Raw genomic sequence first — 52,141 nt, forward strand, 5'->3', positions numbered from 1 at the left:
TGCCGTCGCCGCTTCGGGCGACCGCGTGAAGGCCAGCCCGCTCGCCAAGCGCATCGCTGCCGAGAAGGGCGTCGATCTCTCGGGCGTTGCCGGTTCGGGTCCGAACGGCCGCATCGTCAAGGCGGATATCGAGGGCGCCAAGCCCGGCGCGGCACCGGCCGCTGCCGCATCGGCTCCGGCAGCAGCCGCTCCTGCCGCTGCCCCGGCCGAAGCGAAGGCCGTCTGGTTCGACGACACCATCCCGCACGAAGCGGAGAAGCTGTCGAACATCCGCAAGACCATCGCGCGCCGCCTGACCGAATCGAAGCAGACGGTTCCGCATATCTATCTGACCGTCGATGTCCGCCTCGACGCGCTGCTCAAGCTGCGTGGCGAGCTGAACAAGGCGCTCGACGCGCGCGGCGTGAAGCTGTCGGTCAACGATCTGCTGATCAAGGCGCTTGGCGTGGCGCTGATCCAGGCGCCCAAGTGCAACGTCACCTACACCGGTACCGAGCTGATCAAGTATAGCCGCGCCGATGTGTCGGTCGCGGTCTCGACGCCGACCGGCCTGATCACCCCGATCATCAAGGATGCGGCGAACAAGAGCGTCTCGGCGATCTCGACCGAGATGAAGGACCTTGCGGGCCGCGCCAAGGAAGGCAAGCTGAAGCCGGAAGAGTATCAGGGCGGCACCGCCAGCCTGTCCAACATGGGCATGTTCGGCATCAAGCAGTTCGACGCGGTCATCAATCCGCCTCAGGGCATGATCCTGGCGGTCGGCGCGGGCGAGAAGCGTCCGTACATCGTCGACGACGCGCTGGGCGTGGCGACGGTGATGTCGATCACCGGCAGCTTCGATCACCGCGCGATTGACGGGGCCGACGGCGCCGAGATGATGAAGATCCTGAAGGAACTGATCGAAGCGCCGATGGGCATGATCGCCTGATCGGACCGGACAGGGGACAGAGCCAATGCGCGTCCTGATCGAAGCGATCCATATCATTGTCGGCCTGTTCGCCGCGCTGCTGATCGCTGCGCTGTCGTCCTGGGCCTATCCGCTGGGCCGCGACGATATCTGGCTGGTCACCTATGTCGCGATGGCGGCGGTGGTGGTGATGGGAATAGGACCGCTGCGCCGCGCGCTGGCCGAGGATCGCGCGACGCTTGCCAATTCGAAGGGTGGGACCGACAGCGATGGGTGACCTGCCCGAGGCTTCGGCGCCTCCCGGCGCGCCGACGGTGCGCGTCATCGCGATGCCGGCCGATGCCAATCCCTATGGCGACATTTTCGGTGGCTGGCTGATGAGCCAGATGGATCTTGCCGCCGGCTCGATCGCCTCGCGCCATTCGCATGGCCGTGCGGTGACCATTGCGGTGGAGGGGATGCAATTCCATCTGCCGGTTTCGGTCGGCGACGAGGTGTCGGTCTATGCCGAACTGGTCCATGTCGGGCGCACCTCGATGCGGATCGATGTGGAGGCGTGGCGGCGCCACCGTCATGAGGAAGCGATGCACAAAGTGACCCAGGCCTGTTTCACCTTCGTCGCGATCGACGAAGACCGTAATCCGCGCCGCGTGCCCGATCTGGAGGGCGAGCGCGCATGATCGGCTATCCGACAATGTCGTTCGTGGCGCTGCAGGGGCTGCTGGTCGCGCTGCTGATGCTGACGCCGTGGCTCGCGCTGGCGTTCGGCGGCCGGCTGAAGGTGACCGGCACCGATGTGGCGCTGTTCGTGCCCATCTACCCGGCCTTCGCGATCGTTACCGTGGCGATCTTCCTGCCGTTCGAGGGCAATTGGGCGGACATGGCGTTCCGTCCGATCATCGCCTTCCGCCCGATCATCATCGGCAGCGCGGCGGTGGTGCTGGGCACGGTGCTGACCCAGTGGCGCAGCATGTCGAGCCGGGGGACCGGCGAAGTGCTGCACCGGCTGGGTGCCGCTTTTCTGATCGGCGCGCTGTGGGGCGCGGCATGGGGTGTTTCGGGCTGGGCCCTTCAAACAATGGGAATCGCAGGCAATGGCTGAATCGTATGACGTGATCGTGCTGGGATCGGGACCGGGGGGCTATGTCGCGGCGATCCGCGCGAGCCAGCTGGGCCTGAAGACCGCGATCGTCGAGCGCGAGCTGCTGGGCGGCATTTGCCTCAACTGGGGCTGCATCCCGACCAAGGCGCTGCTGCGTTCGGCCGAGATCTTCCATTACATGCAGCACGCCAAGGATTACGGCCTGGCCGCGGAGAAGATCACCGCTGATCTGGACGCGGTGGTGAAGCGTTCGCGCGGCGTCGCCAAGCAGCTCAATCAGGGCGTCACGCACCTGATGAAGAAGAACAAGATCGCCGTGCACATGGGCACCGGCAAGCTGACCGGAAAAGGCAAGCTGACCGTCACCGGCGCGGACGGCAAGGCGACCGAGCTGACCGCGAAGAACATCATCGTCGCCACCGGCGCCCGCGCCCGCGACCTGCCCTTCGCCAAGGCCGACGGCAAGCGCGTCTGGACCTATCGCCATGCGATGACGCCGAGCGAAATGCCGTCGAAGCTGCTCGTCATCGGATCGGGCGCGATCGGGATCGAGTTCGCCAGCTTCTATAACGACATGGGCAGCGAAGTGACGGTCGTCGAGATGCTCGACCGCATCGTGCCGGTCGAGGATGCCGATATCTCCGCGCACCTGGAAAAGGCGCTGAAGAAGCAGGGCATGACGATCCTGACCAAGGCGGGTGTCGATAAGCTCGAGGTTGGCGCCAATGGCGTGAAGGCCGCGATCAAGGACAAGGACGGCAAGGTCACCACCAGCGAGTTCAGCCATGTGATCGTCGCCATCGGCATCGTGCCGAACACCGAGGATCTGGGCCTGGAAGCGCTGGGCGTGAAGACCGAGCGCGGCCACATCGTCACCGATGGCGCGTGCAAGACCAATGTCGACGGCCTCTATGCCATCGGCGACGTGACCCAGCCGCCCTGGCTGGCGCACAAGGCGAGCCATGAAGGCGTGATCGCGGTCGAAGCGATCGCCGGCAAGCATCCGCACGCGATGGACCCGCGCAACATCCCGGGCTGCACCTATTGCCATCCGCAGATCGCCAGCGTCGGCCTGACCGAAGCCAAGGCGAAGGAAGCGGGCTACGAAGTGAAGGTCGGCAATTTCCCCTTCATCGGCAACGGCAAGGCGATCGCGCTGGGCGAGCCGGAGGGCTTCGTGAAGACCGTGTTCGACGCCAAGACCGGCGAGCTGCTGGGCGCGCACATGATCGGCGCGGAAGTGACCGAGCTGATCCAGGGCTACACCATCGGCAAGACGCTGGAGACCACCGAGGCCGAGTTGATGGAAACGGTGTTCCCGCACCCGACGATCAGCGAGACGATGCACGAAGCAGTGCTCGCCGCGTACGGACGCGTGCTGCACATCTGATCCGGGCGGGAGGGCGCGTGCCCTCCCGAACCCCGTGCCTTTCCTCCTGTTGCGGCCGCGCTATGATCGGCGGGAACAAGGGGGAGGCTTGCCATGCAGTTCACCGGTATCTTGTGGCCGACATTCGCGCTGGTCGCGCTGATTTATGGCGTGTGGTTCGTGCTCTACGTCCAGCGGTTCGCGCTGATGAGGCGCACACCGCCGACCGCGGAAAGCTTCGCCAGCGGCGAGGCGGCGAAACGCTATTTCCAGCCCGCGGAAATGCCCGCGAACAACTTCATCAACCTGTTCGAGATCCCGGTGCTGTTCTTCGCGCTGGTGCCGCTGCTGATGATCACCCATCACGCGAACCATGTGCAGGTGGCGCTGGCCTGGGCCTTTGTCGTGCTGCGCGCGCTGCACAGCTATATCCAGATCGCGGTCGGCAAGATCCCGCCGCGCTTCATCGTCTATCTGGCGTCGTGCGCGGTGCTTTCGGCAATGTGGATCGGTTTCGCAGTGGATATCGCGTTGGCGGGATAGAGCTTCCGGGGGGATGGCATGATCGCAGGGTTTTCCGATTTCATATCGCGGGTGGTTTCTCACCTGAAGGAGCTTGGTGGCGCCAGGGCGGCGGCACTGGCGGTCGGGCTGGCGGGGCTCGCCTATGCGACCGACAAGCTGGTGAGCGACAAGGATTCGCTGCTGGCGAAAACCACCGGCCTCGATCGCGACTGGCTGCTGATCGGACTGTTCCTGCTCTCGGTGATGCTGGTGACGTGGATCATCATCGTCGAGTGGCCGAGCGTCCGGCGCATCGAAGGGCTGCACACGCCCGGTGAAATGGTGGATGCGAAAAGCGACGATCTCGAAGAGAAACGGGAACGCTCGCCTGCACTCACCGAAGCGGTGCTGACGCAATTGATCCCGACGCTGTTCCCGTCGGCCGAGGCGCCTGAAGAAGGCATCACCATGCCGGGGGACGATGTTCGCGCTGCCGGCGAGAAGAACCGCTACATGCTGGTCGGCCTCTATAGCCGGAAGGAGGCGCGCTTCGTCGGCTATGCTTCGTTCTGGCCGGTGCGCGACGAAATCGGGGAGAAGCTGATCAAGGGCGAAATGACCGACAGCGATTTGCGGGCCGAGCACGTGCTCGGGGAGGATGAGCGCCATCTGTGCAACTATGCGATCGTCCCGGGGATCGGCGTGATCGGCAAGACCACCAAGTTGCGGAATCATCGCGGGATCCGGCTCGTCCGCACGCTGAAGAAGATGATCGCCGCCGAATATCTCAACACGCCGGGCCGCAAGATCACGATGATCGCGATCGGCTATTCGGACCCCGGGCGCGCCTGGTGCAAATTGCTGGAAATGAAGCAGGAAAGCGAAGTCACGTACGGCGACGGGAAATACTTCCCGGTCTTCGCCAGGGCGATGACCGTGGACGACCTGCTGTGAGGATGGCGCGGCTCGGGCTTTAACGCCTCCTTAGCCCGGCTGTCGCATCCTCTACCCGCAAAATGCTGTGGGGGTGCGGTCCATGGAAACGCTGCGATACAGTTCGAAGAAGCTGCTGACGACGACGATCCTGTGCGGCGTGGGCGCCGCGATCTTCCTCTGGCTGTTCCTCAATCCCGACAGCGTGGCCCATATCCGGCGCCTGAGGCTGTTCGCGACCGGGTTCGGCCATGTGTTCCTGGCGCCTGCACTGGTGCTGCTGTGCCTGGGCGTCGCATGGCGCGGCGCGCTGATCATGGTCGGCGACCGGAAGGCAGTCGAGGCGCTCGACGATCATCTGGTGATCACCACCTGGTGGCGTTCGCGGCGGATCGCATGGGCCGATTTCGGCAATGCGGAGATCCGCCTGGCCGGATGGGGCAAGCACAAGGCGTGGGAACTCGCCATCCTCTATCGTTCCGGAGACATGTTCGGCAGCTCGACCGCCAAGCTGGCGCTGGGGACCACCGAATTGCACGAAGCGCGCTATCAGGATTTCGTCGATGCGCTGAACGCCATCGGCAGCCGCTCTGCCAGCGGACGCCCGCAGCGCAGCGTGATCGAGAGCGAGGCGCTGGCGCCATCCTCGTTCGATCCCGATGCGGCGCTGGCCCGTTACATGGCGCGCAAGGCCGAGGCGCAGGCTGCGGCGCCGGTTGTGCCTGCGGCAAGGCCGACCTTCGGCCGCAAAGGGCTTTAGAGTCTGATCCACTGATGTGGATGCGGCACCGGCCCGCTCCCCCACCCGGCCTCCCACAGAATATGCTGCATGGGAGGCCGGGCGATTCAGCAGGGCTGAATCCGACGCCAGAAACGAAAGCGGGGCGCGGTTCTCTCGAACCGCGCCCCGCTTTTCCGGTCCGGAGCGGAAGCTCAGGCGGCCTGTTCGTTCGCCGGGGCGCCGAAGGGCGAGGTGGTTGCGGCCGGAGCCACTTCCACCGGGCGCGGCGCCGGAGCGGCCTGTGCCTGGATCATGCTCATATGCTTCAGGCGGCCGTCGATATTGCCGCCATTCTCGATCGTGATGTTCTCATATTCGACATCGCCGGTGATCTTGGCGCTGCGCTCGACGGTCAGCTGCTTGACGCGGACGGTGCCTTCGATCGCACCCGCGATGCGGGCCGCCTCGGCGGTGACGCTGCCGAAGATCTGGCTTTCTGCGCCCTGTGCCAGCGAACCGCAGTTCACATCGCCTTCGACGCGGCCGTCGATGTGCAGATCGGCAGTGGCAGTGATGTTGCCCGCGACGATCACGTCGGGACCGATCACCGAGAACATACCGCGCTTCGCGCTGCTGTTGCCGCCGCTGCTGCTCTGCTGCGGCGGTGCCGGCGGCATTGCCGGGCGTTCGTCGCGACCACGATTATTGTTGAACATTCGATACTCCCCACTTCCCCGGAATCGAGTCTGTTGCCTTGATATCACACGCAGGCGCTACCCACAGGGGGTAAATGGACGGGTTTCGTTCCATAGAGGGATTGTCATTTGCAGCCCCCGACAGGGACTTAGCAGCGAAAAACCACGCGATTCCAAGCGCCGTTACGGTTAACGAACAAGCGAATTCGGGGTTAACCATGTCCGGTATCATCGCCGACAGCGCGCCGCACTGCACCATAAGCGCGACAAGGCGTTGCTCGCGATGCCGCCAGCCTACCCACAACGAGAGAATCGCGGGCAGAATCAGCGCATTCAGGCCCATTCCGGGGGCAAGCGTCGCCACGGTCAGCGCGGCAATCAGCGCGGCGATAGCCGGATCGGCCAGCGGCAGAATGGTGAGTCGCGCAAAATGCCAGGCGAGCGCGCCGAGTCCGGCAATCGCCATCAGGCCCGTCAGCACGATCGATCCGAAGCCGGGCAGGGGTGTCGTGCCGGACAATCCCAGCGCCGCGGTGCCCGCAAGCCCGCCGATCGCGCCCAGGATTGCGCCGTGCCGCACGAACAGGCGGCGTGCCACCATCAGGCGGCTGGCGGGGGTCTGGATCGAGAGCGAGCAGTAAACCATCGCGCCAGCCTTAGCGGGCAGGTATTGCCAGTCCCTTGATGGGTGCCGGATTTCGGGGCGGCAGGGCACCTCCGGCCCCATTGACCACCTACCCCGCCATCGGTATAGGCCCCGCGTCCCGCGACAGGTCCGGATTCCCGGCACCCGATTCTCGTGGGGCAAGAGCTGAACGTTGCTGGAGACGCAATGGCCCGGGGGGTCGAGGACACCCGGGGCCTTTTCGTATTCTCAAACAAGGGTTCCAGCAAAGTAACCGCCGGCCATGCCGGTAACGAAAAGGTGAAGGGCTTCATGCCGACGATCAACCAGCTGGTCCGCAAGGGCCGCGAACCGCAGAAGGCCAAGTCGAAGGTCCCTGCGATGGAGCAGAACCCGCAGAAGCGCGGCGTCTGCACCCGCGTCTACACGACGACTCCGAAGAAGCCGAACTCGGCGCTCCGCAAGGTTGCCAAGGTCCGCCTGACCAACCAGCGCGAAGTCATCAGCTACATCCCGGGTGAAGGCCACAACCTTCAGGAACACTCGGTCGTGCTGATCCGCGGCGGCCGCGTTCGCGATCTTCCCGGCGTTCGCTACCACGTCCTGCGCGGCGTGCTCGATACGCAGGGTGTCAAGGATCGCCGCCAGTCGCGTTCGAAGTACGGCGCCAAGCGTCCGAAGTAAGCCAAAGTAAGCCCCGGACAGGTTCCGGATACGCTGAAGTTTTAGAAGGAATTCAAAGATGGCACGTCGTCGTCGCCCCGAAAAGCGGGAAATCCTGCCTGATCCCGTTTACGGTGATGAGGTTCTGTCGAAGTTCATGAATTCGGTGATGCTGGACGGCAAGAAGTCCGTCGCCGAAGCGATCGTCTATTCGGCGCTCGAAACCGTCGAGCAGCGCGCCAAGCGCGAGCCGATCGGCGTGTTCCATGACGCACTCAACAACATCAAGCCGGGCATCGAAGTCCGCAGCCGCCGTGTCGGTGGCGCCACCTACCAGGTTCCGGTCGAGGTTCGTCCGGAGCGTGCACAGGCGCTCGCCATCCGCTGGCTGATCACTTCGGCGCGCAACCGCAGCGAGCACACCATGTCGGCCCGCCTTTCGGGCGAGCTGCTGGACGCTTCGAACAACCGCGGCAACGCGGTTAAGAAGCGCGAAGACACGCACCGTATGGCGGAAGCCAACCGCGCGTTCAGCCACTACCGCTGGTAAGTGCTGGTTGCCGGTCTTTCACCGGTAACAATCGTACCTATATTCCGGGGAGTCGCTTCTGGCGGCTCCCCATACCCTTAAGGAACCACGATCATGGCCCGCAGCCATCCGCTCGACCGCTATCGTAATATCGGCATCATGGCGCACATCGACGCCGGCAAGACGACGACGACCGAGCGCATCCTCTACTACACCGGCAAGTCCTACAAGATCGGCGAAGTGCACGAAGGCACGGCGACGATGGACTGGATGGAGCAGGAGCAGGAGCGTGGCATCACCATCACCTCGGCGGCGACCACCTGCAAGTGGCGCGCGGAAGAGGGCAAGGGTGAAGAGCATCTGATCAACATCATCGACACCCCCGGCCACGTCGACTTCACCATCGAAGTCGAGCGTTCGCTGCGCGTGCTCGACGGTGCCGTGGCTTGCTTCGACGGCGTTGCCGGCGTCGAGCCGCAGTCGGAAACCGTGTGGCGTCAGGCCGACAAGTACGGAGTGCCGCGCATGTGCTTCGTCAACAAGCTCGACCGCACCGGCGCCGACTTCTATTTCTGCGTTCAGTCGATCATCGATCGCCTGGGTGCGAAGCCTGCTGTCCTGTATCTGCCGATCGGCATGGAAGGCGGCTTCAAGGGCCTGGTCGACCTGGTCGAGAACCGGGCGATCATCTGGCTCGAAGAGTCGCTGGGCGCGAAGTTCGAATATGCCGAGATCCCCGAGGATCTGGCCGACAAGGCCGCGAAGTATCGCAGCGAGTTGACCGAACTTGCCGTCGAGCAGGACGACGACGCGATGGAAGCGTATCTGGAGGGCAACGAGCCCGACGTCGCGACCCTCAAGAGCCTGATCCGCAAGGGCACGCTCAACATGTCGTTCGTGCCGGTGGTGTGCGGCTCGGCGTTCAAGAACAAGGGCGTGCAGCCCCTGCTCGACGCCGTGGTCGACTATCTGCCGAGCCCGCTGGACGTTCCCGCGATCAACGGCGTGAAACTGGACGGCGAAACGCCGGACGAGCGTCCGTCGTCGGACGACGCGCCGTTCTCGGCGCTGGCGTTCAAGATCATGAACGATCCGTTCGTCGGCACGCTGACCTTCGCGCGCATCTATTCGGGTATCCTCGTCAAGGGCGGCTACCTGAACTCGGTGAAGGACAAGAAGGAAAAGATCGGCCGTATGCTCCTCATGCACGCGAACTCGCGTGAGGACATCGAAGAAGCACGCGCTGGCGACATCGTCGCGATCGCGGGCCTCAAGGAGACCACGACCGGCGACACGCTGTGCGATCCGGCGAACCCGATCATCCTCGAGCGGATGGAATTCCCCGAGCCGGTGATCGAGCTGTCGGTGGAGCCGAAGACCAAGGCCGACCAGGAAAAAATGGGCATCGCGCTCAACCGCCTGGCTGCCGAGGATCCTTCGTTCCGCGTTTCGACCGACCATGAATCGGGCCAGACGATCATCAAGGGCATGGGTGAGCTTCACCTGGAAATCCTGGTCGATCGCATGAAGCGCGAGTTCAAGGTCGAGGCGAATGTCGGCGCGCCGCAGGTGGCGTATCGCGAGTATCTCAAGAAGCCGGTCGATATCGACTACACGCACAAGAAGCAGTCGGGCGGCACCGGCCAGTTCGGCCGCGTGAAGGTGAAGCTGACGCCGGGCGAGCGCGGCGCGGGCATCATCTTCAAGGACGAGGTCAAGGGCGGTAATATTCCCAAGGAATATATCCCCGCGATCGAGAAGGGCTTCCGCGAAACCGCGGCGACCGGTCACCTGGTCGGCTTCCCGATCATCGACTTCGAGATCGTGCTGTATGACGGTGCGTACCATGACGTCGACTCGTCGGCGCTGGCGTTCGAAATCACGGCCCGCGGCGCAATGCGCGAAGCGGCCGCGAAGTCGGGCATCACGCTGCTCGAGCCGGTGATGAAGGTCGAAGTCGTTACCCCGGAAGACTATCTGGGCGACGTCATCGGCGACATGAACAGCCGCCGTGGCCAGATCCAGGGCACCGACACGCGCGGCAACGCGCAGGCGGTGACCGCGATGGTCCCGCTGGCCAACATGTTCGGCTATGTGAACTCGCTCCGCTCGTTCACCCAGGGCCGCGCGAATTACTCGATGCAGTTCAGCCATTACGACGAAGTGCCGCAGAACGTGGCCGACGAAGTGAAGGCGAAACTGGCTTAATCCGGTTCGGGAGCGGCTTTGGCCGCTCCGGGCTGGCGTAACTTGAAATCAGTCGCTATGGGGCCGCGTTCGCGATTCCCCTCAGCGGCGCGGAATTGATCCAGAAGGTAGGAAATCATGGCAAAAGCAAAGTTCGAGCGGAACAAGCCGCACCTCAACATCGGCACCATCGGTCACGTCGACCATGGCAAGACGTCGCTGACGGCCGCCATCACCAAGATCCTGGCAGAGAACGTTGCGGGCAACGCAGCGGTCGACTTCGCCAACATCGACAAGGCTCCGGAAGAGCGCGAGCGCGGCATCACCATCTCGACCGCACACGTCGAGTATGAGACCGATTCGCGTCACTATGCGCACGTCGATTGCCCGGGCCACGCCGACTATGTGAAGAACATGATCACCGGCGCTGCTCAGATGGACGGCGCGATCCTCGTGGTCGCCGCCACCGACGGCCCGATGCCGCAGACCAAGGAGCACATCCTGCTCGCCCGTCAGGTCGGCGTGCCGACCATGGTCGTCTTCCTGAACAAGGTCGACCTGGTGGACGACGAGGAAATCCTCGAGCTGGTCGAAATGGAAATCCGTGAAGAGCTCAGCAAGCGCGAGTTCGACGGCGACAACATTCCGATCATCCGTGGTTCGGCGACCGCAGCCCTGTCGGGTTCGGACGACAAGCTCGGCAAGGACGCGATCCTCGCGCTCATGGCCGCTGTCGACCAGTCGATCCCGCAGCCGGAGCGTCCGCTGGACAAGCCGTTCATGATGCCGATCGAAGACGTGTTCTCGATCTCGGGCCGCGGCACCGTGGTGACCGGCCGCGTCGAGACCGGCATCGTCAAGGTTGGCGAGGAAGTCGAAATCGTCGGCATCCAGGAAGCCGTCCGCAAGACCACCGTCACGGGCGTCGAAATGTTCCGCAAGCTGCTCGACGAAGGTCGTGCAGGCGACAACATCGGCGCGCTGATCCGCGGCGTGGGCCGTGAAGAAGTCGAGCGTGGCCAGGTTCTGGCCAAGCCGGGTTCGATCAAGCCGCACACCGACTTCAAGTCGGAAGTGTACGTGCTGTCGAAGGACGAAGGTGGCCGTCACACGCCGTTCTTCGCCAACTATCGTCCGCAGTTCTACTTCCGCACGACCGACGTGACCGGCACCATCGAGCTGCCGGAAGGCACCGAAATGGTCATGCCGGGCGACAACGTCGCGCTGGGTATCAAGCTCATCGCGCCGATCGCCATGGACGTCGGTCAGCGCTTCACGATCCGCGAAGGCGGCCGCACCGTCGGCGCCGGCGTCGTCGCGACGATCGAAAAGTAAGCTCTGCCCGCAAGGGCTGACAAAAAGGCCCGGTCTCCCTTGGGAGGCCGGGCTTTTTGTTTGTCGTCAACGCGGGCTCTTTGGAAACTCGCGCGCCGCGACAAGCGGGGGCGGGGGTTTGGGCCCGCGAAACCTATTGCGCGCGGAGCTCGGCCTTGCCGTGGCCGGCATCGATCGCCTTGTCCAACTGCTCCCGAAAGCGGTCTATTTCACCGTAGCTGGTGAGGAATTGCGACTGGCAGCTGTTCCAGTTGCCGTCGAACTCTCTTAGCGAGACGCGGACCGCCAGATGCCCGAACGAGTCAATCGGCTCGATCCGCAAGCTGATACAGTTCCAGCACCATTGCATGTCGAGCGGAGCATCTTTGCGGATCGGGAAGGCCCGCAGCGCGATGCTGAGGTCTTCAAACTCCCTTGGTGGACACCAATAGTGACACCGGGCCTTGAAATCGCCGGTGTCGAACGAGGCGAACAAGGACGCTTCGTCATCGCCGTCAGGCTCGAAGTCGAGGGAGAAGTGGGCCATGCGTCCAGCCTAGGCGGCAAACGGGTTCGCGCAAGCACCGGCGGTCAAGGACCATGGTGCTTGCACTTGCCATCTCCTTATCCGGCGGTCGCCCTCAGGACAGGTCGAGCGCGCTCAGCGGATACTCGTTCTCGATCGTCTCCGCGGAACTCTTGCGCGACGATTCCGACATGGCGATCAGTCCGATCTTCACCAGCGGGCCACCCGCGGCCGCCATCTCGATATAGAGCCGCAGAAAATCCTTCAGCCCCGGCGTGAACTTCAGGCTCGACTTCTTCACATAGAGGTACAGCGGGCGGCAGGCGGCATATTTGCCCGTTGCGATCGTCTCCGCGGTAGGCGCGATGCCATCGATCGGCGCGGCGCGCAGCTTGGTCGGGTTCTGCTCCAGATAGGAGTAGCCGATCAGACCCAGTGCCTTGGGGCTCTTCTCCAGCGCGGCGACGATCTCGGCGTGGTTCTCGCCCACTTCGACATAGGGGCCGTCGGCGCGGATGCGCAGGCAGGCGGCCTCGAACTGCGCCGGATCGCTGTTCTTCAGCAGCTCCTCCGCTTCGGGCATCGCCGCGATACAGCCGCTGCGCATGATCAGCGAAGCGAACATGTCACGCGTGCCGCTGGAGCGCGGCGGGCCGAGTACCTGGATCGGGATGGCGGGGAGCGAAGGGTTCACGTCGCTCCAGTTCTTCGCGGTGTTGGGCTTGCCGCGCGGGTTCGCCGCCAGCGCCAGGTATAGGTCCTTGCTGGTCAGCGAGAGCTTGGGGCCGTCGGTCGATTCGGCCAGGGCGATCCCGTCCAGTCCGATGCGGACCTCGATGATGTCGCCCACGCCATTGGCCTTGCACTCGTTGAACTCGGCGCGGGTCATGCGCCGCGACGAATCGAGAATGTCGCGGGGGGCCTCCGCATCCTTCTTGCAAAAGGCGTGGACGCCGTTGCCGGTGCCGGTCGATTCGATCGCGGGCGCCACGTGCTTGGCGTCCTTCTGGACGAAGGCGGCGGCGACGGACTTGGTGAACGGATAGACGGTCGAAGAGCCGGTCACGCGGATCGGTTCCGGGTTCTCGCTGCAGGCCGCGAGCGCGAGCATCGCGAGCGACAGGACGGATGTACGCCAGAGCATGTCATTCCCCTCCTTGAACAAAGGGGGCGCCGGGCACGCGCGCCCGGCCTTATCCTTGCCCCGGCGCGTTACCGGGTCATGACGTCGCGCGAATGCGACGGATAGCGGCGGGCGCCGGAAAATTCCCGCAGGGCAGGGGTTGCTTTTCACCCCCGCTTGCGCGTAGAGGCGCGCCTTCGTTTGAACAGTAACAGCAAGAGTCCCGGCAACGGGGCCCGCTCTTTCGCATTGGCAGGACCCATGGAAACGCAGAATATCCGTATTCGCCTGAAGGCGTTCGATCATCGAGTGCTCGACCAGGCTGCCGGCGACATCGCCGACACCGCGCGCCGCACCGGCGCTCTGATCCGTGGTCCCATCCCCCTCCCGACCCATGTCGACAAGTTCACGGTCAACCGTGGCCCGCACATCGACAAGAAGTCGCGCGAGCAGTTCGAAACCCGCACTTACAAGCGCATGCTCGACATCGTTCAGCCGACTCCGCAGACCGTGGACGCGCTCATGAAGCTCGACCTTGCTGCCGGTGTCGACGTCGAGATCAAGCTGGCCTGAGCCAGTTCGTCGCATCCCTCCTGCAGAGGGGTGGACAGGGAGGCGTGTCTGACGTAAAGGCGCGCCTCCACGAGATTCGGCAGGTCTCGACAGGGTGCGAATCGCATCCGACGCAAGATCGCCACTGAGGACGTCTTCGGACGAACTCATCGACAGATAGGGATACCGCCGGGGCTTGCCCCGGGTCTGCGTCCCCCGTCGTCTCCGCTTTCGAGCGGGGTCAGCCCGGACGGGGGCACGCACTATATTTTTGGGCTGTAGGCACGCCCCCGCGGGGCTTTTCTCGCGTGGGCCTCTGTTAGAGGAGTGATTGGTCATGCGCACTGGCGTGATCGCGAAGAAAATGGGGATGACCCGACTGTTCCAGGACGACGGCCGCCATGTGCCGGTTACCGTTCTGAGCCTCGAGGGCGTCCAGGTTGTCGGCCAGAAGACTGAAGACCGCGACGGTTACGTCGCCGTCCAGCTCGGCGCCGGCACCGCCAAGGCGAAGAATGTCGCCAAGCCGCAGCGCGGCGTTTTCGGCAAGGCTGAAGTCGAGCCCAAGGCAGTCGTCGCGGAATTCCGCGTCGAGGCCGATGGCCTGCTCGAAATCGGTGCCGAAATCTCGGCCGACCACTATGTCGCCGGCCAGTTCGTCGATATCCAGGGCAAGACCCAGGGTAAGGGCTTCCAGGGCGGTATGAAGCGTTGGGGCTTCGGCGGTCTGCGCGCCACCCACGGCGTCTCGGTCTCGCACCGCTCGCTCGGTTCGACCGGTCAGCGCCAGGATCCGGGCAAGGTCTTCAAAAACAAGAAGATGGCCGGTCACATGGGCGACAAGAACCGCACCCAGCAGAATCTCGAAATCGTCGGCACCGACGTCGAGCGCGGCCTGATCTTCGTCAAGGGTTCGGTCCCTGGCTCGAAGGGCGGCTGGTTGTTCGTCAAGGACGCCGTGAAGGTCGACCGCCATGCGGACGCGCCGTTCCCCGCCGGTCTGAAGACCGTCGCCAACAACAACGACACCGCTCCCGCGGAAACCCCGGCCGATACGGTCGAGGCTCCGGAAGCGACCGAAGGCCAGGAGGGCTGAACGTGAAGGTCAAGGTTCAAACCCTCGACGGCAAGGCGGCCAAGGGCGCCGAGCTCGAGCTCAACGACGAAGTTTTCGCCGTCGAGCCCCGCGCGGACATCCTGCACCGCGTCGTCACCTGGCAGCTCGAAAAGCGTCGTGCGACTGCGCGCGGCACTCGCGAGCGCGCCGATGTCGCTCGTACGGGCAAGAAGTTCGGTCGCCAGAAGGGCGGCGGTACGGCACGTCACGGCGATCGCCGCGCTCCGGTGTTCATCGGCGGTGGTAAGGCTCACGGCGCCCGCGTCCGTGACTTCAACCCGGGCCTGAACAAGAAGGTTCGTGCACTCGGTCTGCGCATGGCGCTGTCGAGCCACGCCAAGGCCGGTTCGCTGATCGTCCTGGACAACCTGGCGATCGACGCGAAGACCAAGGCGCTGACCGAGAGCTTCACCAAGCTCGGCGTCGGCAAGACCCTGGTGATCGACGGCGATGCAGTCGAGACCAACTTCGCGCTGGCCGCCGGCAACCTGCACACGGTCAACGTGCTGCCGGCCATCGGTGCCAACGTCTATGACATCCTGAAGCACGACACGCTGGTCCTGACCCGCGCTGCCGTCGAAAAGCTGGAGGCGCGCTTCAATGGCTAAGAAGCAGGCAGCCGCGATCGACAACCGTCACTATGACGTGATTGTCGCGCCGCACATCACCGAGAAGTCGACCATGGTTTCGGAGCACAACGCGGTTGTGTTCCGGGTCGCTGGCGACGCCACCAAGCCCGAGATCAAGGCTGCCGTAGAGGCGCTGTTCTCGGTCAAGGTCACCGGCGTCAACACGATCGTCCAGAAGGGCAAGACCAAGAAGTGGAAGGGCAAGCCCTACACCCGGTCTGACATCAAGAAGGCTATCGTGACGCTCGCCGACGGCGACCAGATCGACGTTACCGCGGGGGTCAACGCGTAATGGCACTCAAGAATTACAACCCGACGTCGCCGTCGCGTCGTGCGCTCATCCTGATCGACCGTTCCGGTCTTCACAAGGGTGGCCCGATCAAGGCGCTGACCGAAGGCAAGCGCAAGACCGGCGGCCGCAACAACAAGGGTCATGTGACCTCGCGCGGCATCGCTGGCGGTCACAAGCAGCGCTATCGCATCATCGACTTCAAGCGTCGCCTGTGGGACGTCGAAGGCACCGTGGAGCGGATCGAGTACGATCCCAACCGCACCGCCTTCATCGCGCTCATCAACTATGGTGACACGCCGGAAGGCAAGGCCAACGTCGCGTACATCATCGCGCCGCAGCGCCTCGCCGTCGGCGACAAGGTGATCGCCGGCAAGAAGACCGACGTGAAGCCGGGCAACGCCATGGAGCTGGGCCAGATGCCGGTCGGCACCATCGTCCACAACGTGGAGATGAAGCCGGGCAAGGGCGGTCAGATCGCACGTTCGGCCGGCACCTATGTGCAGGTCGTCGGTCGTGATCGCGGCATGGTGATCGTCCGCCTGAACTCGGGCGAACAGCGCTACATCCACTCGAACTGCATGGGCACCGTCGGTGCGGTTTCGAACCCGGACAACCAGAACACCAATCTGGGCAAGGCAGGCCGCAATCGTTGGAAGGGCATCCGCCCGCTGACGCGCGGTGTTGCGAAGAACCCGGTCGACCATCCGCACGGCGGTGGTGAAGGCCGGACCTCGGGCGGCCGTCATCCGGTCACCCCGTGGGGCAAGCCGACCAAGGGTGCGCGCACCCGCCACAACAAGGCGACGGACAAGATGATCATCCGTTCGCGTCACGCCAAGAAGAAGGGCTAACCGCTCATGGCTCGTTCCGTCTGGAAGGGTCCGTTCGTGGACCTCCACCTGCTGAAGAAGGCGCAGACCGCGCAGGAAACCAACGCGCGTGCGCCGATCAAGACCTGGTCGCGCCGCTCGACGATCCTGCCCGACTTCGTCGGCCTGACCTTCAGCGTCTATAATGGCCGCAAGTTCGTGCCGGTTTCGGTCAACGAGGACATGGTCGGCATGAAGCTCGGCGAATTCGCGCCGACCCGCTTCTTCCCGGGCCACGCCGCCGACAAGAAGGGCAAGCGCTAATGTCGAAGCAGGCAGCTCCGCGCCGCGTGGGCGACAAGGAAGCGCTGGCAGTCGCCACGCAGATCCGCGGCTCCGCACAGAAGCTCAACCTCGTGGCTGCGCTGATCCGCAACCGCAAGGTGGGTGACGCGATGAACATCCTCGCCTTCTCAAAGAAGGCGATGGCGGTTGACGCTCGCAAGGTGCTCGCTTCGGCGATCGCCAACGCGGAAAACAATCACAACCTCGACGTCGACGCGCTCGTCGTCGCCGAGGCGTCGGTCGGCAAGTCGATCACGATGAAGCGCTTCGCGACCCGCGGCCGTGGCAAGTCCACCCGCATCCTGAAGCCGTTCTCGCGCCTTCGCATCGTCGTTCGCGAGCAGGAAGAAGAGGCTTAAGATGGGTCACAAGAGCAACCCGATCGGTCTGCGTCTCCAGATCAACCGTACCTGGGACAGCCGCTGGTTCGCAGAAGGCGCCGATTACGGCCGCCTGCTGATGGAGGATCTCAAGATCCGCCAGTACATCCTCAAGACGCTGCCGCAGGCCGCGATCTCGAAGGTTGTCATCGAGCGTCCCGCAAAGCTGTGCCGCATCTCGATCTATGCCGCCCGTCCGGGCGTCATCATCGGCAAGAAGGGCGCGGACATCGAAAAGCTTCGTAAGAAGCTCGGTTCGATGACCGCTTCGGACGTGTCGCTGAACATCGTCGAGATCCGCAAGCCTGAAGTCGACGCCAAGCTCGTCGCCCAGGGCATTGCCGAGCAGCTCGAGCGTCGTATCGCCTTCCGCCGCGCCATGAAGCGTGCGGTGCAGTCGGCGATGCGTCTGGGCGCCGAAGGCATCCGGATCAACTGCGGTGGCCGTCTCGGCGGCGCCGAGATCGCCCGTTCGGAATGGTATCGCGAAGGTCGCGTTCCGCTGCACACGCTGCGCGCGAACATCGATCACGCCGAGGCCCAGGCCCACACCGCCTATGGCGTGTGCGGCGTGAAGGTCTGGATCTTCAAGGGTGAAATCCTTGGTCATGATCCGATGGCGACCGACCGTCTCAATCTGGAGGCCCAGACCTCCGGCGTGCGCCCGGCGCGCGAAGAACGCCGCTAAGGGACCAGAACAATGTTGCAGCCGAAGCGCACTAAGTTCCGCAAGGCCTTCAAGGGCCGCATCCATGGCGATGCCAAGGGTGGCACCTCGCTCAACTTCGGGTCCTATGGCCTGAAGGCGATGGAGCCGGAGCGGATCACCGCACGCCAGATCGAAGCGGCCCGCCGCGCGATCACGCGTCACATCAAGCGTCAGGGACGTTTGTGGATCCGCATCTTCCCGGATCTGCCGATCTCGTCGAAGCCGGCCGAAGTCCGCATGGGCTCGGGCAAGGGTTCGCCGGAATATTGGGCCGCTCGCGTCAAGCCGGGCCGCATCCTGTTCGAGCTGGACGGCGTTCCCGGCCCGCTCGCCGCGGAAGCGTTCTCGCGCGCAGCGATGAAGCTGCCGATCAAGGTGAAGGTCGTTGCCCGTCTCGGCGACACCTCGCACCTGGAGGGTTGATAGAAATGACCAAGGCTACCGACTTTCGGGCGAAGACCGAAGACCAGCTGACCGAGGAACTCGGCAACCTGAAGCGCGAGGCGTTCAACCTCCGTTTCCAGGCTGCGACGAGCCAGCTCGAGAAGCCGAGCCGCGTGCGCGAAGTGCGCCGCGACATCGCCCGTATCAAGACGCTGCAGAACGAGCGCTCGCGCTCGTCGGCGAAGTAAGGAAATCGACATGCCGAAGCGCGTGCTGACCGGGAACGTGGTTTCCGACAAGGGCGACAAGACGGTCGTGGTTCTCGTGGAGCGCAAGGTGAAGCACCCGCTCTACGGCAAGATCATCCGTCGCTCGAAGAAGTATCATGCCCATGACGAGGGCAACGAATACAAGGCCGGCGAGACCGTGCGCATCGAAGAGACTGCGCCGATGTCGAAGCTGAAGACCTGGAAGGTGATCGAGCGGGTCAACACCCACGCGACGCCCGCCAAGGCCGACGCCTGAAGCCATCCGGTCCCTCGGGACCGTGTTTTAGTGGAACCCCCGGGCCAGACTGGTCCCGGTAGGCCAAGAGAGAAGGAACCGGATCGATGATCCAGATGCAGTCCAATCTCGACGTCGCAGACAACAGCGGCGCGAAGCGGGTGCAGTGCATCAAGGTGCTGGGCGGCTCGAAGCGTCGCACGGCCGGTGTTGGCGACATCATCGTCGTCAGCATCAAGGAAGCACAGCCCCGCGGCAAGGTGAAGAAGGGTGACGTGCATCGCGCGGTCATCGTGCGCACCGCCAAGGACATCCGCCGCGCCGATGGCTCGGTCATCCGCTTCGACGGCAACGCCGCGGTGCTGGTCAACAAGAACGAGGAGCCGATCGGCACCCGTATCTTCGGGCCGGTCGTTCGCGAGCTGCGCAACAAGGGCTTCATGAAGATCATCTCGCTCGCGCCGGAGGTGCTGTAAAATGGCAACCGCCAAGATCAAGAAGGGTGACCGCGTGATCGTCCTGTCCGGCAAGGACAAGGGCCGCACCGGCGACGTGATCCAGGCCCTGCCGAAGGAAGGCAAGGTCGTGGTCGAGGGCATCAATGTCCACGTCCGTCACACCAAGCCGAGCCAGGGTGACCCGCAGGGTGGCCTGAAGCGCTCGCCCGCGCCGATGCATGTCTCGAAGGTCGCGCACGTGACCGCCGACGGCAAGGCGACGCGCGTCCGTTTCGAGACCCGCGACGGCAAGAAGGTTCGTGTCGCCGTGAAGACCGGGGAGGCCATCAATGGCTGACGCTTATACGCCGCGCATGCGGAAGATGTACGACGAGAAGATCGCCAAGGCGATGACCGAGAAGTTCGGCTACAAGAACGTCATGGAGATCCCGAAAATCTCCAAGATCGTGCTGAACATGGGCGTCGGCGAAGCCACCCAGGACAAGAAGAAGGTCGAGCAGGCAGCCCAGGAAATGGAGCTGATCGCCGGCCAGAAGCCTGTCATCACCAAGGCGAAGAAGTCGATCGCGCAGTTCAAGCTGCGTGAAGGCATGCCGATCGGTTGCAAGGTGACCCTTCGCCGTGAGCGCATGTACGAATTCCTGGATCGCCTGATCACCATCGCGATGCCCCGCATCCGCGATTTCCGTGGCGTGAACCCGGATTCGTTCGATGGCCGTGGCAACTATGCCATGGGCGTCAAGGAGCAGATCGTGTTCCCGGAGATCAACTATGACCGCATCGAGAAGGTGCGCGGCATGGATATCATCGTGACCACCACCGCAAAGACCGACGAGGAAGCCCGTGAGCTTCTCCGTCTCTTCGGCTTCCCGTTCCCGCTTGCGGACGGTGAGCAGAAGCAGGCCGCGTAACAAAGAGAGCTTAAGTCCATGGCGAAACTGAGTTCGATCAACAAGAATGAGCGTCGCAAGAAGCTGGTGAAGAAGTATGCCGGCCGTTATGCGAAGCTGAAGGCAATCGCGAAGGATCAGTCGCTCGACGAGACCGAACGTCTCATCGCGCGTCTGAAGATGGCCGAGATTCCCCGCAACGGTAATCCGACCCGCATTCGCAACCGGTGCGAGCTGACTGGCCGCCCGCGCGGTTACTACCGCAAGTTCCGCCTCGCCCGCGTGATGCTGCGCGATCTGTCCAACAAGGGACTGATCCCCGGCGTCACCAAGTCGAGCTGGTAAGGACTACGAGATGGCATTGACCGATCCCCTGGGTGATATGCTCACCCGCATCCGTAACGGCCAGCGCGCCCGGAAGGACTCCGTCCTGACCCCGGCGTCGAAGCTTCGTGCGCGGGTGCTCGATGTCCTCCAGCGTGAGGGCTATATCCGTGGCTATAGCGACGAGCAGATGGGCCCCGCGGCCGGCATCCGCATCGAGCTGAAGTATTTCGAGGGTCAGCCGGCGATCAAGCACGTCGCGCGCATCTCGAAGCCCGGCCGTCGCGTGTACAGCGGTTCGCAGGAACTGCCGCGCGTTCGCAACGGCCTCGGCATCACGATCGTCTCGACGCCGAAGGGCGTTCTGTCCGACGCGGAAGCGCGCGAGCAGAATGTCGGCGGCGAAGTGCTGGCGGAGGTGTTCTGATGAGCCGCATTGGCAAGAAGCCGGTTTCGATCCCGAGCGGCGTGACCGCGACGATCGACGGCGGCGTGCTGAACGTGAAGGGGCCGAAGGGCACCCTCTCGCTCACGCTGCGCGACGAGATCAGCTACACGCTGGACGATGGCGGCATCCTGGTGAAGCCGGCCAACGACAGCAAGTCGGCGCGTGCCTTCTGGGGCATGCAGCGCACGCTGGTTCAGAACCTGGTGACGGGCGTGACCGAGGGCTTCACCAAGAAGCTCCTGATCACCGGCGTCGGCTACCGCGCGAACTCGCAGGGCAAGAAGCTGAAGCTTCAGCTCGGCTATTCGCACGACGTCGACATCGACGTGCCGGAAGGCATCGAGATCAAGACCCCGGATCAGACCACGGTCGAGATCTCCGGTATCGATAAGCAGAAGGTCGGCCAGATCGCGGCCGAGATTCGCCGTTGGCGCAAGCCCGAGCCTTACAAGGGCAAGGGTATCAAGTACGACGGCGAGTATATCTTCCGCAAGGAAGGGAAGAAGAAGTAATGACCAAGGGTCTCTCTCTCTTCGAGAAGCGGCGCCGCCGCAACCGTACCGCGCTGCGTGCGCGTGCTGGTGGCCGTGCGCGCCTCTCGGTCCATCGTTCGGGCAAGCACATCTATGCCCAGGTGATCGACGACGCCGAAGGCAAGACGCTCGCGTCGGCCTCGACGATCGACAAGGACGTCAAGGGCAAGGCGACCGGCGCGACCATCGCGGCGGCGCAGGAAGTCGGCAAGCGCGTGGCGGAAGCCGCGAAGAAGGCCGGCGTCACCCAGGTCGTCTTCGATCGCGGTGGCTTCCTCTATCATGGCCGCGTCAAGGCGCTGGCCGATGCCGCTCGCGAGAGCGGACTGGAGTTCTAAGACATGGCCGATGAAATCAACACGACCGACGCACCGGTCGAGGCGCAGGACGCCGGCCAGCCGAACGAGGGCCGTGGCCCGCGCGGCGGTCGTGGTGGCGGCGGCCCCGGCGGCGGCAACAACCGTGGCGGCCGTGACGGCAACCGTGGCCGTCGCGACGATCGTCGTGGCCAGGGTGCCGAGGACGGCGGCGAAGAGCTGATCGAGAAGCTGGTTCACATCAACCGCGTCTCGAAGACGGTGAAGGGCGGCAAGCGCTTCGGCTTCGCGGCGCTGGTCGTCGTGGGCGACGGCAAGGGCCGTGTCGGCTTCGGTCATGGCAAGGCGCGCGAAGTGCCGGAAGCCATCTCGAAGGCGACGGCTGCTGCCAAGAAGGCAATGGTTCGCGTTCCGCTCAAGGAAGGCCGTACGCTGCATCATGACGGCAATGGCCACTTCGGTGCCGGCCGCGTGACGCTGCGCACCGCACCGGCTGGTACCGGCATCATCGCCGGCGGCCCGATGCGCGCTGTCTTCGAATCGCTCGGCGTTGCCGATGTGGTGACCAAGTCGGTCGGCACGTCGAACCCGTACAACATGATCCGCGCCACCTTCGAAGCGCTTGGCGAGCAGACCTCGCCGAAGAGCGTTGCGCAGCGTCGCGGCAAGAAGATTGCCGACCTGCTCGGCCGCGGTGGTTCGCAGACCGCCGAGGCTGATGCCGCGGCTATCGCGGAGTAAGCGACATGGCGAAGATCAAGATCAAGCAGACCGGTTCGCCGATCCGCCGCACCAAGGACCAGCGCGCGACGCTGATCGGCCTTGGCCTGAACAAGATGCACCGCGTGTCGGAGCTCGAGGATACCCCCGAGGTTCGCGGCATGATCCGCAAGGTGCAGCACATGGTCGAGGTTCAGGGCTAAGCCCTTACCGAAACCAGGTGACAGACTAAGGGGAGGGGGCTAAGCGGCCCCCTTTCCAATTTCCATCAGCGCGACAAAAGCGAAAGCGAGTGCAACACATGAAACTGAACGACATCCGCGACAACCAGGGTGCCCGCAAGAGCCGATTCCGTGTCGGCCGTGGCATCGGTTCGGGCGCCGGCAAGACCGGCGGCCGCGGCGTCAAGGGTCAGAAGAGCCGCGAAGGCGTCTCGATCAACGGGTTCGAGGGCGGCCAGATGCCGCTCCACATGCGTATCCCGAAGCGCGGCTTCAACAACATCTTCGCCAAGGACTATGCCGAGGTGAACCTGGGCGCGATCCAGAAGGCGATCGACAGCGGCAAGCTGACCGCCACCGAGATCACCCAGGCCGAACTGAACGCAGCGGGCCTGACCCGCGGCGGCAAGGACGGCGTGCGCCTGCTCGGCAAGGGCGAGCTGAAGGCGAAGCTGAGCTTCACCGTCGCCGGCGCGTCGAAGTCGGCGATCGAAGCGGTCGAGAAGGCCGGCGGTTCGGTGACCATCCCCGTGATTGTTCCGGCTGCCGAGAAGGCCAAGGCCAAGCACCGTACGGTGCAGAAGGTCATTGCCGCCAAGAAGGCTGCCGGCAAGAAGGCGTAAGCCTGGCTGTTCCCCGGCTTCGGCCGGGGCCAGCTTCGGGCCGCTCGCAGCTGGGTCCGGCACTTGTCCGGGCGACAATTCGCTTCCGAGGTTAGACAAGCTCGAAAGCGTACCTATATGAGCGGCGGGGGGCGATTTTCAGCGCTCGCCGCCGTTTCTGTTTCGGGACGAATACGCACATGGCATCCGCAGCCGACCAACTCGCATCCAGCATCAGCCTGTCCAAGTTCGGGCAGGCGACCGACCTCAAGAAGCGCCTGTGGTTCACCCTCGGCGCGCTGATCGTTTTCCGGTTGCTCAGCTACGTCCCGATTCCGGGTATCGATCCCACCCAGCTCGATCTGCTGACCCAGCAGATGCAGGGCGGCGTGCTCGATTTCTTCAACAACTTCACCGGCGGCGCGCTCAATCGCGCGTCGGTCGTGGCGCTCGGCGTGATGCCTTACATCACCGCTTCGATCGTCGTGCAGCTCGCGACCTCGCTGTCGCCGACGCTGTCCGCGATCAAGAAGGAAGGCGAGAGCGGCCGCAAGCGCCTGAACCAGTATACCCGTTACGGCACCGTGGGCCTCACCGTGGTCCAGGGCTGGTTCATTGCCACGGGCCTCGAATCCGCGGGCTCGGCCGTGATCGATCCGGGCATCATGTTCCGCGTCGGCGCGGTGATCAGCCTTGTCGGTGGCACGCTGTTCCTGATGTGGCTGGGTGAGCAGATCACCAGCCGCGGCATCGGCAACGGCATCTCGCTGATCATCATGGCCGGCATCGTCGCGCGTCTGCCGCAGACGATGATCCAGCTGTTCGAACAGGGCCGCACCGGCTCGATCGACGCGCTGGTGCTGCTGATCATCATCCTCGGCGTTGCGGGCACCGTGCTGTTCATCTGCTTCATGGAGCGCGCCCAGCGCCGCATCCTGATCCAGTATCCCAAGCGCCAGACTGCGCGCGGGGTGCAGGCGGAGCGCAGCCATCTGCCGCTCAAGCTCAACACCGCCGGCGTGATCCCGCCGATCTTTGCCTCGTCGCTGCTGCTGCTGCCGCTGACGATCACGCAGTTCGCCGGTCAGACGACCAACACCGAGACGCTGTGGGGCGAGACGCTGGTCTGGCTCAACGCCAATCTGCGCCACGGTTCGCCGATCTACATGGCGCTGTACGGCTTCGGCATCATCTTCTTCTCGTTCTTCTACACCGCCGTGGTGTTCAATCCGGAAGAGACCGCCGACAATCTCAAGCGCTATGGCGGGTTCATCCCCGGCATCCGTCCGGGCAAGAACACCGAAGCCTATTTCGATTATGTGCTCACGCGCATCACCGTGATCGGCGCGCTGTATCTGACCGCGATCTGCCTCATTCCCGAATGGGCGTTCGCCGAGGCGGGCATTCCGTTCCTGATGGGCGGCACTAGCCTTCTCATCGTCGTGAACGTAACCATGGACACGGTGACGCAGATCCAGTCGCACCTGCTGGCGCACCAGTATGGCGATCTGATCAAGAAGGCGAAGCTGAAGGGCCGCCAGCGCTAATGGGCGTGGCGTAAGGGGAGAGTCAGTTGAACATCATCCTGTTGGGGCCTCCTGGGGCAGGCAAGGGCACCCAGGCAAGCCGTCTGGAAGCGGACCGGGGCATGGTCCAGCTTTCCACTGGCGACATGCTGCGCGCAGCGGTCAAGGCCGGCACGCCTACGGGCATGAAGGCCAAGGCGGTGATGGAAGCCGGGGAGCTGGTCTCGGACGAGATCGTCTCCGGCATCATCGATGATCGCATGGGCGAGCTGTCGGCCGATCAGGGCACGATCTTCGACGGCTATCCGCGCACTGCACCCCAGGCTGAGTCGCTCGACGCGATCCTCGACAAGCATGGCCGCTCGCTCGACCATGTGATCGAGCTGGCAGTGGACGAGGATGCGCTGGTCGAGCGCATCACCGGCCGCTTCAGCTGCGCGAATTGCGGCGCCAACTATCACGACAAGTTCAAGCAGCCCAAGGTTGCCGACACGTGCGACGTGTGCGGCCAGCACGAGTTCAAGCGCCGCCCGGACGATAATGAGGAAACCGTGCGCACGCGCATGGCCGAATATCGCGCGAAGACCGCGCCGATCCTGCCGATCTACGAAGCCCGCGGCATCGTGTCGCGCGTCGACGGCATGGCGGACATCGAGCATGTCACCGCCGCGATCGAAGCGATCCTCGACGGCAAGAGCTGATCGCGGCGCTCCGGCGCTAACGCTCGCTTAAGTCCGGCATGCGAGGGTCGCCTCCATGCCGGCCAAGCACGCCCTTCTCACCGCTGCCCGCGTCTCGGGCCTGTCCGCGCTCGCCCGCGCGGCGACGGCGAAGCAGTTGCGCATCCTGTGCTATCATGGCCTCTGGATCACGCCGGGTCCCGGCTTCGGCACCTGCCTGTTCATGGATCCCGCCCCATTCGAGGATCGCATGCGCCGTCTCAAGCGCTCGGGCCGCCCGGTGCTCGGCCTCGACGAAGCCGTCGCCCGGCTCGAAGCGAACGACCTGCCGCCTGCGTCCGTGGTCATCACCATCGACGATGGCTGGGTCTCGACCCTCACGCACATGCTGCCGGTGCTCGAACGCTACGAACTACCGGCGACGCTCTACGCGACCACCTGGTATTCCAGCCGCGATCTGCCGGTGATCAATGTCGCGGTCGCCTATCTGCTCGCGATGACCAGCCGCCGCGACATCGCGCTGGCACCCACCATCAGCCGCATCGAGGCGCTGCCCGAGGACCAGCGGCTCGATGCGCTGCGCGATCTCGGCCGCGAACTGGGCGTGAGCGAGGCCTGGCTCGACCAGCGCCAGTTCCATTTGCTGCGCGAGCATGAACTGGTCGAGGCGCATGCCCGCGGCCTCGACCTGCAGCTCCACACCCATCGCCATATCGACGTCTCCGGCCGCATCGGCCTCCTGACCGGCGAGATCGACGAGAACCGGGCCTTTCTGGAGCGCATCACCGGCGAGCGGGCCACGCATTTCTGCTACCCCAGCGGCACCTATCACCATTCTGCGCCGGCCTTGCTCGCCGAAAGCGGCGTGCGCTCCGCAACGCTCGTCAGCGAGGGCCTCAACGCGCCCGGCACCAATGCCTATGCGCTGCGCCGCTTCGTCGATGGCCGCAATGTCGCTCCGGTCGAGTTCGACGCCTATCTCTCCGGCACGCTCCATTATCTGAGCGAAGCGCGCACGCTGGCTCGCGACATCCGCATCCAGGCGCCCCGCCGCGCCGCTGCCGCATCGAGCATGCTGATCTGCGCAATCTGAGCGGCGCCCGCCCGCATGACAAAGATTTCATGATCCCGTCACCGAATCGCGGGGGTAGGGCGGCCTAGAAGCATCTCAACGGACCGACGCACTTGCCGGCCGTTACGGAGATCGCATCATGAAGGTTCGTTTCCTCGCTCCCGCTCTCGCCGCCGCCGCGATGATCGCTGCCCCGGCGATGGCCGCCACCGCGACCACGCATCACGCCAAGACCGCGAAGGTGCACAAGGCCAAGGCGCCGAAGCCGGCCAAGGCTTCGAAGACCGAGAAGAAGGGCGAATAAGTCTCAACCTCCCAGCATCTCCCTCCTCTGCCCCGGGGAGATGTGCGGCCGGCGGGATCCCCTTCCCGCCGGCCGCTTTGCGTCGTATTTGGCACCGCCTCCAGCGAAGCTGACAAGATATGACCCGCAAGATCCTGATCGTCGAAGATGACGCCGCAGCCGCGGCCTATCTCGCCAAAGGGCTGAGCGAGGCTGGGTTCGCGGTGGAGACCGCCGCCAATGGCCGCGACGGGCTGTTCCTGGCCAGCGAAGGCATTTTCGATGCGATGATCGTCGACCGGATGCTGCCCGGGCTGGACGGCCTCTCGATGATCGGCGCAGTCCGCGCGGCAGGACTGCGCACCCCCGCGATCATCCTGTCCGCACTCGGCACGGTCGACGATCGCGTGGACGGCCTCCATGCCGGGGGCGACGATTATCTGGTGAAGCCCTTTTCCTTCGCCGAACTGCTCGCGCGGATCGAAGCGCTGCTGCGCCGTGAGGAGCGCGCCGCGGCCGAAGTGCAGACCACGAAGCTGGTCGTCGGCGATCTCGAAATCGATCTGCTCGGCCGCACCGTCAGCCGCCAGGGCCGCGCCATTCCGCTGGGCACCCGCGAGTTCAACCTGCTCGAATTCCTCGCGCGCAATGCGGGTCAGGTGATCACCCGCACGATGATGATCGAGAAGATCTGGAACTATCATTTCGATCCCGGATCGAATGTGGTCGACGTTCACATGAGCCGCCTGCGTCGCAAGATTGAAGAGGGCTTCGCCACGCCGATCCTCCACACGGTGCGCGGCGCGGGCTATAAATTGTCGCCCGATCCCTGATGCGCATCTCGTTCACCGCGCGGATCGCGCTGCTGGCGATCGGGCTGGCGCTGGTCTCGTCGCTGGCGCTTGCCGGGCTGGTCTGGCTGCAGACGCATGACGATGCGGTCGAGGCACTGCGCCGCGATACGGTGGAGGAATCGAACGAGCTGGTCGCGGTCTGGCGCTCGGGCGGGATCGTCGCGCTCGAGCGCGCCATCGCCGATGCGCGCAGCGGCGACGATGCGCTGGTCGCCGAGATTGTCGATGCGTCGGGTACGCGGATCGGTGGGGCAGGGCCGGACCGGCTGTCGTTCGCGCCGCCGCCCGGCCGCTCCGAATTCCGCATCGCCCAGATTTCGGCCCAGGGCGATTTCGCCGGGCAGGATGTCGGCTTCGTCACCAGCCAGATCGGGCAGCACTGGATCGTCACCGGCCGCCTGCTCGACGATTGGGAGCGCGCCCAGCATGCGATCGAGCGTGCGCTGATCCTCGCGGTGTTGCTCGCCATCATCCTCGGAGTCGCGGGCGGCCTCGTCCTTGCCCGCTATGTCTCCCGCCGGCTCGATCATATCGCGGGCACCGTCGATGCGGTGGCGGCAGGCGACCTCACCCGCCGCGTGCCCGCATCGGGGGGTGACGCGTTCGACCGGCTGGCGCTGCGCATCAACGAGATGCTCAACCGGATCGACCGGCTGATGGGCGAACTGCGCATCGTCACCGACAGTATCGCCCACGATCTGCGCTCGCCCATCGCCCGGCTGCGGGTGCGGGCCGAAACTGCGGCGACCGCCAACGATCCCGCCCAGCGCGAGGCAGCGCTTGCCGGGCTGGTCACCGAAACCGATCTGGTCACGCGCATGCTGTCGGTCCTGCTCGAGATCAGCCGTACCGAAGCCTCCAATCGCGAGGCGCTGGTCCCGCTCGATCCCGCCACGCTGATCGAGGCGCTGGCCGATCTGTACGAGCCGGTGGCGGAGGAAGCCGGGATCGAGCTGGAGACGTCGGTCGCGCCACTACCGCCGGTGCCACTGCATCGCGAATTGCTGTCCCAGGCCATCGCCAACCTGATCGACAACGCCCTGCGCCACGCATCGTCCGGCGGTCATATCTCGCTCAGCCTCACCAGTGCGGACGGCGCGATGCGGATCGCGGTGGCGGATCGGGGACCGGGCATCGCCGAGGCGGATCGTGCCGAAGCGCTGCGCCGGTTCGGCCGACTCGATTCGGCGCGCAGCCTGCCGGGGGCGGGACTCGGCCTTGCGCTGGTCGATGCCGTCGCGCATCTGCATGGCGGGCGTCTGGAACTGGGCGACAATGCGCCGGGGCTGATCGCCACGCTGGTGCTGCCGCTACCCTGATCTGCCGTAACGGAAACCGCGCATTTCGCCCGATTCCGGGACCAAACATCGCCTTGGCCTTCGGGTGATATTGGAGTATGGTCCGCCTTCGACATAATCTTCCCGCTCGGGCGCTTGACAGTGCCGGTGCGGCTGCATATGTCGCCCTTCTTCCGAACCCTCGGTATCCGGCGGCGCAGTTTACGCGCTCGCCGCTGTCGTGCGTTTCGGATCAACGCTATGAGATGGGGGGCGGGCAGCCATGCGGTCCCTCGTGGAGCTGGGAGAATAATTCCATGGCACGTATTGCGGGTGTAAACATCCCGACCAACAAGCGCGTGATCATCGCGCTTCAGTATATCCACGGTATCGGCCCGGCCAAGGCCAAGCAGATCACCGACAAGCTGGGTATCGCTTCCGAACGCCGCGTGCAGGACCTGAGCGATCAGGAAGTGCTGCAGATCCGTGAGACCATCGACGCCAACTTCACCGTGGAAGGCGATCTTCGCCGCGAAACCTCGATGAACATCAAGCGCCTGATGGATCTGGCCTGCTATCGCGGCCTCCGCCATCGCAAGGGCCTCCCGGTCCGTGGCCAGCGCACGCACACCAATGCGCGCACCCGCAAGGGCAAGGCCAAGCCGATCGCCGGCAAGAAGAAGTAAGGGAGCGCTGACCAATGGCACGTGAACCGCAGCGCATTAAGCGCCGTGAACGCAAGAACATCACCGCTGGCGTCGCCCATGTGAATGCTTCTTTCAACAACACCATGATCACGATCACCGATGCCCAGGGCAACGCGATCTCGTGGTCGTCGGCTGGCATGATGGGCTTCAAGGGCTCGCGCAAGTCGACCCCGTATGCGGCCCAGGTCGCAGCGGAAGACGCGGGCAAGAAGGCCGCCGAGCATGGCGTCCGTACGCTCGAAGTCGAAGTGAAGGGTCCGGGTTCGGGCCGTGAGTCGGCGCTTCGCGCGCTGCAGGCGGTCGGCTTCCAGATCACCTCGATCCGCGACGTCACGCCGATCCCGCACAACGGCGTTCGTCCGTCGAAGCGCCGTCGCGTCTGATCGCCTTTCCGTAACGGGTACGGACTCGGGAGCGAGTCCGGCCCGTTTCGGCTGATTTTTCGGTGGAGTAGCTCCAACTCCACCCAACGAGAGGGAAAGCCCAGTGTCCGTCAATTCCAAGAACTGGCAGGAACTCAAGAAGCCCAACGGCCTCGAAAAGAAGCCCGGCGGCGATCCCAAGCGCAAGTCGACCTTCGTGGCAGAGCCGCTCGAGCGCGGTTTCGGCCTGACGCTCGGCAACGCGCTGCGCCGCGTGCTGCTGTCGTCGCTTCAGGGCGCTGCCGTCACGTCGATCAAGATCGAAAACGTGCTGCACGAATTCTCGTCGCTGGCCGGTGTGCGTGAAGACGTCACCGACATCGTCCTGAACGTGAAGCAGATCGCGCTCAAGATGCAGGGCGAAGGCCCGAAGCGTCTTCAGCTCTCGGCCACCGGCCCCGCCGAAGTGAAGGCTGGCGACATCGCCGTCTCGGGTGACATCGAAGTGATGAACCCCGATCTGGTGCTGTGCCACCTCGACGATGGCGCGACGCTCAACATGGAGCTGACCGCCGATACCGGTAAGGGCTATGTCCCCGCCGCGTCGAACCGTCCGGCGGACGCTCCGATCGGCCTGATCCCGGTCGACGCCCTGTACAGCCCGGTCCGCCAGGTTTCGTACAAGGTCGAGAACACCCGCGTCGGTCAGGAACTCGATTACGACAAGCTGACGCTCTCGGTCGAAACCGACGGCACCATCACCCCGGAAGACGCGATCGCCTATGCGGCCCGCATCCTCCAGGACCAGCTGGCACTGTTCGTTCACTTCGACGATTCGGCGATCACCCGTTCGGCTCCGATCGGCATGGCGGCTCCGGCTGCTCCGGCCGAGGGCGCCGTGGGCGACACCGCACAGATCAACCGTTACCTTCTCAAGAAGGTCGACGAGCTGGAACTGTCGGTGCGTTCGGCCAACTGCCTCAAGAACGACAACATCATCTATATCGGCGACCTGGTCCAGAAGACCGAAGCCGAGATGCTGCGCACGCCGAACTTCGGCCGCAAGTCGCTCAACGAGATCAAGGAAGTCCTGTCGTCGATGGGTCTCCGTCTCGGCATGGAAATCCCGGGCTGGCCGCCTGAGAACATCGAAGAGATGGCCAAGAAGCTCGAGCAGGAAATTATGGGGTAATCGCAGTGGATTAGCGCAAGCTAATCCGCGTCACGGCGATTACCTCGGCCGGCGGGTCAGTTTCGACCGACCCGACCGACGACGCGGCTTTGCCGCGGCGCTACCAAACAGAAAAGGCCTCGCAGCGATGCGGGGCCTTTTCCTGTTTGGGCACTTTAGAAGAGTTCTTGCCCACGGTGGACGATTTGTTACCTTAGAAACATGCGTGGGCTACTGTTCCTTTTGGCGCTTGTTATCGTCATTGTCGGATGCGAGACGCTTTACCGTTGGTATTACGATCTGGAAATTACGAGAGACTGGCTAATCTATCGCGCAGTTGCCCTTACGGTCGTGTGCGTGGTGCAAGTGATCCTATCTCGCCGTGATCAAAAGCGCCGACGGAGATATGGTAACCCGAACGAAAACGGTGTGGTCGTTCCAATTTTCCTGACGGCGTTTGGCGGCATCGGGTTCGGCATGTGGATTTGGCAGGTCATTGCCGCATTTCTGACCGGGCAGATTTTGGTTTCGACGATACCGGACACTTATACCGCATGGTCAGCCGATCCGGCCGGATTTGTAGTGGCCGTGGTGCTCAACCTTGCCGGTGCAATGTTCTTCTTTGTTATGTTCGCCTGTGGGGTGCTGATGATATGGAATCATATCCGAGCGCGAAAAGGCCCTGCTTGGCCTTGACGAATCGCCAGATTTCCGCTCTTAGGCGCGGCTTCACGCAATCGTGAGACAGGTTTTTGGCGGCGACCTTAAACACCGCCTGGTCTGGGGTTCCGTCAGACGGCCCCTTAACGAACGAAGGAAGAAGACATGCGTCATAAGGTTGGCGGCCGTAAGCTTCAGCGCACCTCGGCTCACCGTATCGCCCTGTTCCGTAACCTGAGCGCCGCGCTCATCAAGCACGAACAGATCACCACCACCCTCGCCAAGGCGAAGGAGCTGCGTCCTTACGTCGAGAAGCTGATCACGCTGGCGAAGAAGGGCGGCCTTTCGAACCGCCGTCTGGCCCATGCCCGTCTGCTCGACGATGCGCAGCTGGTGAAGCTGTTCGACGTGCTGGCGTCGCGCTACGCCGATCGCGCCGGTGGTTACACCCGCATCGTCAAGGCTGGCCCGCGCGCTTCGGACTCGGCTGAGATGGCGATCATCGAATTCGTCGACCGCGACGTCTCGGCCAAGGGCCAGGATTCGGGCCCGGTCCTGAACGACGAGGATTTCGACGAAGCCGCATAAGCGCTTCGCCGATCCGGCTTTCGAAAAGGCGGTCGCACCCCGGTGCGGCCGCCTTTTTCGTGCGCAAGCCCCATGTTCAGGGGGATTGCCCGAGCGACCCGTCGTCGCGACGCTTCCGGCCATGGCCCAAGCCGAAGACGATGCCCCCGAAGGCGCGGAATGGCGCAACGCCCGCGAAGGCGATGCCTATTCGACCGTGCTGCGCTGCCCCTCCACCGATTTCGAAGAGATCGGCAAGTGCATCACCGCCGCGACCGCGCGGCTGGCGCGGATGACCACCGATCTGGGCGCACCGGTGCCCGGCGCCCTGCTGGTCGAGGTCGACGCCACCAATGGCCATCTCATGCTAACTTGGCACGACGACGATGCCGAGACGCTGTTCGTCTATGTCGAGCTCAAGCATCTGTGGTGGGAATCGCTCGAACATCCCGAAGGCGCAGCGCACTTCGATCGCTACGCCCATCTGGCCATCTGCTCGGCGACCGAGAATTTCAACTACGAGGCCGATGGCGAATGGCGCGGCGACGACAATGCGCGCTACGACGTCTTCGAACTGTACCAGTGGGGCGATGCGCAAGAGGTGCGGGTTTAGCGGCCGCCTAATCCTTGTTTCGGGTCCGAAAGATTTCCTGATCCTTGGTACGCCACACCAATCCCCATCTATCTCCCTGAGCAGGAAGCCACGCTTTTCCGCCAATTCCGGCAAGTGGCACGATCCCTGCGAACAGTTGCGCGCCGGCAAACTGGCCGGTCGCAGGGAGAATGAAGATGAAGACCCGCTCGTCCGCGCTGTATCAGCGGACCGTCCATTACCAGCGCCGCCCGGCCACGCCGCTGCTCGGTGCCGTGACCGCGATCGGCTTCGCGCTGTTGCCGCTCGCCGTGCTGCTCTGGGCTGTGCCGCAGACCGGTATCGGGATCGCCTGATCGCCCCGGCTGCGCTAGACCCACCTCATGGAAGCGCCGCCTCTATATGAAGGTCGCCAGCCGCTCGGTGGCGGCTGGTGGGTCGTTCCGCCCTATCCGATGGCCATCCGCGAAGAGGATGGCTCGACCGTCATCTGGCATTCGCCGCGTGGGCTGAGCCTGTGGATCAGCGTCTATGGCGCGGATCCGGGCACGACCGCGGCGGATACGCTGGAGTGGGTCCTGTCCGGCCGTTCCGAAGATGCGTGGGACGAGATCGAGGAGCAGGGGCCGGTGCTGCTGCGCTATGGCTATCGGCTCGACGACAGCGATGCGGCTTGCCCGACCTTCTATGGCGCCGCGATCGCGCCCGATGGCGGCTATGCGCTGCTCGGCGCCTATTTCGAGGACGAAGCATCGCTGGCGGACGCGATGGCCACGTGGCGCAGCTTCGAGTGGAAGCCGTAAAAGGGGCGTTGAGTAAGCGCGCCGAGCTTCCTACGGTGCGGCCATTCCCAAATCGGAGGCCCTGATGCGCCGCGTATCCACGCTGTTCCCGCTGCTACTCGCCACGACTACCCCCGCAATTGCCCAGACCGCTCCGGAGACCACCGCCAGCATGCCCAAGATCGCCTATCCGCAGACCCGCCGCGTCGATGTGGTCGAGGAGCAGTTCGGGGTGAAGGTGGCCGATCCCTATCGCTGGCTCGAGAATGACGTGCGCAACGATCCCGAGGTCGCCGCCTGGGTCGCTGCCGAGAACAAGGTGACCGACGCCTATCTCGACACGCTGCCCGGCCGCGATGTGTTCGCCGCGCGTATCCGCCAACTGTTCGACTATGAGCGGTTCGGCGCGCCGACCAAGAAGGGCGGCCGTTATTTCTACATGCACAATTCGGGGCTGCAGAATCAGGCCGTGCTGTGGGTCCGCGACACGCTGACCGGCCCGGGCCGCATCCTGATCGATCCGAACGGCTGGGCCAAGGACGGCGCGACCGCGCTCGCCGAATGGCTGCCCTCCGACGATGGCAAGTATCTGATCTACTCGATTCAGGACGGCGGCACCGACTGGCGCACGGTCAAGGTGATCGACGTCGCCACCGGCAAGGAAACCGGTGACGAGGTCAGCTGGGCCAAGTACACGATGGGCGCGAGCTGGGCCAAGGACGGCTCCGGCTTCTTCTATTCGCGTTACCCCGAGCCGCCCGCCGACGCGAAATATACCGCGCTCAACGAGAATCACCGCGTCTATTTCCACAAGCTCGGCACGCCGCAGAGCGAGGACCGGCTGGTCTATGCGACGCCGGACAAGCCCAAGCTGGGCCATTATGCGGGCATCACCGATGACGGCCGCTATCTGGTGATCGGCACCAGCGAGGGGACCGACAACAAGAATATGGTCCATATCATCGACCTGAGCGATCCCGAGTGGAAGCCCAAGGCGATCATCCCCGAACTGAAGAACGACTGGTCGGCGATCGGCAATGAAGGTTCGGTCTTCTATTTCTCGACCGATGCCGGCGCCCCGCGCCAGCGGATCGTGTCGGTCGACATCGCCTCCGCCGATCTGACTCCGAAGGAGATCGTTCCGCAGAGCGATGCCACGCTGGGCGGCGCGACGATCGTCGGCGGGTGGCTGGTCCTGTCCTATCTCGTCGACGCGAAGACCGAAGTCCGCCGCTACACGCTGGACGGCAAGGCCGATGGCAAGGTCGCGCTGCCGGGCATCGGCACCGCAAGCGGCTTTGGCGGCGATCAGAAGGACACGGAGACTTTCTTCGCCTTCACCAGCTTCAACGCGCCGACCACCATCTATCGCTATGACGTGGCCACTGGAAAGGCGACGCCCTGGGCCCAGCCCAAGGTGGCGTTCAATCCCGCCGACTATGTGGTCGAGCAGCGCTTCTTCGCGTCGAAGGACGGCACGAAGGTTCCGATGTTCGTCGTCCGCCACAAGGATACCAAGGGCCCGGCACCGACGTTGCTCTGGGCCTATGGCGGGTTCAACATCGCCTACACCCCGGCCTTCTCGGCCTCGCGCATCGCGTGGATGGAGCAGGGCGGCGTGTTCGTCCTCGCCAACATCCGCGGCGGCGGCGAATATGGCAAGGCGTGGCACGATGGCGGCCGTCTGCAGAACAAGCAGAATGTGTTCGACGACTTCATCGGCGCAGGCGAGTATCTGATCCGCGAAGGCATCACCGGCAAGGACCAGTTGGCGATCCAGGGCGGCTCGAACGGCGGCCTGCTGGTCGGCGCGGTGGTCAATCAGCGGCCCGATCTGTTCGCCGCGGCGCTGCCCGCGGTAGGCGTGATGGACATGCTCCGCTTCGATCGCTGGACCGCCGGCCGCTATTGGGTCGACGATTATGGCTATCCGAACAAGGAAGCCGATTTCCGCACGCTGTGGAGCTATTCGCCCTATCACAACATCAGGGGCGGCCGGAGTTACCCGGCGATCCTGGCGACCACCGCGGATACCGATGATCGCGTGGTGCCGGGGCACACCTTCAAATATGCCGCCGCACTCCAGGCTGCCGATATCGGCGACAAGCCCCACCTCGTCCGGATCGAGACTCGCGCCGGCCATGGTTCGGGCAAGCCGACCGACAAGGTTATCGAGGAGGCATCGGACCTGTGGGCCTTCGCGGCGCGCTGGACCGGGCTGGAAGTCAAACCGCGGAAGTAACGACCTGATTCGAGGACGATCTCACCGGCACCCAAGCGGGTCGGTCGAGATCGGCCTCGATTATTTCGAAATAGTGCGCGGACCCCTTCGAAAGTTGGAAATCCTGTGACAGGCTCCCTGCAGAGATTCTGTGGGGGAAATCATGAGAGCTATTGTCGGATCCGTCGCAGCGCTTTCGCTGCTGAGCACCACCAGCTGCACCGCGATCCTGAAGGAAGTGCGCTATCCGGGCGGTTATCCCGCCTATGTGCTCGACAAAAGGACGTTCAATGCCTCGGGGTCGAAGCAGATGATTCTGCTTCGCGCGACGCTGATCCTCGGCCTGGCCGCAGAAATGAGCCGCGTCACGGTGAACGGCGAGGATGCCGATGCGTTCGCCAAGCACCTCAAGAACGCGACCGACGAGATCAACTATGCCGCGGCCGACGTCTACAGCGTCGGCGACCGCGCACCCTGCAGTACCACCGACGACAGCATCGGCCCGGACAATGACTGCAAGGGCTTTTACGAGAATTTCGACGCGAACCTTCCGCTGATCGAAGGACGCCTGATCCGCGTTATGCTGGCGGTGCTGCCGACCGATCAGGCGCGCAAATTCCTCGACGACGCCAGCAAAGGCAACATTCTCGGCGCGGCGCTGAACGCGTTCCGGACGGTGATGAAGGCCGCAGGCGGGCTGCATGTCGGCGCGGCGCGCTACCGCACCGGGCTCGAGGTTGTGGCGGGCCAGATGGGCGACAAATGCTATTCGGGTAGGGCCTTCGAAGCGGGCAACCTGACGACCGTGATCGAGGCCGCGGCATGCATCGGCCTGTCACAGGACAATATCTTCGCGAAGAGCCCGCCGGATCAGCGCAGCAAGCTTGCTGTCCCGGTGCTGCCAGCAGCCTTCATTATGCTGATGCGCGGGGTTGCCGCCGCCTGCGTCGCGCTGCCCTATGGCGGCAGCGAGAAGGCGGTCAACGACAGCCGCAAGGTTCGTGAGGAGGCATGCGGCGCGATCAGGTTCAACCCGACAGGCCGGCCGACGACGATGGAAGAGCAGGAGGATGGCGATCCGGATCCGACGGCGACTCCCACCCCGACGCCAACCCCGCCACCGACCACCTGATCGGCAGATCAAAGTCGTGTCGAAGGGCCTCAACAGCCCTTCCCCTCGCGGCTTCATCTGCTATGCGCGTCGGGCATGAACCATCATGCCGATTCCATCCTCATCGTCGATTTTGGCAGCCAGGTCACCCAGCTGATCGCGCGCCGCGTGCGCGAAGCTGGCGTGTACAGCGAGATCGCGCCCTTCAACACCGCTGCCGAAGCCTTTGCGCGGATGCAGCCCAAGGGGATCATCCTCTCCGGCTCGCCGGCGTCGGTGCTGGAGGATGGCAGCCCGCGCGTGCCGCAGGAGATTTTCGATAGCGGCCTGCCGGTTCTGGGCATCTGCTATGGCCAGCAGGTGATGATGCACCAGCTGGGCGGCACCGTCCGGCTGGGCGACAGCGGCGAATTCGGCAGCGCCTTTATCGAGATCCAGGACGAATGCGTGCTGTTCGACGGCCTGTGGCAGACCGGCGAGACGCATCAGGTGTGGATGAGCCATGGCGACAAGGTGACCGAGCTGGCGCCGGGCTTCCGCCCCGTCGCGACCAGCCCCGGATCGCCCTTCGCGGTCGTGGCAGACGATGCGCGGCGCTACTATGCGACGCAGTTCCACCCCGAGGTGGTCCACACGCCGGACGGCGCGCGCTTCCTCGCCAACTTCGTCCGTCACGTCTGCGGCCTGAGCGGCGAATGGACCATGGCCGAGTTCCGCGCCGCCAAGATCAAGGAAATCCGCGATCAGGTGGGCGATGGCCGGGTGATCTGCGGCCTTTCGGGCGGCGTCGATAGCGCAGTCGCGGCGGTGCTGATCCATGAAGCGATCGGCAGCCAGCTGACCTGTGTGTTCGTCGATCACGGCCTGATGCGTTCGGGCGAGGCCGATCAGGTCGTCAGCCTGTTCCGCGGCCATTACAACATCCCGCTGGTCCATGTGAACGCAGAGACGCTGTTCATGTCCGGCCTGATGGGCGTCACCGATCCCGAGGCGAAGCGCAAGTTCATCGGCAAGACCTTCATCGAAGTGTTCGAGGAGGAAGCGAAGAAGATCGGCGGCGCCGATTTCCTGGCGCAGGGCACGCTCTATCCCGACGTGATCGAGAGCGTCAGCTTCACCGGCGGGCCTTCGGTGACGATCAAGAGCCACCACAATGTCGGCGGCCTTCCCGAGCGGATGAACATGAAGCTGGTCGAGCCGCTGCGCGAACTGTTCAAGGATGAGGTCCGCGCGCTTGGTCGCGAACTGGGCCTGCCGGACATTTTCGTCGGCCGCCACCCGTTCCCCGGACCCGGCCTCGCGATCCGCATTCCGGGCGAAGTGACCAAGGAACGCTGCGACATCCTCCGCAAGGCCGACGCGATCTATCTCGAGGAGATCCGCAATGCGGGTCTCTACGACGCGATCTGGCAGGCCTTCGCGGTGCTGCTGCCGGTGCGCAGCGTCGGCGTGATGGGTGACGGACGGACCTATGACTCGGTGCTGGCGCTGCGTGCGGTAACGTCGACCGACGGGATGACCGCCGTGGCATTCGAATTCCCCGGCGGCTTCCTCGCCCGCTGCACGACGCGGATCATCAACGAGGTGCGCGGGATCAACCGGGTGACCTACGACTATACGTCGAAGCCGCCCGGGACGATCGAATGGGAGTGAGGGGTATTGTGGCATCCCGCAGGGCAGTTTGGCGTGGTGTTAGCCGGACCCGCTAACGCACCTACTGCCACCTGCTCATCTCTCAATTCTGCCTCCGAACTTCGTGAATTCCGTCGGAGCTAACGTGAAGCCAAATCGGCGATGTGGGTCTATTTCAAACGACCAACCAATCCGCTGTGATTTCGCCCCTGTGCCCTTCCGGCGCCAGCGCGGCGCGGAGGGCTTCCAGCAGAGGCGGCAGCGCTTGTATGAAGGCGTAGGGCGGGTTGACGATGAAAAGACCCGCGCCATTATAGATGCCGGGTTGATCTCTATCGTACAGCCAATGCTCCACGCTCATAAACTTCGGGATGCCGAGTTTGCTTAACTGCTCCCTCCACCGCCAATGCGTGGCGCGGTCCTTCAGTGGATACCAGATCACCGTTACGCCATGCGCCCATTTGCGGTAGGCGGCGGCTAGCGTGGCGGTGATCCGGTCGCGTTCGTCTGTCTGCTCGTAGGGCGGATCGACCACCACCACGCCGCGCCCGGTGCGGGTCGGGAGCATCGCCAGCCAAAGCTCGTAGGCGTCGCGCTCATGCACGGCAGCGAGTGTGTCGCGCATCGCGCCGCGCAGGACACGGGCGTCCTCGGGATGTTTTTCATTGAGGATCAGGAGGTCCTGTAAGCGCAGAAGCTGCGCTAGAATGCGCGGCGAACCGGGATAGAGGTGCGGCTCGCTCCCGACATTCACCGCCTGTACGGCGGCGCGGTAGTCGTTCAGCAAAGGGTTTGAGTCGGCAAGGGTCCGCAGCACGCCACCCGCGGCTTCGCCGGTGCGCTGGGCCTGATCGCCGTCAAGGTCGTAGAGCCCGCAGCCGGAATGGGTGTCGATCAGGGTCAGCGCGCCCGGTTTGAGCTGCAAGGCCCGCACAAGCGCGATCAGCAGGCTGTGCTTCACTACATCGGCGCTGTTGCCGGCATGGAAGGAATGGCGATAGTTCATTGCAATTCAAAATCCTGACGGTCTGCCTTCGTACGAGCTGCTGGGCGCGGAAGCCGAGCGGTAGGCGATTGAAGCAACCAATCCGGCGCTCGTACCCAGTCGGGCGGAAAGCTTCAAAGCCCTTCTGTGCGAAGCCTCAAATCCACTTTAGCGGTCGGCGACAACTGACGGCAGCTACGGCTTTGATCCGCAAGGCACGGCTTAGCGCGCCGCGATCGGACCGGTCTTAAGCGCTGGGTATCGCCTGCGCGTTGGGAATGAACCCGCACCTGTGCTTCGGCACGGCTGGCGTGCTAAAGCCGACGATATGTCGAACTCCCGAGGCAATTCCGGCACCGTAAATGTCGATGGGGTGTCGTATGATTGGCACCTTCAGCGCGAACCGCATCTGTCGGATGACGAAGGGTGGAAGGGAATGACGATTTCCATTCTCCGCAGGATGCCAAGCGCGAAGCGTTGCTGGAGTTTCCGCCACCCAAGCGGCTGTTGAAGGGGATGCCGCGCGGTCGTCTTCAACTCGATGACGCCACGATCTCGCGGTGCGTGCGCGCCGCTATGTCGGCCGGTTGGGAGCCGATGTCGCGGGGGAGGCCGATGGTGTTCATGGTCGACGCCGATGGCAATTGAGACGCTCGCCGCGAATGCCAGGGCGCGCCACTCGGCGCGGCAACGCGCCGCCGCGCGCTGAGCCGATTGCATCGCACCGTCGAAGGTGAGACTGTGCCGCCGGGCAATCGGGGATCGGACCATGGGCAGGTTTCACCACTTCGCGGGCATCGCGGCACTGGCATTGCTGGCATCGTGCGGCAGCGAGACCGAGACCAATGTCACCACCACGGTCCAGACCGACAATGGTAGCGAGATCATCGTGCCGCAGTCGAATGTGGCGGCGGGCAATGATGCCGTCTCGAACAGCGTCGAGGGTGTGGCTCCGGTCGTGAACATCGCGCCGGACGGCCTTTCGCTGGTCGGTGAGAGCGGTTCGACGCGGCACCTGACCTTCGGCATGACGCGTGAGGCGGTTGTGGCCGCGGTCGGCACTGCGCTGGGCACTCCGACGGGCACGGCGCGGAACGAGGAATGCGGGCAGGGGCCGGTCGACACCACCGACTTCAAGGGCGGGCTGAGCCTCTCGTTCCAGCAGGGCAAGTTCGTCGGCTGGGATTTGGACGGGCGCGACAAGCCGCCCTTCACCACGGCTGCGGGGATCGGCACCGGATCGACGCTGCGCCAGCTGCGCGACGTGATGAAGGTTACGGTCGAGGAAAGCACGCTGGGGACCGAGTTCGCCGCGGGCGAGCTTGGCGGGCTGTTGAGCGCCGATGCGCCGGACGGCAAGATCGAGCATATGTGGGCAGGATCGGTCTGCCAGTTCCGGTGATCGTCGAGGCGGCTGCGGACGATCGCAGCGCGGTGATCGCGCTGTGGGAGGCGTGCGGGCTGACGCGGCCGTGGAACGATCCCGCCAGCGACTATGCCCTCGCGCTGTCCGGCGCGACATCGGCCGTGCTGGTCGCGCGCGATGGCGAGGGGTTGGCGGGCAGCGTCATGACCGGTTTCGACGGGCATCGCGGCTGGGTCTATTACCTTGCCGTCGCGCCGGACCGGCAGCGCGGGGGCGTCGGCCGGGCGCTGATGGCGGCGGCGGAAGCTTGGCTGCGCGAGCGCGGGGCGCCGAAGATCCAGCTGATGGTGCGCGAGGATAATGACGCGGCACTCGGTTTCTACGAGGCGCTGGGGATGGAGCGGCAAAAGGTGGTGACGCTAGGCCGGTTTCTCGGCAAGGAAGACGCATGATCGCGATCCATGGCATCAAGAACTGCGACACGATGAAGAAGGCCTTCGTCTGGCTGGACGAGCATCGCATCGCCTACACCTTCCACGACTATAAGAAGGAAGGCGCCGACCGCGCCCGGCTGCTGCGCTGGATCGAGGCTGCGGGCTGGGAGACGGTGCTGAACCGCGCCGGCACCACCTTCAGGAAGCTGCCCGACGACGTCCGCGCCGGGGTGGATCAGGACAAGGCGGTCGAGCTGATGCTGGAGCAGCCCTCGATGATCAAGCGGCCGGTGCTGGAGTTCCCCGGCGGGGTGCTGATCGGCTTCAAGCCTGAAATCTACGCCCGGGCATTGCTCTGAGACAGGACTCTGAGGCAGGCGCCCGGCCGCGGGCAGATTACCGGTTGTTGCGGAAATAGGCGGTGAGCGTGTCGAACGGGTTGGCGATCGGCTGCGTGGCATAATCGCGCTTGCCGCAGGCGGTGAGCAACACGCCCCAGATCGCCGAACCCTCATTCGCGGTCAGCATCTGGCCAGGATTGTCGTTGCTCGAAAGTAGGGTGCCATTGGCGTAATAATTGTCCGACAGGATCTGGTGCTGCATCGTCCGGCAATTGCCGCGGCGGCGGATTTCCGAAAGGTTGAAGTCGCGCACATCGCCCATCGTCTCGTAGATCGACTGGGTGCGGAACTCGATGATGTCGCCGCGCAGCACCACCGTCGAAGCATCGATCACATAGGCGGTGCGATCCGGCGATTGCCCGGCGATCGAGGCCACGCGCCAGCTTTGCGCCGAGGCACAGCCAGCCCAGCCGAGAGTGATCGCCACCAGAAAATAACGTGCGATTCTGGTCATTCGAGGCCCCCTTCTGAGATATCTGCGGGATAATGCAGAACCGGCGCGGAAGGAAGCGTCTTGCGCGGGCGCGGAGACAATCTAGGTGAGGCGGAATGAGCGCTACGCCGACCGATTTCGACAAGATCCGCGTCCGCGCTGCGCAGCATGGGCTGTTCGAAACGGTGATCCTGCATGGCCAGCTGTCCGAGGCCGAGCCGATGACCGCGGCATTGGAAGCGGCGATCCGGACGAAAGCGTCGGGCGACAGTGGCATCGCCCGGTCCAATGTCGGCGGCTGGCATTCGAAGACCGACATGCTCGACTGGGGCGGCCCGGCGGCGGCGAAGCTGGCGGACATCGCGGTGAAGATGGCCAGGCGCATGTCGCGGTTCGACGGGGCGGAGCCGGAATGGTCGGTGCGGATGTGGGCCAATGTCTCCCCGCCCGGCGCGCTCAACATGAGCCATGCTCATCCCGGCGTGCTGTGGGCCGCGGTCTATTATGTCGCGACCGGCGAGGCGGGGCAGGGGGGCGAGCTGTACCTCGAGGACCCGCGCTTCCCGCTGCCGCAAATGACCTGGCCCGGCTTCCGTGCGATCGGCGCCGATGGCGTGCCGCAGGATACCGAGCACCGCATCGCCCCGCAGCGCGGCGATCTGGTGCTGTTCCCCGCCTGGATGCGGCACGGTGTGCGGCCCTATCAGGGCAGCGGCGAGCGGATTTCGATCGCGATGAACCTGTATGTCGGGCCGCGGGGCTGAGCGGGACGCTTTACCCCTCCTCCCACTGGAACACTTCGTCGAGCGGCTTGCCGAAGACCATCGCGATGCGGAAGGCGGCTTCGAGCGTGGGGGAATATTTGCCCTGCTCGATCGCCGCGACCGTCTGGCGGGTGAGGCCGATCCGCTCGCCCAGTTCGGCCTGGGTCATTTCCCCGGCCATGAAGCGCAGCGTGCGGATCTGGTTGGCGATGTGGCCCTTAGCCATGCCAGCCCCTCCGGTAGCTGGTGACGGTGACGGCCAGCCGGACCAGTTCGGCGATGACGATCGCGGCAAGCGCCGAATTGGCGACCTTCCACCCGCTTTCCACCAGCGGCAGGACCACGCCGACCCACAGCATCAGGACCATCAGCGTATAATAAGCGGCGGTCGCGCCGCGGCGGCCGATGTCGCGGTCGCGCTCGTCGGGTTTGGCGCGGGTCTCGGCCGCGGACTGGATGCGCAGGGTCAGCCAGCCGCCGCCCAGCACCAGCAGCCGCACCACGGTGGCCGCGCCGAACAGGCCGACATAGGTGAGGGTGGTATCGCGCACGCCGACGGGCTCCACGATCCCCACCGCGACGAAATAGGCGCCATAGGCCAGGGTCATGCCGATCAGTTCGATCCAGGCGAGCTTTTCACGATAGGCCATGTTCAACCTCCGATCCGGAAACGGACGAGCTGGAAGCCCGAATGGACCAGCTCGGCCAGTACGAGCGCGGCGAGCATCGCATTGCCCAGCACGACCGGCGCGAGTTCGGGATCCAGCTTCATCTCGCCGGCGATCCGCAGCAGCACCGGGCCGGCGAGCATGGTCGTGACCACCGCGGCGGACAGAATGAAATAGGCGGGGCGATAGGCGGCAATCGCATAGGCCTTCTCGCGGTCGTCGGCCGGGGCATTGGCCGATTTGGGCGAGAAGATCGCGACCAAAGTCGCCATGACGATGTGGATCACCGTCAACACGATCACGGCGAGGACGAAATCGCCCGTCGCTTCGCCCTGATCGATTCGCCCCGCCTTCAAGGCGCCGATGAAGCCGGTGAAATACCAGCCCCAGATCACCAATGTGATCGCCATCGACGACAAGAGGATTTTCTCCCTGAACGTCATCTTTATCGAACTCCATGTTCTCGATTCGTGACTCTATGTAAAAAATATCTGACATTGAGTCAAATGCACTTGGCGCGACTGGCGACTCTGCTGGTGCGCGCTGCTGCGCCGGGCTAGGGAACGCGCCATGTCTCACGTCACCCTCGACACCTCGACCAGCCGGGCCAATCCGACCCCCAGCCCCCAGAAGCGCGTGACTATCCCCGCGCTGCGCAACCGCAAGGGCAAGGACCCGATCGTGATGCTGACCGCGTACACCACGCGGATGGCGCAGTTGCTCGATCCGCATTGCGATATCCTGCTGGTCGGCGACAGCCTGGGGCAGGTGATCTACGGCCTGCCGTCCACCCTGCCGGTGACGCTGGACATGATGATCGCGCACGGCGCGGCAGTGGTACGCGGCAGCTATCGCTCGGCGGTGATCGTCGACATGCCGTTCGGCAGCTATGAAGCCAGCCCCGAGCGCGCGTTCGAAAGCGCGGCGCGGGTGATGGCCGAGACCGGTGCGGCTGGCGTGAAGCTGGAAGGCGGCGCGCCGATGGCGCCGGTGGTGCAGTTCCTCACCGGGCGCGGCATTCCGGTGATGGGCCATATCGGGCTGACCCCGCAATCGGTGAACGCGCTGGGCGGCTATGGCGCGCGGGGCCGCAGCAATGCCGAACATGCGCAGATCCTGGACGATGCCCGCGCGATCTCCGATGCGGGCGCGTTCGGGATCGTGGCCGAAGGCGTGGTCGAGAATCTGGCCAACGAGATCACCGCCGCGGTGCCGGTGCCGGTGATCGGGATCGGCGCATCGAACCAGTGCGACGGCCAGGTGCTGGTGATCGACGACATGCTGGGCATGTTCGAGCGCACGGCGCGGTTCGTGAAGCGCTATGACGACATGGCTGGCCGCATTTCCGCCGCGGTTGAAACCTATGCGGCGGATGTCAGGTCGCGGTCGTTTCCGGGACCCGATCAAGTCTATGCGGCACGCGATTGACGGGCTATCAGCGGCGTTCCGCGCGGCTGGGCCGTGATTGCGATGCCACCCATGGAGTAAGTTTTGGCGCTTCCCCCCAATGATTCGACCAACGATGCCTTTGTCCGCGAAGTGGACGAAGAGTATCGCCGCGAGCAGCTTTTGTCGCTGTGGCGCAAATGGGGCCGCAGCGGGCTGATCGTGCTTGGCGTCGCGCTCGCGGCGCTGGCGGCCTATCTCTATTTCAATTCGCGTACCGACCAGCAGGCCGGCAAGCAGGGCGAGCAGTTCAGCGCGCTGCTGGAAGAAGTGAAGACCGGGCAGGCCGCAAAGGCCGGTCCCGAGCTGCGCAAGCTGGCGACCGATGGGCGCCCGGGCTATCGCGTGATGGCGCTGTTCACCGAAGCCGATCTGCTGCTGGCCAAGGGCGACCTGAAGGGCGCCGCGTCACGCTATGCATCGGTTGCGAACGACAGCTCGGTCGCGCAGCCGTTCCGCGATCTGGCGCTGATCCAGCAGACCCGCGCGGAGTTCGATTCGATCAATCCGCAGGTGGTGATGGATCGGCTGAAGGGTCTGGCCACGCCGGATTCGCCCTGGCTGGGCACCGCCGGCGAGACCATCGCGGCAGCCTATATCAAGCAGGGCAAGCGCGCCGAGGCGGGCAAGATGTTCGCCACGATCGCCCAGTCCAAGGGCTATGTTCCCGACAATATGCGTCAACGTGCGCTCGAGATGGCCGGTGCCTATGGTGTCGACGCTTCCGGTGCGGCTGAGGAAAAGAAGGCTCAATGAAGAACTGGGTGAGGATGACGGCCGCCGCTGCGGCGCTGCTGGCGCTGGGCGGATGCGGTGTGTTCAAGGGTGGCACCGGCAATCGTACGCCGGTCGTTGGCCAGCGTATTCCGATCCTGCCGTCGGAAAGCGAGAGCGCGGCCGATGCGGCGCAATCGGGCCTCGAAGTGCTGGTGCCTGCGGCTGCGGCGAACCCGAGCTGGACCCAGCCGGGCGGCAACGCGTCGAAGTCGATGGGCCATCTGGAGCTGGGCGGCACGCTGACCAAGGCGTGGAGCGTGCAGATCGCGGGCGGCAACAAGCGCGAGCGGCTCGCCGCCTCGCCGGTGGTCGACGAGAACCGCCTGTTCGTGGTCGATGTCGAAGGCACGGTCACGGCCTTTGCCGCGGATAGCGGATCGAAGCTGTGGGCGGTCTCGACCGTCAAGGACACCGAGAACAAGAGCGCCCGCTTCGGCGGTGGCGCCAGTGTCGAGGCGGGCCGCGTCTATGCCAGCAACGGGCTGGGCGATGTGGTTGCGCTCGATGCGACCAACGGCAACGAAGTGTGGCGCAAGCGCCCGGGCGGCCCGCTGCGCGGTTCGCCGACCGTGGCGAACGGCCAGGTCTATGTGGTGACGCAGGACAACCAGCTGATCGCGCTGAACCAGGAAGACGGCGCGGTCGTGTGGACCGTTTCGGCCAGCCTCGAGACGCAGGGCGTGTTCGGCGTGGCAGCCCCCGCGGTGGCGCAGGGCACGGTCGTCGCCGGCTTCTCTTCGGGCGAACTGAACGCCTATCGCTACGAGAACGGCCTGTCGCTGTGGACCGACGTGCTTTCTCGTTCGAGCATCTCGACCTCGGTGTCGTCGCTGTCGGATATCGATGCCGAGCCGGTGATGGATCGCGGCCGCGTCTATGCCGTGGGCCAGGGCGGCCGCATGGTCGCGATGGACGTCACCAGCGGCACGCGCCTGTGGGAACAGAATGTCGCCGGTATCTCGACGCCATGGGTTGCGGGTGAGTGGATCTTCATCGTCACCGACGATGCGCGCCTGCTGTGCCTGTCGCGCGGCAGCGGCAAGATCCGCTGGATCTCGCAGCTCAAGCACTATCGCAACGAGAAGAAGAAGACGAACCCGATCAGCTGGACCGGGCCGATCCTGGCGGGCAACCGCCTGGTGCTGGTCAACAGCCGCGGCGAGATCGTCTCCGCTTCGCTCGCCGATGGCAGCGTGACCTCGACTCTGGAAACCAAGAGCGAAGTGACGCTGTCGCCGATCGTGGCGAACAACATGCTCTATGTGCTCGACGACAAGGGCCGCCTGACGGCCTATCGCTGAGCCCTTCCCCCGGCGGGGAGGCCAAGGATCGGCGGCGGCGGGGCAAACTCCCCGCCGCCGCTTTTTCGTTGGCATTCCCTTCCGCAACCATGAACCCTAGAAGCAGATCATGTCCCTACCCATCGTCGCCATCATCGGCCGCCCGAATGTCGGCAAATCCACGCTGTTCAACCGGCTGGTCGGCAAGCGCCTTGCGCTGGTCGACGACCAGCCCGGCGTGACGCGCGACCGCCGCGAAGGCGATGCGAACCTGCTGGGGCTGGAATTCCGTATCATCGATACTGCCGGGTTCGAGGATGAGGACGCACAGACCCTGCCGGGGCGGATGCGCATCCAGACCCAGGCGGCGGTGAACGAAGCCGATGTCGCGCTGTTCGTGGTGGATTCCCGCGCCGGGGTGACTCCGCTGGACGAGGAGATCGGCCGCTGGCTGCGCTCGTCCGATACGCCGGTGGTGGTGCTGGCCAACAAGGCCGAGGGCAAGGCGGGCGAGACCGGCGTGATCGAGGCGATGGCGCTGGGCTTTGGCGATCCGATCCCGTTCTCGGCCGAGCATGGCGAGGGTATGGCCGATCTGTTCTCCGCACTGCTGCCGCATATCGAGCGCGAGGAGATCGAGGTCGAGGAGGAGGATCCCGATGCTCCCGGCGCGCCGCTGAAATTCGCGGTGGTGGGGCGGCCGAATGCGGGCAAGTCCACTTTGGTCAACAAGCTGCTGGGCGAGGACCGGATGATCACCGGTCCGGAAGCCGGGATCACCCGCGATTCGATTTCGGTCGACTGGGAGTGGGAAAGTCCGGAAGGGCCGCTTCCCGTGCGCCTGATCGACACGGCCGGGCTGCGCAAGAAGGCGCGGGTCGAAGAGAAATTGGAGAAGCTGTCGGTCGCCGACACGCTGCGCTCGATCGACTTTGCCGAAGTGGTGGTGCTGCTGCTCGATGCGACGCGCGGGCTGGAAGTGCAGGACCTCAAGATCGCCGATCGCGTGCTGCAGGAAGGCCGCGCGCTGATCATCGCGGTGAATAAGTGGGACGTGGCCGAAAATGCCTCCAGCCTGTTCAACGGGATCAAGGGCGCGCTGGAGGAAGGACTGTCTCAGGCCAAGGGCATTCCGGTGCTGACCGTGTCGGCGGCGACCGGCAAGGGTCTGGACGTGCTGATGAAGGTGGCGTTCGAGACGCGTGAGGCATGGTCGCGGCGCATTTCGACCGGCCAGCTCAACCGCTGGTTCGAACGTGCGATCGAAGCCAATCCGCCGCCCGCGCCGGGGGGCAAGCGGATCAAGCCGCGCTACGTCACCCAGATCAAGTCGCGCCCGCCCAGCTTCGTGTTGTTCGGCACGCGCGTCGATCTGCTGCCGACCAGCTATCAGCGCTATCTGGTCAACAGCCTGCGCCGGGAGTTCGATTTCGGCGCGGTGCCGGTGCGGTTCACGATGCGGGCGCCGAAGAATCCGTTCGACCACGACAAGAACTGATGATCGAGATCGATGCCCGCGGCATGCGCTGTCCTTGGCCGGCGATCCGCCTGGCCAAGGCGCTGCGAGAACATCCGGGCAGGGCGATCGAGATATTGGCCGACGATCCTGCCGCACCGCGAGAACTTGCGCTGATTGCAGAAAATGCAGGTGTAAGGCTGCAAGATGCTGAAGGCGACGGAAACCATCGTTTCCGCGTCATCCCCTAGATCTACATCAACTTGCTGTTTACTTACGCAGCCTAAAGCTCGGCTGTACCTTCGGTGGTGCGGAGTGAGTATAGCATGTCGAGTGCGAGTGATCCGCTGGTGAACTGGGACGCGTTTTCAAATGCGCGTGCGGAGCTTGGCGCCAATTTCGTGCGTATTCTCGGTTACTTCCGGGAAGACGGCGTGAAATCGGTCTCGCAGATCGAAGACGCGATGCGTTCGCAGAACGCCGCCGCGATGGTGCTTCCCGCACATACGCTGAAGGGCGAATCACGCCAGTTCGGCGCCGATCCGCTGGCCGAAATCGCCGAAATGATCGAAGCGATCGCGCGCGACTGCGTGGAGAGCCGCGACACGCCCAGCCCGGCACTGGAACATGTCGTGCAACTGCGTCCGCTGTTCGAATCCACGCTGGCGCTGCTCGAGCGCGAAGCGAACCCGCTGGTGGCACGCAAGCCCACCGCATTCGGACGCCGCCCGGCCTTCTAATTTCGGTTCAACAGAGCTGAAACAGCACGGCACCGGCCCGCTCCCCTATCCGGGGAGCGGGCCGGTGCCGTATCGGCGAAGCTGCAGGGAAAGGCTTACGCCTCTTCCTCGACCGACCGGCTGTTGAGCTGGACGTAATTCTCGATCCCCATGCGCTCGATCATCTCGAACTGGGTTTCCAGCGTGTCGATATGCTCTTCCTCGCTGTCGAGGATCTGGCGGAACAGGTCGCGGCTGACATAGTCGCGCACCTTCTCCGAATGCTCGATCGCGTCCTTCAGGACGGCGACGGCTTCATATTCGAGATCCAGATCGGCCTTGAGCACTTCGGCGACGGTCTCGCCGATGCGCAGGCGGCCGAGCAGCTGGAAATTGGGCAGGCCGTCGAGGAACAGGATGCGCTCGGCAACCTGGTCGGCATGCTTCATCTCGTCGATCGATTCGTGACGCTCGAACGCGGCGAGCTTCTTCACGCCCCAGTGATCGTACATGCGGTAATGCAGCCAATACTGGTTGATCGCGGTGAGCTCGTTCTTGAGCACCTCGTTCAGAAATTCGAGGACCTTCGGATCGCCCTTCATGACGCTGTTTCCCTGCTTGTTACAGGCAGGTGTTTAGCCCTGTTCGGGAGTTCCGAACAGTCAAAAAATGGCGGATTTCCGTGGGTTTCGCTAGTTGCGAGTGTTACGCAGCAGCACGTTCGGAATTGATAATCTCTCGCGCGAACGGGACGCACTGGCCGCATTTCGGCTGGAGGCCAAGGGCGCGATAGGCCTGGCAAGCGCTGCGCGCGCCGTCACGTGCGGCCGCGCGCACATCGCGTTCCTTGATTGCATTGCAAACGCAAACGACCATCAGACCCTCGAACTCTCGCTGCACCCACTATGGGGATATTGAGACTGATTCGCAACGGCTATTGCGTATCGCTCGCAAGAGATGAAGAATCGGTTCGTCGCAAAAATTTGCCCGGAATCAGTCGCTCGCAGCCGCCGCGCCGCGAATCGGCTGGAAGCTGAGCCGTGACAGGCTCCGCCACAGCCATTCGAGCGGGCCATAGCGGAAATGGGCCAGCCACGGCTTCGACCAGAGCAGCATCAGCGTCCACACCGCGAACACCACCAGATAGAGCTGCGCGCGGCCGAGATAGCCGAACCAGCCCAGTCCATAGCCATAGAAGAAGGTGGTGCAGATCAGGCTGGTGGTCAGATAGTTGGTGAAGGCCATCCGTCCCGTCGCTGCGATGCGGCTGGTGAGGGCGCCGCCCGGCCGCGCCAGCAGGATGATGAGGCTGGCCCAGCCAACGATCATGAAGGGCCGGAAGATGCTGGTCAGCGTCATCGATCCCAGCACGACCGAGAACAGGCTGAAATCGGCATTCAACTGATAGGCAGCCAGTGCGGCATAGGCAGGGATACCGATGCCGAAGCCCAGCCATAGTGCTTTGCGATAGCCGGCGCGGGTCCATTCCCCGCGCAACAGCCCGCTCTTCAGCCCGGCCATGCCGAACAGCATATAGGCGAGGGTCTCGAAGCCCACGAACATCGTTTGCGCCAGCGGCCCCAGCGGATTCTCGCGCAGCCGCTCCGCCACGATTCCTGCATAGTTGCCGCGATAGATCGCCAGTTCCTTCGCGATCTCCGCAGCGGTGGGGATGCCGAACGTACGGTTGAACCCGGCCAGGTTCTTGGCGGCCTCCGCTGCGTCCTTGCCTTCGCCCGCAGCTGCGATCTGGAGGAAATGGATGCCGACCGGCAGCATCGCCATCACCAGCAACTGGACGACCAGCAGCAGCACGCCCAGGACGATCAGCCTGCTGGGCCGCATCCGGCGGCAGAAAAAGGCGATCATGCCGACCAGCGCGTAATGGCCCAATATGTCGCCGAACCAGACCAGCCACAGATGGGCCAGGCCGAACAGCAGCAGCCAGATCATTCGCATGTAATGGACCCTGGCCGGGCTCTCGCCCTTGGCTTCGGCCCGCTCGATCACCAGCAGGATCGACGCGCCGAACAGGAACGAGAACAGGCCGCGCATTTTGCCGTCGAACAGCACGAAATTGGTAAGATAGACGGCCAGATCGATCCCCTCCGCACCGCCATAGGCGCGCGGATTGAAATAGGCGGCGATCGGCATGCCGAACGCCACGATGTTGAGCAGCAATATGCCCATCACGGCGACGCCGCGAACGGTGTCGAGCGATTGCAGGCGGGCGATGGGGGCTGCGGTGTCGCTCATGCTTTGCGCGCCACCCACGCGATCGGCAGGCCGACAAGGAGGAGGTGGCACAGAAGCTGCGGCACGATCTGGACCGGCGTCGACGGCAACGGCATGCCGAAGCGCGCGGGCACCACGATCAGGTTCATCACCACATAGGTGCCCAGACCATAGAGCAGGCCCCAGAGCAGCCATTGCCGCTTGAGCGCCGGAATACGGTCCGCCGCGAGGACGAAGATCGCGGCCAT

73 protein-coding genes and 1 pseudogene (1 of these 74 cut by a window edge) are annotated in these 52,141 nt (G+C 64.3%); 61 read left to right on the plus strand and 13 right to left on the minus strand.

Annotated features, from left to right (window positions below; translation table 11 throughout):
* From P1X14_RS04805 to P1X14_RS04840, 8 genes are all read left to right on the plus strand, one after another.
* A partial coding sequence (locus P1X14_RS04805) for a 2-oxo acid dehydrogenase subunit E2 (protein WP_277314183.1) occupies positions 1–928 on the plus strand: 928 nt, incomplete at its 5' end.
* Between the two features lie 25 nt (positions 929–953).
* A complete protein-coding gene (locus P1X14_RS04810; RefSeq protein WP_277314184.1) occupies positions 954–1,184 on the plus strand; it encodes a hypothetical protein in 231 nt (76 codons plus the stop codon).
* On the plus strand, positions 1,177–1,587 hold the full coding sequence (locus P1X14_RS04815) for an acyl-CoA thioesterase (protein WP_277314185.1): 411 nt from the start codon (positions 1,177–1,179) through the stop codon (positions 1,585–1,587). Before P1X14_RS04810 ends, P1X14_RS04815 begins: the two co-directional genes overlap by 8 nt.
* Positions 1,584–2,009 carry a hypothetical protein gene (locus tag P1X14_RS04820; protein ID WP_277314186.1) on the plus strand — a complete coding sequence of 142 codons (426 nt, stop codon included), beginning with the start codon at positions 1,584–1,586 and terminating at the stop codon, positions 2,007–2,009. Before P1X14_RS04815 ends, P1X14_RS04820 begins: the two co-directional genes overlap by 4 nt.
* A complete protein-coding gene (gene lpdA / locus P1X14_RS04825) occupies positions 2,002–3,399 on the plus strand; it encodes a dihydrolipoyl dehydrogenase (protein WP_277314187.1) in 1,398 nt (465 codons plus the stop codon). The genes P1X14_RS04820 and lpdA overlap by 8 nt, the downstream gene beginning before the upstream one ends.
* 93 nt (positions 3,400–3,492) lie before the next feature.
* A complete protein-coding gene (locus P1X14_RS04830; protein ID WP_277314188.1) occupies positions 3,493–3,921 on the plus strand; it encodes an MAPEG family protein in 429 nt (142 codons plus the stop codon).
* Positions 3,922–3,939: 18 nt separating this feature from the next.
* Positions 3,940–4,836 (plus strand): hypothetical protein, encoded by an 897-nt coding sequence (locus P1X14_RS04835; RefSeq protein WP_277314189.1) that lies wholly within the window; start codon positions 3,940–3,942, stop codon positions 4,834–4,836.
* An 82-nt stretch (positions 4,837–4,918) separates the two neighbouring features.
* A complete protein-coding gene (locus P1X14_RS04840) occupies positions 4,919–5,575 on the plus strand; it encodes a hypothetical protein (protein WP_277314190.1) in 657 nt (218 codons plus the stop codon).
* 173 nt (positions 5,576–5,748) lie between these two features.
* Here P1X14_RS04840 and P1X14_RS04845 read toward each other — a convergent pair whose 3' ends face one another.
* A complete protein-coding gene (locus tag P1X14_RS04845; RefSeq protein ID WP_277314191.1) occupies positions 5,749–6,252 on the minus strand; it encodes a polymer-forming cytoskeletal protein in 504 nt (167 codons plus the stop codon).
* Complete coding sequence (locus tag P1X14_RS04850) at positions 6,239–6,958, minus strand: hypothetical protein (protein WP_277314192.1); 720 nt, start codon at positions 6,956–6,958, stop codon at positions 6,239–6,241. The genes P1X14_RS04845 and P1X14_RS04850 overlap by 14 nt, the downstream gene beginning before the upstream one ends.
* Before the next feature lie 210 nt (positions 6,959–7,168).
* Between P1X14_RS04850 and rpsL the strand changes: the two genes are divergently transcribed.
* The 4 genes from rpsL (at position 7,169) to tuf (ending at position 11,570) form a co-directional block, all read left to right on the plus strand.
* Positions 7,169–7,540, plus strand: coding sequence for a 30S ribosomal protein S12 (gene rpsL / locus P1X14_RS04855; RefSeq protein ID WP_029936467.1), 372 nt, complete (start codon positions 7,169–7,171; stop codon positions 7,538–7,540).
* A gap of 58 nt (positions 7,541–7,598) precedes the next feature.
* A complete protein-coding gene (rpsG, locus tag P1X14_RS04860) occupies positions 7,599–8,069 on the plus strand; it encodes a 30S ribosomal protein S7 (protein ID WP_169555825.1) in 471 nt (156 codons plus the stop codon).
* A 93-nt stretch (positions 8,070–8,162) separates the two neighbouring features.
* A complete protein-coding gene (fusA, locus tag P1X14_RS04865) occupies positions 8,163–10,256 on the plus strand; it encodes an elongation factor G (protein ID WP_277314193.1) in 2,094 nt (697 codons plus the stop codon).
* A 117-nt stretch (positions 10,257–10,373) separates the two neighbouring features.
* Entirely contained in the window at positions 10,374–11,570 is a 1,197-nt protein-coding gene (gene tuf, locus P1X14_RS04870; RefSeq protein ID WP_277314194.1) for an elongation factor Tu, read from the plus strand.
* Between the two features lie 133 nt (positions 11,571–11,703).
* On the opposite strand, the gene P1X14_RS04875 is transcribed toward tuf, so the two are convergent.
* Both P1X14_RS04875 and P1X14_RS04880 read right to left on the minus strand, forming a co-directional pair.
* Positions 11,704–12,096 (minus strand): hypothetical protein, encoded by a 393-nt coding sequence (locus P1X14_RS04875; RefSeq protein ID WP_277314195.1) that lies wholly within the window; start codon positions 12,094–12,096, stop codon positions 11,704–11,706.
* 94 nt (positions 12,097–12,190) lie between these two features.
* Complete coding sequence (locus P1X14_RS04880; RefSeq protein WP_277314196.1) at positions 12,191–13,219, minus strand: substrate-binding domain-containing protein; 1,029 nt, start codon at positions 13,217–13,219, stop codon at positions 12,191–12,193.
* Between the two features lie 240 nt (positions 13,220–13,459).
* Between P1X14_RS04880 and rpsJ the strand changes: the two genes are divergently transcribed.
* The 38 genes from rpsJ to guaA all read left to right on the plus strand — a co-directional run bounded on the left by rpsJ (position 13,460) and on the right by guaA (position 38,950).
* Entirely contained in the window at positions 13,460–13,771 is a 312-nt protein-coding gene (gene rpsJ / locus P1X14_RS04885) for a 30S ribosomal protein S10 (protein WP_169555822.1), read from the plus strand.
* 316 nt (positions 13,772–14,087) lie between these two features.
* Complete coding sequence (gene rplC / locus P1X14_RS04890; protein WP_277314197.1) at positions 14,088–14,846, plus strand: 50S ribosomal protein L3; 759 nt, start codon at positions 14,088–14,090, stop codon at positions 14,844–14,846.
* Positions 14,847–14,848: 2 nt separating this feature from the next.
* Positions 14,849–15,475, plus strand: a complete 627-nt coding sequence (gene rplD, locus P1X14_RS04895; RefSeq protein ID WP_277314198.1) for a 50S ribosomal protein L4 — start codon at positions 14,849–14,851, stop codon at positions 15,473–15,475.
* Positions 15,468–15,788 carry a 50S ribosomal protein L23 gene (locus tag P1X14_RS04900; RefSeq protein WP_277314199.1) on the plus strand — a complete coding sequence of 107 codons (321 nt, stop codon included), beginning with the start codon at positions 15,468–15,470 and terminating at the stop codon, positions 15,786–15,788. The genes rplD and P1X14_RS04900 overlap by 8 nt, the downstream gene beginning before the upstream one ends.
* Positions 15,788–16,639: a 50S ribosomal protein L2 gene (gene rplB, locus P1X14_RS04905; protein WP_277314200.1), complete on the plus strand. Its 852-nt coding sequence runs from the start codon at positions 15,788–15,790 to the stop codon at positions 16,637–16,639. Before P1X14_RS04900 ends, rplB begins: the two co-directional genes overlap by 1 nt.
* Positions 16,640–16,645: 6 nt before the next feature.
* Entirely contained in the window at positions 16,646–16,921 is a 276-nt protein-coding gene (gene rpsS / locus P1X14_RS04910; protein ID WP_029936458.1) for a 30S ribosomal protein S19, read from the plus strand.
* Positions 16,921–17,301: a 50S ribosomal protein L22 gene (gene rplV / locus P1X14_RS04915; protein WP_277314201.1), complete on the plus strand. Its 381-nt coding sequence runs from the start codon at positions 16,921–16,923 to the stop codon at positions 17,299–17,301. The genes rpsS and rplV overlap by 1 nt, the downstream gene beginning before the upstream one ends.
* 1 nt (position 17,302) lies before the next feature.
* Positions 17,303–18,010: a 30S ribosomal protein S3 gene (gene rpsC, locus P1X14_RS04920; RefSeq protein ID WP_277314202.1), complete on the plus strand. Its 708-nt coding sequence runs from the start codon at positions 17,303–17,305 to the stop codon at positions 18,008–18,010.
* Between the two features lie 12 nt (positions 18,011–18,022).
* Positions 18,023–18,454: a 50S ribosomal protein L16 gene (rplP, locus tag P1X14_RS04925; RefSeq protein WP_277314203.1), complete on the plus strand. Its 432-nt coding sequence runs from the start codon at positions 18,023–18,025 to the stop codon at positions 18,452–18,454.
* Positions 18,455–18,459: 5 nt separating this feature from the next.
* Positions 18,460–18,663: a 50S ribosomal protein L29 gene (gene rpmC, locus P1X14_RS04930; RefSeq protein ID WP_277314204.1), complete on the plus strand. Its 204-nt coding sequence runs from the start codon at positions 18,460–18,462 to the stop codon at positions 18,661–18,663.
* A gap of 10 nt (positions 18,664–18,673) precedes the next feature.
* Complete coding sequence (gene rpsQ, locus P1X14_RS04935; RefSeq protein WP_277314205.1) at positions 18,674–18,940, plus strand: 30S ribosomal protein S17; 267 nt, start codon at positions 18,674–18,676, stop codon at positions 18,938–18,940.
* An 86-nt stretch (positions 18,941–19,026) separates the two neighbouring features.
* Positions 19,027–19,395 (plus strand): 50S ribosomal protein L14, encoded by a 369-nt coding sequence (gene rplN / locus P1X14_RS04940; protein ID WP_277314206.1) that lies wholly within the window; start codon positions 19,027–19,029, stop codon positions 19,393–19,395.
* A gap of 1 nt (position 19,396) precedes the next feature.
* Positions 19,397–19,714 carry a 50S ribosomal protein L24 gene (rplX, locus tag P1X14_RS04945; protein WP_277314207.1) on the plus strand — a complete coding sequence of 106 codons (318 nt, stop codon included), beginning with the start codon at positions 19,397–19,399 and terminating at the stop codon, positions 19,712–19,714.
* Positions 19,707–20,288: a 50S ribosomal protein L5 gene (gene rplE / locus P1X14_RS04950; protein WP_277314208.1), complete on the plus strand. Its 582-nt coding sequence runs from the start codon at positions 19,707–19,709 to the stop codon at positions 20,286–20,288. The genes rplX and rplE overlap by 8 nt, the downstream gene beginning before the upstream one ends.
* 18 nt (positions 20,289–20,306) lie before the next feature.
* On the plus strand, positions 20,307–20,612 hold the full coding sequence (rpsN, locus tag P1X14_RS04955) for a 30S ribosomal protein S14 (protein WP_277314209.1): 306 nt from the start codon (positions 20,307–20,309) through the stop codon (positions 20,610–20,612).
* 10 nt (positions 20,613–20,622) lie between these two features.
* The gene (gene rpsH / locus P1X14_RS04960) at positions 20,623–21,018 is read left to right on the plus strand and encodes a 30S ribosomal protein S8 (protein ID WP_169555808.1); all 396 of its coding nucleotides are present in this window, start codon (positions 20,623–20,625) and stop codon (positions 21,016–21,018) included.
* A complete protein-coding gene (gene rplF, locus P1X14_RS04965; RefSeq protein ID WP_277314210.1) occupies positions 21,018–21,551 on the plus strand; it encodes a 50S ribosomal protein L6 in 534 nt (177 codons plus the stop codon). Before rpsH ends, rplF begins: the two co-directional genes overlap by 1 nt.
* Positions 21,551–21,910, plus strand: a complete 360-nt coding sequence (gene rplR / locus P1X14_RS04970) for a 50S ribosomal protein L18 (protein ID WP_169555806.1) — start codon at positions 21,551–21,553, stop codon at positions 21,908–21,910. The genes rplF and rplR overlap by 1 nt, the downstream gene beginning before the upstream one ends.
* A 3-nt stretch (positions 21,911–21,913) precedes the next feature.
* Positions 21,914–22,630: a 30S ribosomal protein S5 gene (gene rpsE / locus P1X14_RS04975; RefSeq protein ID WP_277314211.1), complete on the plus strand. Its 717-nt coding sequence runs from the start codon at positions 21,914–21,916 to the stop codon at positions 22,628–22,630.
* Positions 22,631–22,635: 5 nt separating this feature from the next.
* The gene (rpmD, locus tag P1X14_RS04980) at positions 22,636–22,812 is read left to right on the plus strand and encodes a 50S ribosomal protein L30 (protein ID WP_169555804.1); all 177 of its coding nucleotides are present in this window, start codon (positions 22,636–22,638) and stop codon (positions 22,810–22,812) included.
* Positions 22,813–22,910: 98 nt separating this feature from the next.
* Positions 22,911–23,453: a 50S ribosomal protein L15 gene (gene rplO, locus P1X14_RS04985; protein WP_277314212.1), complete on the plus strand. Its 543-nt coding sequence runs from the start codon at positions 22,911–22,913 to the stop codon at positions 23,451–23,453.
* 179 nt (positions 23,454–23,632) lie between these two features.
* The gene (gene secY, locus P1X14_RS04990) at positions 23,633–24,979 is read left to right on the plus strand and encodes a preprotein translocase subunit SecY (RefSeq protein ID WP_277314213.1); all 1,347 of its coding nucleotides are present in this window, start codon (positions 23,633–23,635) and stop codon (positions 24,977–24,979) included.
* A gap of 26 nt (positions 24,980–25,005) precedes the next feature.
* Positions 25,006–25,659: an adenylate kinase gene (locus P1X14_RS04995; protein ID WP_277314214.1), complete on the plus strand. Its 654-nt coding sequence runs from the start codon at positions 25,006–25,008 to the stop codon at positions 25,657–25,659.
* Between the two features lie 55 nt (positions 25,660–25,714).
* Complete coding sequence (locus P1X14_RS05000) at positions 25,715–26,731, plus strand: polysaccharide deacetylase family protein (RefSeq protein ID WP_277314215.1); 1,017 nt, start codon at positions 25,715–25,717, stop codon at positions 26,729–26,731.
* 118 nt (positions 26,732–26,849) lie between these two features.
* The gene (locus tag P1X14_RS05005) at positions 26,850–27,014 is read left to right on the plus strand and encodes a hypothetical protein (protein ID WP_277314216.1); all 165 of its coding nucleotides are present in this window, start codon (positions 26,850–26,852) and stop codon (positions 27,012–27,014) included.
* 119 nt (positions 27,015–27,133) lie between these two features.
* A complete protein-coding gene (locus P1X14_RS05010) occupies positions 27,134–27,826 on the plus strand; it encodes a response regulator transcription factor (RefSeq protein ID WP_277314217.1) in 693 nt (230 codons plus the stop codon).
* Positions 27,826–29,166, plus strand: coding sequence for a HAMP domain-containing sensor histidine kinase (locus P1X14_RS05015; protein ID WP_277314218.1), 1,341 nt, complete (start codon positions 27,826–27,828; stop codon positions 29,164–29,166). Before P1X14_RS05010 ends, P1X14_RS05015 begins: the two co-directional genes overlap by 1 nt.
* Before the next feature lie 275 nt (positions 29,167–29,441).
* The gene (gene rpsM, locus P1X14_RS05020; protein ID WP_277314219.1) at positions 29,442–29,810 is read left to right on the plus strand and encodes a 30S ribosomal protein S13; all 369 of its coding nucleotides are present in this window, start codon (positions 29,442–29,444) and stop codon (positions 29,808–29,810) included.
* A 14-nt stretch (positions 29,811–29,824) separates the two neighbouring features.
* Positions 29,825–30,214, plus strand: coding sequence for a 30S ribosomal protein S11 (rpsK, locus tag P1X14_RS05025; RefSeq protein WP_277314220.1), 390 nt, complete (start codon positions 29,825–29,827; stop codon positions 30,212–30,214).
* A 103-nt stretch (positions 30,215–30,317) separates the two neighbouring features.
* Positions 30,318–31,385 carry a DNA-directed RNA polymerase subunit alpha gene (locus P1X14_RS05030; protein WP_277314221.1) on the plus strand — a complete coding sequence of 356 codons (1,068 nt, stop codon included), beginning with the start codon at positions 30,318–30,320 and terminating at the stop codon, positions 31,383–31,385.
* 201 nt (positions 31,386–31,586) lie between these two features.
* A complete protein-coding gene (locus P1X14_RS05035) occupies positions 31,587–32,060 on the plus strand; it encodes a hypothetical protein (RefSeq protein ID WP_277314222.1) in 474 nt (157 codons plus the stop codon).
* A 129-nt stretch (positions 32,061–32,189) separates the two neighbouring features.
* Positions 32,190–32,612 (plus strand): 50S ribosomal protein L17, encoded by a 423-nt coding sequence (rplQ, locus tag P1X14_RS05040; RefSeq protein ID WP_277314223.1) that lies wholly within the window; start codon positions 32,190–32,192, stop codon positions 32,610–32,612.
* Between the two features lie 121 nt (positions 32,613–32,733).
* Complete coding sequence (locus P1X14_RS05045; RefSeq protein ID WP_277314224.1) at positions 32,734–33,204, plus strand: hypothetical protein; 471 nt, start codon at positions 32,734–32,736, stop codon at positions 33,202–33,204.
* A gap of 176 nt (positions 33,205–33,380) precedes the next feature.
* Positions 33,381–33,539, plus strand: a complete 159-nt coding sequence (locus P1X14_RS05050; protein ID WP_277314225.1) for a hypothetical protein — start codon at positions 33,381–33,383, stop codon at positions 33,537–33,539.
* Positions 33,540–33,566: 27 nt separating this feature from the next.
* Positions 33,567–33,986 (plus strand): hypothetical protein, encoded by a 420-nt coding sequence (locus tag P1X14_RS05055; RefSeq protein WP_277314226.1) that lies wholly within the window; start codon positions 33,567–33,569, stop codon positions 33,984–33,986.
* Between the two features lie 64 nt (positions 33,987–34,050).
* Positions 34,051–36,207, plus strand: a complete 2,157-nt coding sequence (locus tag P1X14_RS05060) for a prolyl oligopeptidase family serine peptidase (protein WP_277314227.1) — start codon at positions 34,051–34,053, stop codon at positions 36,205–36,207.
* 142 nt (positions 36,208–36,349) lie between these two features.
* Entirely contained in the window at positions 36,350–37,318 is a 969-nt protein-coding gene (locus tag P1X14_RS05065) for a hypothetical protein (protein ID WP_277314228.1), read from the plus strand.
* A gap of 75 nt (positions 37,319–37,393) precedes the next feature.
* Complete coding sequence (guaA, locus tag P1X14_RS05070) at positions 37,394–38,950, plus strand: glutamine-hydrolyzing GMP synthase (RefSeq protein WP_277314229.1); 1,557 nt, start codon at positions 37,394–37,396, stop codon at positions 38,948–38,950.
* A 154-nt stretch (positions 38,951–39,104) separates the two neighbouring features.
* Here guaA and rlmJ read toward each other — a convergent pair whose 3' ends face one another.
* Positions 39,105–39,935: a 23S rRNA (adenine(2030)-N(6))-methyltransferase RlmJ gene (gene rlmJ, locus P1X14_RS05075; RefSeq protein WP_277314230.1), complete on the minus strand. Its 831-nt coding sequence runs from the start codon at positions 39,933–39,935 to the stop codon at positions 39,105–39,107.
* A 307-nt stretch (positions 39,936–40,242) separates the two neighbouring features.
* Here rlmJ and P1X14_RS05080 point away from each other — a divergent pair.
* The 4 genes and pseudogenes from P1X14_RS05080 to P1X14_RS05095 all read left to right on the plus strand — a co-directional run bounded on the left by P1X14_RS05080 (position 40,243) and on the right by P1X14_RS05095 (position 42,073).
* Positions 40,243–40,562, plus strand: a pseudogene (locus P1X14_RS05080) (hypothetical protein).
* Positions 40,563–40,683: 121 nt separating this feature from the next.
* Positions 40,684–41,316, plus strand: coding sequence for a hypothetical protein (locus P1X14_RS05085; RefSeq protein ID WP_277314231.1), 633 nt, complete (start codon positions 40,684–40,686; stop codon positions 41,314–41,316).
* On the plus strand, positions 41,313–41,732 hold the full coding sequence (locus P1X14_RS05090) for a GNAT family acetyltransferase (RefSeq protein ID WP_277314232.1): 420 nt from the start codon (positions 41,313–41,315) through the stop codon (positions 41,730–41,732). The genes P1X14_RS05085 and P1X14_RS05090 overlap by 4 nt, the downstream gene beginning before the upstream one ends.
* Positions 41,729–42,073, plus strand: coding sequence for an ArsC family reductase (locus P1X14_RS05095; RefSeq protein WP_277314233.1), 345 nt, complete (start codon positions 41,729–41,731; stop codon positions 42,071–42,073). Before P1X14_RS05090 ends, P1X14_RS05095 begins: the two co-directional genes overlap by 4 nt.
* A gap of 37 nt (positions 42,074–42,110) precedes the next feature.
* Here the strand turns inward: P1X14_RS05095 and P1X14_RS05100 are convergent, their stop codons facing one another.
* Positions 42,111–42,569 (minus strand): surface-adhesin E family protein, encoded by a 459-nt coding sequence (locus tag P1X14_RS05100; protein ID WP_277314234.1) that lies wholly within the window; start codon positions 42,567–42,569, stop codon positions 42,111–42,113.
* A gap of 95 nt (positions 42,570–42,664) precedes the next feature.
* Between P1X14_RS05100 and P1X14_RS05105 the strand changes: the two genes are divergently transcribed.
* Positions 42,665–43,312, plus strand: a complete 648-nt coding sequence (locus P1X14_RS05105) for a TIGR02466 family protein (protein WP_277314235.1) — start codon at positions 42,665–42,667, stop codon at positions 43,310–43,312.
* 10 nt (positions 43,313–43,322) lie between these two features.
* On the opposite strand, the gene P1X14_RS05110 is transcribed toward P1X14_RS05105, so the two are convergent.
* Genes P1X14_RS05110 through P1X14_RS05120 form a run of 3 tightly spaced genes read right to left on the minus strand, consistent with a single transcriptional unit; the run spans position 43,323 to position 44,423 of the window.
* Complete coding sequence (locus P1X14_RS05110; RefSeq protein WP_277314236.1) at positions 43,323–43,538, minus strand: helix-turn-helix transcriptional regulator; 216 nt, start codon at positions 43,536–43,538, stop codon at positions 43,323–43,325.
* A complete protein-coding gene (locus P1X14_RS05115) occupies positions 43,531–43,962 on the minus strand; it encodes a hypothetical protein (protein ID WP_277314237.1) in 432 nt (143 codons plus the stop codon). The genes P1X14_RS05110 and P1X14_RS05115 overlap by 8 nt, the downstream gene beginning before the upstream one ends.
* Before the next feature lie 2 nt (positions 43,963–43,964).
* Positions 43,965–44,423 carry a hypothetical protein gene (locus tag P1X14_RS05120; RefSeq protein WP_277314238.1) on the minus strand — a complete coding sequence of 153 codons (459 nt, stop codon included), beginning with the start codon at positions 44,421–44,423 and terminating at the stop codon, positions 43,965–43,967.
* 127 nt (positions 44,424–44,550) lie between these two features.
* Between P1X14_RS05120 and panB the strand changes: the two genes are divergently transcribed.
* The 6 genes from panB to P1X14_RS05150 all read left to right on the plus strand — a co-directional run bounded on the left by panB (position 44,551) and on the right by P1X14_RS05150 (position 49,679).
* Positions 44,551–45,408, plus strand: a complete 858-nt coding sequence (panB, locus tag P1X14_RS05125; protein ID WP_277314239.1) for a 3-methyl-2-oxobutanoate hydroxymethyltransferase — start codon at positions 44,551–44,553, stop codon at positions 45,406–45,408.
* Between the two features lie 63 nt (positions 45,409–45,471).
* Complete coding sequence (locus tag P1X14_RS05130; RefSeq protein WP_277314240.1) at positions 45,472–46,182, plus strand: tetratricopeptide repeat protein; 711 nt, start codon at positions 45,472–45,474, stop codon at positions 46,180–46,182.
* The gene (locus P1X14_RS05135) at positions 46,179–47,504 is read left to right on the plus strand and encodes a PQQ-like beta-propeller repeat protein (protein WP_277314241.1); all 1,326 of its coding nucleotides are present in this window, start codon (positions 46,179–46,181) and stop codon (positions 47,502–47,504) included. Before P1X14_RS05130 ends, P1X14_RS05135 begins: the two co-directional genes overlap by 4 nt.
* Positions 47,505–47,613: 109 nt before the next feature.
* On the plus strand, positions 47,614–48,981 hold the full coding sequence (gene der / locus P1X14_RS05140; protein WP_277314242.1) for a ribosome biogenesis GTPase Der: 1,368 nt from the start codon (positions 47,614–47,616) through the stop codon (positions 48,979–48,981).
* Complete coding sequence (locus P1X14_RS05145; protein ID WP_277314243.1) at positions 48,981–49,190, plus strand: sulfurtransferase TusA family protein; 210 nt, start codon at positions 48,981–48,983, stop codon at positions 49,188–49,190. The genes der and P1X14_RS05145 overlap by 1 nt, the downstream gene beginning before the upstream one ends.
* A 75-nt stretch (positions 49,191–49,265) precedes the next feature.
* Positions 49,266–49,679, plus strand: coding sequence for an Hpt domain-containing protein (locus P1X14_RS05150; RefSeq protein ID WP_277314244.1), 414 nt, complete (start codon positions 49,266–49,268; stop codon positions 49,677–49,679).
* A 95-nt stretch (positions 49,680–49,774) separates the two neighbouring features.
* Here P1X14_RS05150 and bfr read toward each other — a convergent pair whose 3' ends face one another.
* From bfr to P1X14_RS05170, 4 genes are all read right to left on the minus strand, one after another.
* Positions 49,775–50,260 (minus strand): bacterioferritin, encoded by a 486-nt coding sequence (bfr, locus tag P1X14_RS05155; protein ID WP_277314245.1) that lies wholly within the window; start codon positions 50,258–50,260, stop codon positions 49,775–49,777.
* 103 nt (positions 50,261–50,363) lie between these two features.
* Positions 50,364–50,534: a (2Fe-2S)-binding protein gene (locus P1X14_RS05160; RefSeq protein ID WP_277314246.1), complete on the minus strand. Its 171-nt coding sequence runs from the start codon at positions 50,532–50,534 to the stop codon at positions 50,364–50,366.
* A 117-nt stretch (positions 50,535–50,651) separates the two neighbouring features.
* Positions 50,652–51,914, minus strand: a complete 1,263-nt coding sequence (locus P1X14_RS05165; protein WP_277314247.1) for a DUF418 domain-containing protein — start codon at positions 51,912–51,914, stop codon at positions 50,652–50,654.
* Positions 51,911–52,141, minus strand: partial view of a hypothetical protein gene (locus tag P1X14_RS05170; protein ID WP_277314248.1) — the 3' portion only. It continues 219 nt past the right edge of the window; only the last 231 of its 450 coding nucleotides appear in the window; the start codon falls outside the window, past its right edge — the gene reads right to left on this strand; its stop codon occupies positions 51,911–51,913. Before P1X14_RS05170 ends, P1X14_RS05165 begins: the two co-directional genes overlap by 4 nt.

It is taken from the genome of Sphingomonas sp. AOB5 (assembly GCF_029433115.1).
Classification (GTDB): domain Bacteria; phylum Pseudomonadota; class Alphaproteobacteria; order Sphingomonadales; family Sphingomonadaceae; genus Sphingomonas.

Bases quoted from the DNA above. Each gene is read 5' to 3' on its own strand.
- P1X14_RS04810 (WP_277314184.1), top strand. From the start codon at position 954: ATGCGCGTCCTGATCGAAGCGATCCATATCATTGTCGGCCTGTTCGCC.
- P1X14_RS04815 (WP_277314185.1), top strand. From the start codon at position 1,177: ATGGGTGACCTGCCCGAGGCTTCGGCGCCTCCCGGCGCGCCGACGGTG.
- P1X14_RS04820 (WP_277314186.1), top strand. From the start codon at position 1,584: ATGATCGGCTATCCGACAATGTCGTTCGTGGCGCTGCAGGGGCTGCTG.
- lpdA (WP_277314187.1), top strand. From the start codon at position 2,002: ATGGCTGAATCGTATGACGTGATCGTGCTGGGATCGGGACCGGGGGGC.
- P1X14_RS04830 (WP_277314188.1), top strand. From the start codon at position 3,493: ATGCAGTTCACCGGTATCTTGTGGCCGACATTCGCGCTGGTCGCGCTG.
- P1X14_RS04835 (WP_277314189.1), top strand. From the start codon at position 3,940: ATGATCGCAGGGTTTTCCGATTTCATATCGCGGGTGGTTTCTCACCTG.
- P1X14_RS04840 (WP_277314190.1), top strand. From the start codon at position 4,919: ATGGAAACGCTGCGATACAGTTCGAAGAAGCTGCTGACGACGACGATC.
- P1X14_RS04845 (WP_277314191.1), bottom strand. From the start codon at position 6,252: ATGTTCAACAATAATCGTGGTCGCGACGAACGCCCGGCAATGCCGCCG.
- P1X14_RS04850 (WP_277314192.1), bottom strand. From the start codon at position 6,958: ATGGGGCCGGAGGTGCCCTGCCGCCCCGAAATCCGGCACCCATCAAGG.
- rpsL (WP_029936467.1), top strand. From the start codon at position 7,169: ATGCCGACGATCAACCAGCTGGTCCGCAAGGGCCGCGAACCGCAGAAG.
- rpsG (WP_169555825.1), top strand. From the start codon at position 7,599: ATGGCACGTCGTCGTCGCCCCGAAAAGCGGGAAATCCTGCCTGATCCC.
- fusA (WP_277314193.1), top strand. From the start codon at position 8,163: ATGGCCCGCAGCCATCCGCTCGACCGCTATCGTAATATCGGCATCATG.
- tuf (WP_277314194.1), top strand. From the start codon at position 10,374: ATGGCAAAAGCAAAGTTCGAGCGGAACAAGCCGCACCTCAACATCGGC.
- P1X14_RS04875 (WP_277314195.1), bottom strand. From the start codon at position 12,096: ATGGCCCACTTCTCCCTCGACTTCGAGCCTGACGGCGATGACGAAGCG.
- P1X14_RS04880 (WP_277314196.1), bottom strand. From the start codon at position 13,219: ATGCTCTGGCGTACATCCGTCCTGTCGCTCGCGATGCTCGCGCTCGCG.
- rpsJ (WP_169555822.1), top strand. From the start codon at position 13,460: ATGGAAACGCAGAATATCCGTATTCGCCTGAAGGCGTTCGATCATCGA.
- rplC (WP_277314197.1), top strand. From the start codon at position 14,088: ATGCGCACTGGCGTGATCGCGAAGAAAATGGGGATGACCCGACTGTTC.
- P1X14_RS04900 (WP_277314199.1), top strand. From the start codon at position 15,468: ATGGCTAAGAAGCAGGCAGCCGCGATCGACAACCGTCACTATGACGTG.
- rplB (WP_277314200.1), top strand. From the start codon at position 15,788: ATGGCACTCAAGAATTACAACCCGACGTCGCCGTCGCGTCGTGCGCTC.
- rpsS (WP_029936458.1), top strand. From the start codon at position 16,646: ATGGCTCGTTCCGTCTGGAAGGGTCCGTTCGTGGACCTCCACCTGCTG.
- rplV (WP_277314201.1), top strand. From the start codon at position 16,921: ATGTCGAAGCAGGCAGCTCCGCGCCGCGTGGGCGACAAGGAAGCGCTG.
- rpsC (WP_277314202.1), top strand. From the start codon at position 17,303: ATGGGTCACAAGAGCAACCCGATCGGTCTGCGTCTCCAGATCAACCGT.
- rplP (WP_277314203.1), top strand. From the start codon at position 18,023: ATGTTGCAGCCGAAGCGCACTAAGTTCCGCAAGGCCTTCAAGGGCCGC.
- rpmC (WP_277314204.1), top strand. From the start codon at position 18,460: ATGACCAAGGCTACCGACTTTCGGGCGAAGACCGAAGACCAGCTGACC.
- rpsQ (WP_277314205.1), top strand. From the start codon at position 18,674: ATGCCGAAGCGCGTGCTGACCGGGAACGTGGTTTCCGACAAGGGCGAC.
- rplN (WP_277314206.1), top strand. From the start codon at position 19,027: ATGATCCAGATGCAGTCCAATCTCGACGTCGCAGACAACAGCGGCGCG.
- rplX (WP_277314207.1), top strand. From the start codon at position 19,397: ATGGCAACCGCCAAGATCAAGAAGGGTGACCGCGTGATCGTCCTGTCC.
- rplE (WP_277314208.1), top strand. From the start codon at position 19,707: ATGGCTGACGCTTATACGCCGCGCATGCGGAAGATGTACGACGAGAAG.
- rpsN (WP_277314209.1), top strand. From the start codon at position 20,307: ATGGCGAAACTGAGTTCGATCAACAAGAATGAGCGTCGCAAGAAGCTG.
- rpsH (WP_169555808.1), top strand. From the start codon at position 20,623: ATGGCATTGACCGATCCCCTGGGTGATATGCTCACCCGCATCCGTAAC.
- rplF (WP_277314210.1), top strand. From the start codon at position 21,018: ATGAGCCGCATTGGCAAGAAGCCGGTTTCGATCCCGAGCGGCGTGACC.
- rplR (WP_169555806.1), top strand. From the start codon at position 21,551: ATGACCAAGGGTCTCTCTCTCTTCGAGAAGCGGCGCCGCCGCAACCGT.
- rpsE (WP_277314211.1), top strand. From the start codon at position 21,914: ATGGCCGATGAAATCAACACGACCGACGCACCGGTCGAGGCGCAGGAC.
- rpmD (WP_169555804.1), top strand. From the start codon at position 22,636: ATGGCGAAGATCAAGATCAAGCAGACCGGTTCGCCGATCCGCCGCACC.
- rplO (WP_277314212.1), top strand. From the start codon at position 22,911: ATGAAACTGAACGACATCCGCGACAACCAGGGTGCCCGCAAGAGCCGA.
- secY (WP_277314213.1), top strand. From the start codon at position 23,633: ATGGCATCCGCAGCCGACCAACTCGCATCCAGCATCAGCCTGTCCAAG.
- P1X14_RS05000 (WP_277314215.1), top strand. From the start codon at position 25,715: ATGCCGGCCAAGCACGCCCTTCTCACCGCTGCCCGCGTCTCGGGCCTG.
- P1X14_RS05005 (WP_277314216.1), top strand. From the start codon at position 26,850: ATGAAGGTTCGTTTCCTCGCTCCCGCTCTCGCCGCCGCCGCGATGATC.
- P1X14_RS05010 (WP_277314217.1), top strand. From the start codon at position 27,134: ATGACCCGCAAGATCCTGATCGTCGAAGATGACGCCGCAGCCGCGGCC.
- P1X14_RS05015 (WP_277314218.1), top strand. From the start codon at position 27,826: ATGCGCATCTCGTTCACCGCGCGGATCGCGCTGCTGGCGATCGGGCTG.
- rpsM (WP_277314219.1), top strand. From the start codon at position 29,442: ATGGCACGTATTGCGGGTGTAAACATCCCGACCAACAAGCGCGTGATC.
- rpsK (WP_277314220.1), top strand. From the start codon at position 29,825: ATGGCACGTGAACCGCAGCGCATTAAGCGCCGTGAACGCAAGAACATC.
- P1X14_RS05035 (WP_277314222.1), top strand. From the start codon at position 31,587: ATGCGTGGGCTACTGTTCCTTTTGGCGCTTGTTATCGTCATTGTCGGA.
- rplQ (WP_277314223.1), top strand. From the start codon at position 32,190: ATGCGTCATAAGGTTGGCGGCCGTAAGCTTCAGCGCACCTCGGCTCAC.
- P1X14_RS05045 (WP_277314224.1), top strand. From the start codon at position 32,734: ATGGCCCAAGCCGAAGACGATGCCCCCGAAGGCGCGGAATGGCGCAAC.
- P1X14_RS05050 (WP_277314225.1), top strand. From the start codon at position 33,381: ATGAAGACCCGCTCGTCCGCGCTGTATCAGCGGACCGTCCATTACCAG.
- P1X14_RS05055 (WP_277314226.1), top strand. From the start codon at position 33,567: ATGGAAGCGCCGCCTCTATATGAAGGTCGCCAGCCGCTCGGTGGCGGC.
- P1X14_RS05060 (WP_277314227.1), top strand. From the start codon at position 34,051: ATGCGCCGCGTATCCACGCTGTTCCCGCTGCTACTCGCCACGACTACC.
- P1X14_RS05065 (WP_277314228.1), top strand. From the start codon at position 36,350: ATGAGAGCTATTGTCGGATCCGTCGCAGCGCTTTCGCTGCTGAGCACC.
- guaA (WP_277314229.1), top strand. From the start codon at position 37,394: ATGAACCATCATGCCGATTCCATCCTCATCGTCGATTTTGGCAGCCAG.
- rlmJ (WP_277314230.1), bottom strand. From the start codon at position 39,935: ATGAACTATCGCCATTCCTTCCATGCCGGCAACAGCGCCGATGTAGTG.
- P1X14_RS05085 (WP_277314231.1), top strand. From the start codon at position 40,684: ATGGGCAGGTTTCACCACTTCGCGGGCATCGCGGCACTGGCATTGCTG.
- P1X14_RS05095 (WP_277314233.1), top strand. From the start codon at position 41,729: ATGATCGCGATCCATGGCATCAAGAACTGCGACACGATGAAGAAGGCC.
- P1X14_RS05100 (WP_277314234.1), bottom strand. From the start codon at position 42,569: ATGACCAGAATCGCACGTTATTTTCTGGTGGCGATCACTCTCGGCTGG.
- P1X14_RS05105 (WP_277314235.1), top strand. From the start codon at position 42,665: ATGAGCGCTACGCCGACCGATTTCGACAAGATCCGCGTCCGCGCTGCG.
- P1X14_RS05110 (WP_277314236.1), bottom strand. From the start codon at position 43,538: ATGGCTAAGGGCCACATCGCCAACCAGATCCGCACGCTGCGCTTCATG.
- P1X14_RS05115 (WP_277314237.1), bottom strand. From the start codon at position 43,962: ATGGCCTATCGTGAAAAGCTCGCCTGGATCGAACTGATCGGCATGACC.
- P1X14_RS05120 (WP_277314238.1), bottom strand. From the start codon at position 44,423: ATGACGTTCAGGGAGAAAATCCTCTTGTCGTCGATGGCGATCACATTG.
- panB (WP_277314239.1), top strand. From the start codon at position 44,551: ATGTCTCACGTCACCCTCGACACCTCGACCAGCCGGGCCAATCCGACC.
- P1X14_RS05135 (WP_277314241.1), top strand. From the start codon at position 46,179: ATGAAGAACTGGGTGAGGATGACGGCCGCCGCTGCGGCGCTGCTGGCG.
- der (WP_277314242.1), top strand. From the start codon at position 47,614: ATGTCCCTACCCATCGTCGCCATCATCGGCCGCCCGAATGTCGGCAAA.
- P1X14_RS05145 (WP_277314243.1), top strand. From the start codon at position 48,981: ATGATCGAGATCGATGCCCGCGGCATGCGCTGTCCTTGGCCGGCGATC.
- P1X14_RS05150 (WP_277314244.1), top strand. From the start codon at position 49,266: ATGTCGAGTGCGAGTGATCCGCTGGTGAACTGGGACGCGTTTTCAAAT.
- bfr (WP_277314245.1), bottom strand. From the start codon at position 50,260: ATGAAGGGCGATCCGAAGGTCCTCGAATTTCTGAACGAGGTGCTCAAG.
- P1X14_RS05160 (WP_277314246.1), bottom strand. From the start codon at position 50,534: ATGGTCGTTTGCGTTTGCAATGCAATCAAGGAACGCGATGTGCGCGCG.
- P1X14_RS05165 (WP_277314247.1), bottom strand. From the start codon at position 51,914: ATGAGCGACACCGCAGCCCCCATCGCCCGCCTGCAATCGCTCGACACC.